Origin of the sequence: Candidatus Pedobacter colombiensis, assembly GCA_029202485.1 — a bacterium.
Lineage (GTDB): Bacteria > Bacteroidota > Bacteroidia > Sphingobacteriales > Sphingobacteriaceae > Pedobacter > Pedobacter colombiensis.
In genome coordinates this window covers 4,613,717-4,671,387 of sequence record CP119313.1, presented here as the reverse complement: position 1 = coordinate 4,671,387, position 57,671 = coordinate 4,613,717, and the positions used below count along the sequence as shown (strand labels likewise).

The following is a 57,671-nucleotide window of genomic DNA, read 5'->3' as shown; positions in this document are numbered from 1 at the left end:
AAGAGAGTGAAGGTTTATAATGAAGTTGGTGGGATTGTTGACGAAACTGAGTACTCCTATCAGCGTATCGGAACGCCAATATCTGTTACTGGCTTAAGGTGGGACGAAAATGGAGGATTTAAAGCTTATTCTAAATATACGATATATACATCAACCGGTGAATTAACAAAAAAGGTAGTTCAGAAAACGACGGATTTGGCTCCTTATAACCAGGTTAAACAAAGCTCGAGTTCTTATTTTTATGACAGCCCTTTTCATCATCTTTTCACAAGAAAAGAAGTCACCAATAGTGATGGAACGATCAGGAAAGCGTTCGTCAAATATGTTAAGGATTATAATACCGGAACTATTAATGATGCTGAAGTAAACGCAATTCATCAGTTGCAATTACAAAATCAGAATATACCTATAGAACAATATACACAAGTTCAGAAGCCTAATAATGACCTAAAGGTTATTTCAGGATCTTTGCTGAAGTTTAAAGCGTTTAATTTCGGATCCTATTCATTGTACATGCCTTCTCAAAAGTTAGGGTTTGTTAGTCAGAATGGGATAACAGGATTTACAACATCAAGTAGTTCGTCTGGAATCTTTACTTATGATTCTAATTATATTCCCCTCGAGAACTATCTGATCTATGACTCGAATGGTTTTCTCCAAACTAAAGATGATCATCATAAACAAGTACAAACCTCCCTATCGAGTTCAGTCCATCATTTACCTGTAGCCAATATAGCTAATGCAGCGGCAGATGAGATTGGCTATTATAACCCTAATCATTTGGTTGCCAACTCGTCTTTTAATGTCGCTACTGGTATTACGGGTCCATATGCAGGACGAGCTGGTGTTGGTTCTGGGAGCAGCACTCTTGATCCTGGTATTTCTCTTTCTAAAGCAATTAAGAAAAATAAAAATGCCAAAAATTATATATTTTCAATTTGGTTGGATTCATACGGAAGTGGTACATTTTCAATAACATTAACTGGAACAGATAATGTACCTCATGTTTATCCGCTTAATTTTACTGCAAATAACGGGACCTGGAAGTATTATGAGATTAAAGTACCGGTAGTTAATCTATCTCCTACTTTTAATATTGACATTCGGCATAATACGACTTCGGGGTTATTTATAACTGACGTTCTTTTTTATCCGGAAAACGCTGAAGTAAGCACTTCTGACTATAGAACGGCAACACTAAGTAAAATTGTTCAGACCAATACCAATGGCATTTCCGAATATTATGAGTCTGATAATTTAGGTAGGCTAAGTCTTGTTTATGATCAGGACAAGCAAATTAAAGCACGTACAAGTTATTTGTATCAGGACACTTATCAAACTTTTTCAGATCCTACATTTAGTTTTTCGCCGGTTAATAATATTATAGCTGGTACAGATGTTCGTTTTTATAATGCTACTAATTATAATCCGTGTCAGTTCACCGGGATAACTTTCACCTGGGATTTTGGGGATGGTACGGTCCCATTTGTTACCAATTCTACAATTAGTCAAGACCATAGATACGCTGTTGCGGGTACCTATAATGTAGCTCTTACTGCTAGTGCTTTGGGGCAAGGTAGTAAAACTACAAAAGCGGTCGTCGTAGTTTTACCACCTCCTATCCCAGAAGCACCACAGCTTGTTATTCCTGTAAATTATGTAAATAATAGCTCCGGAGCGATAACCCGTATCGAACTCTCTCAAAATGGAGAGGTAAAATATACTTTTACGGGTAATGAGCTTCTTGCTGGTGACATTAAGGTTCCGGCTGAATCATATAGGGTTAGAGTTTTTTGTTCCGGAAATTATGGAAGTGTAAAATTAGATGATGGGAGCCTTAATTACTGTTCGGAATATAGTGGCTTTAGTAGCTATAGCTTCTTTGCCAATTTAGTCGCGCCCAAATCGCTCACAATTACAATTGATAATGGGAATTGTAATTAAAAACTTAGGTCTAATTCATAACTAAATAGAATCCAGCAAGATGATTTATCATATAAAATATTGCGCCATTTTACTGCTGTTTATGGTGTTGAACCTTGAAGTATTGGCCCAGAACGGATATATACAAGAAGAAAGGATTAAAGTGGCTGGTGTCTCCACTGCGGAGCAGGTGATTACACTGCCCATTTCACAAAAGACAATAACAAGGTCTTACACTGATGGTTTGGGTAGGATTATTCAAACAGTTACTATTCAGGCAAGTCCATCGCAAAAGGATATTGTTCAACCCTTTGTTTATGACAACCTGGGAAGACAAACTATTAATTACCTACCTTATGCAAGCTCTGCAACAGATGGTAGCTATCATCCAAATGCAATTACCAGTGAGCAACCTGCTTTTTATCAAAGTGGAAATCCATTGATTGCACAGGATGCAGCACCTTACAACCAGCAAATATTTGAGAATAGTCCCTTGCAAAGGTTACTAAAAGCCGGTACAATAGGAACGGGGTTCCAGCCTGATCAACATCATAAAACATATAACTCTCGTTCTAACCAAAATACAGATTATGTAATTAATTGGGGTACTAATGCTGTAAATCAAGGTTATTATGATGCCGCCACATTGTCCATATCAGAAGCTACTGATGAGGATGGTAAGCAGGTTATTGTATTTAAAGACAAAAATGGGAAAACAATCCTGGAATGCAAGAAAGCAAATCAAACAGTTAAAGGTGTTTTTCAAGCGTATTTCGATACTTATTACCTTTATAATGAAGGAGGTGCATTAGTGTATGTTGTTCCTCCCAAGGCCATTTCACTAATGCAACAAAGCAGTAATTGGAGTCTTTCTCAAGCTGGTATTGTTAATCTGATATTTAGTTATCAGTATGATATCCGGGGACGTTTAGTTCAGAAGACTATTCCTTCTAAGGGGGCGGTTTTTATTATTTACGATCCGGCGAATAGACCGGTTTTGATGCAAGATGCAAACCTTAGGGCCAATAATCAATGGAATTATATCAAGTACGATGTTAAAGGACATCCAATTAGTCAGGGTATTTATACTGACATGGAGCATATTGGCCTTGTTAATATGCAGGATTATGTGAATTCACTCGATTACAGTACTGTTTATTATGAGGAGAGGGTATCAGCATCTGCGACTGGGTATTATAGTAATACTGTTTTCCCCACTACTTCAATAGCACCTCTGGCTTACGGCTACTATGATGATTATGATTTAGATCAAAATGGTGTGCCTGATTACAGCTATGCTGTTCAGGGGCTAGCTGGAGAATCTATAGCTACAAATTTGTTAAGGGGACTGCCTACGATGGTAAGAAAAAGAACCATTGGAAATGGTTTAAGTAATATTTGGTTAATAAATGTATTGTTTTATGATAAGTATGGTCGTTCGATTCAGAAACAAAGCAATAATCATTTGAATTATACAGCAGAAGTTGTAACCGATGTGAGTACCAGTGTTTTTGATTTCAGCGGCGCTACTACTTTGACCAAAGTTTCTAAGCTTGCTGGTGTAGCAACCACTACTGTACAAACTGGTTATGTTTACGATCATGCTTATCGCTTAGTAGGCGTTAACCAGAGCTATAATGGCGCTTCAGCTATTTCATTGGCTGCTTATGTTTACAATGAAATAGGGCAACTCATAAAGAAAGATCTTAAACCGGGAGCAGTTGGATTTCAATCTCTTGATTACCGCTATAATATACGCGGTCAATTGCAATTTATTAATAATAGTAGATTAAGTAATGATGGAGGCATTACCAATAGTGACAATAATGATGTTTTTGGGATGCAGTTGTTGTATGATCAAAGTGATACGAATTTGGGAAATACTCCGTACTTTAGTGGAGCATTATCAGCGGTTAAATGGATGAGTAAAGATGGAAATAACATTAGTAGTGTTGAACGGAGTTATTCATATAATTATGATGCATTGAATCGGCTTAGCTCATCTGCCTATGCCGAACGTACTGGGGCAACAGGTAATTTTAATAATAATGTAGGGGGATTTAATGAGGATGGGATTAGTTATGATGAGAATGGAAATATCTTAACTTTACAGCGTAATTCCTCTACACCTGGTAGTAATTCTCATACTCAAATAGATAATCTAAGTTGTACTTATAGTAATACACATCCTAATCAATTGGAAAGTGTTAGTGATGAAGCGACTAGCGGGGCAGGTTTTATGATTTATCCGGGAGGGAGTAATACAGGTACTTATGGTTATGATGTAAGCGGTAATCTGGTGAGTGATCCGTATAAGGGGCTTAGTCTACAGTATAATGTACTAAATAGAACTGACAGGATTACGGTAAATGCCGGAACTGGACAGTATATAGATTATACTTATGATGCCTTTGGTGGTTTATTACGTAAACAAGTTTATAGGGCTGGTTCTACAACTTTGGTAACAGATTATGTTGAGGGCTTTGTTTATAATAACAATTCTGTTGGGAATATTGAAAATCTGGCTTATTTTGGGATGCCCGAAGGAAGGGTCCGAAATGATCAAGGTGTATTGAAATTGGAATATGTCATAACTGATCAGCAGGGTAATGCACGTGTTAGCATTGAAGATAATGGTAATGGGGTAGCAGTTGTACGCCAGGAGAATAGTTATTATGGATTTGGGATGATTTTAGCTAATAGTCCTGTAGGAACGCTATCTGATGGTAATAAGCATTTGTATAATGGTGGTTCGGAATGGCAAAATGATTATGGAAATTTACCGGATTATCAACAAACTTTTTATCGAAATTACGATGCTGCATTGGGTCGGTTTGTAGGGGTTGATCCTTTAGCGGATAGCTATGCTTCTGTTACGGGATATCAGTACGGTAATAATAATCCCATCCAGTTTAATGATCCGCTTGGTGACGAGCCCAGGCCTTTGCCTATGTTGGATACTAATGCTGGAACTGGTGACTCGCTCCCCCTTGGTGGTGGGGGTGGTGGAAGGCTTGGAAATGGTCGTTTTTCTTATGAAAAATGGGTGGCTAGTTTAGACTCTAGAGGTGACCACGGCAATTGGAACTCTTTTTTAGGCCAAAACCTGCCTAGCGAAGCTAAAGAGAAAGCAATCATTGCTCAGTATGGTACAACTATTGATCCCGGATCTGCGGCTGGTCAGGCAATTTTAGGTGGAAATATATGGTCAGAAAATGGGGTTTTAGGCTATTATCGAGAAAATGGGATTGAATTTTATAATGAGCAACATACTCGTGAGTATGATGAGAATGGCTTCAATATGGGTAATTCATATTGGACTTATAAATTTGTAGCTATTCAGGTGGGTAACTGGTTCTCCAATAATAATGGTACAATCAGTAATTATGCTGCTGGTTGGGGATATGCCGCCGGAGCTACTGGAAATCAGATAGGTAAAATTATAAAAGCAAACTCTTTGTATGGCGCTCCACTGGAAACAACGTTTGTCAAAACATTAGTTGGCAATGTAGAGGTGTCAACAAGTGCTTTAAGAACGACAGGGACAGTCCTAAGGGCAGCTGGAAGTCTTGCCGGAGCTGCCGGATTAGGAATAACCTATTATCAATATAAAACAGGACAAATATCAGGAACAGAGGCTTCCGTGGATGCCACTTTTGGAGCTATTGGTTTTTTAGGTCCTTGGGGTGCAGCTATAAGTATCGGCTACTTCGGTGGGAAATATTTATATGAACATTACTCGGGAAATACTTTGTTTGATAAGCCAACACAATGATGAGAGCATATAATTATTTATTATTCAGACTATACCGTTTTTATACTGATAGAATTAAAGAAAAAGACATTCCTTTAATATATACATCTACTGTAAGTACTGTTCTTGTATATTTTAATCTAAATACAATATATTCATATCTGGTTTATAAGGATATTATTAAAGAGCTAATGCCTAATAAATTTTATGTATTAATCCCAATGGGTATTATATGGATATTGAATTATTTGTTCTTTGTTAAAGGGGGACGTTTTTTAGAATGTGATTTTACCAAGGATATTAGAGGAGGTATACTAATAATCATTTATTTCTTATTCACAATTATCACTTCAATTGTAGTAGCTAATTATAGCCGGGCTAAAATAATTGAACAAGTGCACAAATATCCTACTATGGAACAGGTAAAGCAAAGGCCATCATTGGAAGGAAAAATAAGGAAATGGTGGAAAGATACTTTTTAACGTGTCAAACACCCGGCCACACAATTGCGCTAGGCTTTGGTATCCCGCAAAATAGTATCAATGAGAAAAAACAGCTTTTCCTTAACTGCGGGGGTTAACTCTTCAATACCTTGTAAGCGTTGCACCGTCTTTTTATCAAAATGAGCATTAATGCCCTCACCGGCCAGGTAATGTAAGTGGTTGGTTTATCTTTAAGGGATTGATATTGATGCTTTTAATATCTGATCAATACTTGTGCTGATTGCAATTGGTTATTGATATTATAGGAAACAAAGAAGGCTTATCTGATCCGTTTTTTGTTATCACTGACAAATGATTCCCAGCCGGAGTAAGTTTTGCCTTTTCCTCCGGTGGGTATTTTCTGAAAGGAATGACATACTGCCACAGCAAGGCCGTCTGTTGCATCCAAAAACTCTGGTGTTTCTTTAAAATTCAATAATCTTTGGAGCATAGCCGCAACTTGCTCTTTGGCGGCACTTCCGTTTCCTGTAATAGATTGTTTGATCTTCCTCGGTGCATATTCATTGATGGGAATATTTCGAGATAGCGCAGCTGCCATTGCAATGCCCTGGGCGCGGCCAAGTTTTAACATGACCTGTATATTTTTTCCGTAAAATGGAGCTTCAAGTGCTACAGTATCGGGTTTAAATTCGTCGATTAGTTTTGTAGTTTTTTCGAAAATGCGCTGTAGCTTTAAGAAGTGATCATCTAAATGGTCCATTCTTACAATTCCCATTGTGATCAGTTCAATCTTACTTCCTTTCTCCAGAATTACGCCATACCCCATAATAGAGGTACCTGGATCAATCCCCATGATCACCCTTTCCTTTTTTTCAGCCAACATAGAACAATATTAAGCATATTTGCACAGAGTAAAAGCAAAAATATTGACATCCAATTATAAAAAAGTACTTTCCTACATTCTTAAAGGCGTAATTGTAATATTCGCATTTGGGTTTGTATATAAAAAACTTTCCTCCAATGAGAATTTAAAAGAGTTTAAGAATCTGTTAAAGCAGGTTCCTCAACAAGAAATTATCATGGTGATTGGGGCGGTTTGCTTATTGATGCTGGTTAATTGGGGGCTGGAGGGCCTGAAATGGCGGCGGCTAATTGCAAGGGTTGAAAGCATTACGATATGGAGAGCCATAGAATCTGTTTTTTGCGGCTTAACCTGGGCGGTATTTACGCCAAACCGGATTGGTGAATATGGAGGCCGAGTGTTTTTTCTTTCGCCCAAACGACGGATTATTGGTGTTGTAGCTATGGCTGTTGGCAATATTGGTCAGATGGTGCTGACAAATGTTTTCGGTGCAATAGCGGTATGCGTATTTATTTATCGTTTCGAACCGATTGATTACCGGCTTTTTTATGCTTTGGTCATCTTATCCTCTATGTTCTGTGCTTTCTTTATTATATTTTATTTTAACATCAAGTGGCTAAACGGGATTTTGCTTTCGATGCGGTTTACCAGGAAGTATAAGAAATTTTATAATATCCTTGCCAGGTATAGCAAAAAGGAACTCTTATATATTTTGTTGTTTTGCCTGGCTCGCTATATCGTTTTTAGCACCCAATATTTTATTCTTTTCTTTTGGCTCATTCCTGAAATTCATTACCTGGATATTTTAATGATGGTGAGCATATTATTTTTTGTACAGTCTACACTTCCTTCTCTTGATCTTTTTGATATAGGGGTACGAAGTGTTACGGCTTCTTATTTTTTTAGTTATATAACGGGGCATCAGGTAGCTGTTATTGCATGTACTGCGAGTATATGGCTCATAAATATTATAATTCCTGCTATATTAGGCTCTTATTTTGTGTTTAAACTTAATTTTTTTGGAAGTACTCAGCGTAATTAGTTATCTCTCATCATTTTTAACGGTTTTATATGTCATAGTTGTCATTGCTTTTATAAAGGGCTGGCATAAGTTGACCTATTTTAAACCTAAAAATGTCCCATTAAGCATCAGGGTTTCTGTCCTGGTGGCTGCCCGTAATGAGGCAAAAAGTATTGCTAAAACAATAGAGGATCTGATCGCTCAGGATTATGATAAAGGGCTGACTGAGATTATATTTATTGACGACCACTCTACAGATGAAACGGCAGCAGTTATCGGCTCCTATTCATCCCATGGCGTAAAGCTTATCTGTTTGAATGAGGATCAGCCGCTTAACTCCTATAAGAAAAAGGCGATACAAACGGCTATTGCTGAGGCTGGTGGCACTTTGATTGTTACTACGGATGCAGATTGCAGAATGGGAACAAGCTGGCTTAAAACAATTGTAAGCTTTTACGAGGAAAAGAGATATAAAATGATTTCTTCTCCTGTGGTTTATTTTGAAGAAAAGAGCTTTTTTGAACGTGCTCAAACACTAGAGTTTTTATACTTAATTGGTCTTGGAGCTTCAACGATAGGGAATAAAAAACCATCTACTTGTAATGGTGCTAATCTTGCTTATGAGCGGGATGCTTTTTATGAAGTAGGAGGCTTTAAAGGGATTGATGATCTGGCTTCGGGAGATGATGAATTGTTGTTACATAAAATGGCAGCGAGATTTGGGGGCAATATAGGATTTCTGAAAAATGAGGATGCGATAGTTTATACGCATCCAAAAGCCACTTTAAAAGAGTTTATTCAGCAGAGGAAACGTTGGGCTTCTAAAAGTACGCGGTATAAGAACAAGTCGATCATTGTATTGGGTGTCTGCGTCTGGTTGTTTAACTTAAGTATACTTATAAATGTTGGTCTGGGGTTCTTTATGGACTTTTATTTTAAGCTGGCCTTAATTCAGCTTCTGGCAAAAATGCTGGTCGAATGGCTATTCTTATTTGATGTAACTGCGTTTGCGAAAAGGAAAAGCTTATTGGTGCTTTTGCCGGTGTTAAATGTGTTACATATCTTGTACATTGTATATATAGGTATTGCGGGTAATAGCGGAAAGTATAACTGGAAAGGTCGAATGGTAAAATAATGGAGATGAATAATAGTCCTTCAAGCAAAATATGGAAGCGTTTTAAGAAAAATAAAATGGCTTTTGGTGGGTTATTGTTTATTTTAATATTGACCATTATGGGCATTTTGGGGTATTTGATTACGCCGGATCAAAGTCCAATGGCAAATACCATGCACCTACAGCTTAGTAATAAAAAGCCTGGCAGAACTTTTAACTTTTTAATCATCAGTAAGAAAAGCAATGTTAAAAAAGTAAATTTTCTGGAACTTATGCTAAATGGTCAGGAGCCTGACTTTAAAAGTATTCCTATAACTAGTTACCGTGAAGCAGGGAATAAGGTTTACGTTAGGGAGTATATCGGTGATGATGAACAGGCAGAAGAGTCTGAATATCCGAAGTTATCGTTCAATCAGCAATATCGACAAACATTTTGGTTAGGGACTGATATTTATGGAAGGGATATGTTAAGCCGTCTAATTTTAGGAATTCGGGTATCCTTATCGGTAGGGCTCATGGCTGTGTTGATTTCCCTTTTTATTGGCGTATTCCTGGGAGCACTAGCCGGTTATTTTGGTGGAAAAGTAGATGGTGCAATCAGCTGGTTTATGAATGTGATCTGGTCATTGCCTTCTTTGCTATTGGTTATTGCGATATCTTTTGCCCTGGGGAAGGGATTTTGGCAAATATTTATCGCTGTTGGCTTATCTACATGGGTAGATGTATCGCGACTTGTGCGTGGGCAGGTAATGGCTTTAAAAGAAGTCGAATTTGTTGAAGCATCTAAAGCCCTTGGGTTTTCGACTTCAAGAACCATTATAAAACATATTCTTCCTAATATTGCCGGTCCCATTCTTGTTGTGGCTTCTGCAAATTTTGCCGCTGCTATTTTGCTCGAAACCGGATTAAGTTTTCTTGGATTTGGGGCGCAACCTCCAATGCCCAGCTGGGGAAGTATGATTAAGGAGCATTATGGGTATATCATTATGGATGCTGCCTATCTTGCTCTTTTACCTGGATTAGCCATTATGTTTACCGTGTATGCGTTTAATTTATTGGCCATTGGCTTACGTGATGCCTTTGATGTTAAATCGCAAAATATATCTGTGTAGCTTCCTGAATTTATTAACTTTGACGCGTATGTTATTAAACTGTTACCAGCAAGAACTATTAGAAGCCGGATGTGATGAAGCAGGTAGAGGTTGTTTGGCAGGACCGGTATTTGCCGCTGCTGTAATCTTACCGCCTGATTTTACTGCCGGTGAATTGAATGATTCGAAGCAGCTTAATCACCAACAGCGTAATAAATTGAGACTTATCATAGAAAAGGAAGCTATAGCCTGGGCTGTTGCAGAAGTTGATAACATAGAAATTGATCGTATCAATATCCTGAATGCTTCTTTTTTAGCCATGCATAAGGCGATAGAAAAATTGAGTGTTAAACCGCAGTACCTGAGTATAGATGGGAATAGGTTTAAGAAATACCGGAATATTCCACATTCCTGCATTGTGAAGGGGGATGGTAAATACCTAAACATTGCTGCCGCTTCTATTTTGGCTAAAACCCATAGGGATGAATTTATGGAGCGTATTTCTGCTGAATATCCTCATTACCAATGGCAACAAAATAAGGGGTATCCTACGGTGACTCACCGGTCGGTCGCTCTTGAGCATGGATTATCGCCATATCATCGTAAAACTTTCAATGTAAGTGCCCCACAACTAAAGCTATTTTCGGAAATCGAAGGATAATTAGTATTTTCACGTAGATGTGAAAACACTGATACTGACAAATAGAGTCCCCTTTCCGCCCAATAGCGGTTATCCTATCGTGGTGTATAATACCATGAAGGGCTTGCTAAAACTTGGGGTAGAAATTACCTTGTTCAGTATCAATACCAACAAACATTGGGTTGATGTTGAGGATATTTATGATCCTGTTTTTGATCAGATAAAGTTTTACTCTTTCGACCTCGATACTGAGGTAGATGTATTCGGAGCAATCACTAACATTTTCTCTGATGAGTCGTATAATGTTTCCAGATTTTTTGATGAGGATGCGGCACGTTTGCTGGAGGATGTTTTAAAAGAAGACGAATTTGACATCATACAGTTTGAAGGCTTGTTTGTGGTGCCCTACCTGGATACGGTAAAAGCCAATAGTGATGCCAAGGTAATTTACCGGGCTCATAATATTGAGTTTGATGTTTGGGAGCGTATAGCCATGCGGGAACAGTTTACGCCCAGAAGAAAATATTTACAGTTTTTGGCCCGTCGTTTAAAACACTATGAAACAGAACAGATCAACCGCTTTAATCAGGTGTTCGCGATTAGTGAACCCGACAGGCAAAATATTGTAAAGTTTGGTTGTGAGACCGCTTTGGATGTTTTTCCTGTAGCATTGGATTTTGAAAAATATATTACTGATCCATCTAAGACCAGTTTTCCTACGTTGTTTCACCTTGGTGCCATGGATTGGAGACCAAATAAAGAAGGGCTGGAGTGGTTTCTGGATGAAATATGGCCTGATATTGAAAAGTTAAATAGTGAACTGCGCTTTTATATTGCCGGCAAAAACATGCAACAGGAGTTTTTTGAATATGACTCGGAAAACCTGGTGGTTGAAGGAGAAATATTTGATGCTGTTGAATTTATAAATTCTAAGGCTATCATGATCGTTCCATTGTTGTCGGGCAGTGGTATGCGTGTTAAAATTATAGAAGGAATGGCCATGAGAAAATGTGTTATTGCAACCAGCATGGCTGCCGAAGGCATAAGGTGCGAACATGGTAAAGATATATTGATCGCCAACACCGCTGATGAGTTTTACAGGTCTATTTTACAATGTATCACCAACCCCAAAAAGTGGCGTGAAATAGGCGAGAATGCACGTAAAACGGTAGAAAGAGATCATGATATCAATCTGATTTCTCTAAGAATGCTGAATGTCTACCAAAAATTAATTAGTGGCTAAATTTATATACCTTTGCCACGTTTTTATAGATATTAAACCGTATGAAGAATACCGCACTAACAGATAAACACATTTCATTAGGCGCCAAAATGGTGCCTTTCGCAGGATACAATATGCCCGTACAGTACGAAGGCATTAATGCAGAGCACGCTACAGTTAGAACAAGTGTTGGCGTTTTTGACGTTAGTCATATGGGAGAATTTATCCTGAAGGGTGAGCAAGCTTTGGATTTGATCCAACGGGTAACCAGCAATGATGCTTCTAAGCTATATGATGGTAAAGTTCAATATTCATGTCTGCCAAACGAAGATGGTGGTATTGTGGATGACCTTCTTGTTTATCGCATAGATGAGTTAACTTATATGTTGGTCGTAAATGCTTCAAACATAGAAAAGGATTGGAACTGGATACAGAAATTCAATACCAAAGGTGTAGAGATGCACAATATATCTGACAAGACTTCTTTGTTGGCTATTCAAGGCCCTAAAGCAGCTGAAGCATTGCAAAGTTTAACTGATGTTGACCTGGCTTCGATGGAATACTACAATTTTGTAAAAGGCAGATTTGCAGGTGTTGATAATGTGGTGATTTCTGCAACGGGATATACCGGTGCCGGAGGCTTTGAGGTTTATTTTGATAATGAACATGCTGATGTGATATGGGACGCTATTTTTGAAGCAGGTAAGCCTTTTAATATTAAACCAATTGGTTTGGGTGCAAGGGATACTTTACGTTTGGAAATGGGTTTCTGTTTATATGGAAATGATATTGATGATACAACTTCTCCTATAGCTGCAGGATTAGGTTGGATTACCAAATTCTCTAAAGTATTTACCAATTCTGAGGCACTTCTTGCTGAAAAGGAAGCCGGTGTAGCACGTAAGCTGATTGGATTTGAAATGATTGAGAGAGGTATTCCTCGTCATGATTATGAAATTGTTGATGCTGAAGGAAATGTAATTGGTAAAGTAACTTCCGGAACACAGTCTCCATCTTTGCAAAAAGCGATTGGAATGGGGTATATCGATAAAGCGATGTCTAAAGAAGGTACGGAAATCTTCATCAACATCCGTAATCAAAAGATCAAGGCTAAAGTAGTTAAGTTCCCTTTTTATAAATAACCGTATTTTAAACCCTCCTGTTTTATCCAAATCGACTACGGATGCATTATAAAAAAAGCATAGAAGTTTGTTTAACGCCTGCATTATTAAATCTTTACGACACTAAAGAAAGTGTTGTCGTGGTAATCGATATTTTAAGGGCGACCTCATCCATTGTATATGGTATTGATAATGGTGCAGATGCAATTATACCTGTTGCTCAGGTAGAAGATTGTTTGAACTATGCAGATAAAGGGTTTTTACTGGCTGCAGAGCGAAATGGAGAAGTTGTTGAAGGCTATGATTTCGGCAATTCTCCATTTTCCTATAGCAGTGACAAGGTAAAAGGAAGAACGGTGGTATTAACCACTACAAATGGAACTAAAGCATTGCATATGGCCAATGCTCAGGCTGCACAAGTTGTTATGGGTTCATTTCTGAACTTGAAGGCGCTATGTAACTGGCTTAAAATTCAGAAAAGAGATGTGCTGTTGCTGTGTGCCGGATGGAAAGATAAATTTAATCTGGAGGATACCCTATTTGCGGGAGCCGTAGTAAATGAGCTGCGCAAAGATTTTACCCATTTTGATGATTCTTGTGTCGCTGCTGAAGATTTGTATCTGTTAGCTAAGGATGATCTAAGGAGCTATCTGCATAAATCATCGCACAGCCATCGCCTGGCCGAATTGAACATCGAAGAAGATGTTAAGTTCTGTTTACAGCTTAATATTTGCCAGTCGATACCTGTTTTGATAGGAGAAGCATTGGTTCCCCTTACTTAGGCTTGTACTTAGAGGCCGAAAGTATTTTCTGGGCATCCTTTTCTGTCATTAATTGCTGTAAGGTAACCGTTGGATTTTCCTGCATGTATTTTCTAACAATTTGCCATCCTGTCCATATTCCTAATTTGGGTGCCGATTCATTTCTTTCGCCCAATCCAGGTGTAAATGGTCCTTCACTTAAAAATACTTGTATCTTTTCATAATCTGTTTCAAATAATAGATTGTTCTGAAGGTAGTAGCCCCAAATATCACGTTCAAAGGTTTTACACCAATCCAGGTGTTTCGCAGAATAGCCTATTTTAACAGAATCCGGAACATTATCCGCCAAAACCCGATCCATAAAATACAGGATTTTACCATTGTGTATCATTTTGGCCAGCAGTGACCTGTCTTCATCACGTTCTGCAAAAAGTTCTTCTCTTGCATAGGTTTCTGTTAACCTTGGAACGATATATTGTGGCGTAAAACGCTTAGATAAATAAAGCGGTACACTCTCTACTATAGCTCTATAAAACTTACTGTCTTTTCCTAAAAACATATCCAGACCTATCCCCATATAATCATCACCTATAGGGGTTTGGACTGCGAAACCTGAAAGAAATGCAATAAACCGGGGAACTCGGGCTTTAGGGTAGTAATACTTTATGTATTTAAATGTTTGTGTAAGATCTTTTTCGATAGGAGCTATATTGTTAAAAACACTATCTACCTCTTTGTTCAGGTCATAATACGCCTGATCCTTAAACAGTGTAGAAAGGATTTGATCGTTGCTGTATGTTACATTGCCTACCATTCGGTGCATATAGTCGTCATAAAATGCACCATATTTCTTTTGCAGCAGCTCATCTGTTTGCTTAATGCCCTTGTCTTTTCCAAGGTACAGGTCCTTGTCAAAACGATCAATTTTTATATCCAGATGTATTGCGCTTACGTCGGGTTTAGTACCTTGTTTGCAGGAAAGAAAAGTTAATATAAATAGAAAAAATAGATAGCTTTGGCTGAATTTTACGTTATTGTTCATTATAAACAAATATAAACGAAGTTTATTCAAGCTTCAACACCTTAATAGAAAATACATATGAAAAGAACATTTGTCGGCTTACTCCTTTTATTTTTAACAAGTAATCTTTTTGCGCAAATGCCTGTATTGCCTGATTATGGTTTCAGACTTGGACTCACAGCTCATCCTACCATAGGTTGGATTAAAGCTGAACCTGGTAAAAGCAGGGGAGTTTCTTTAGGTTTTTCTTATGGTCTACTGGGCGATTTTAATTTTGCGGAGAACTATGCATTTTCAACAGGATTAACGATAACGACTATAAATGGAAGGAGTACCGAAATTAATGTGCCGCCTTATTATGATGGGTCGGGGACACAAACTGCTTACGATTTGAAATATAAGCTTCAATACATTGAAATCCCCCTTACAGTGAAGCTTAGAACTGCTAAAATGGGTGATGTAAAGTGGTACGGACAATTTGGTTTATCTAATGATTTTAACATTAGTGCTAAGCAATCTGCTGAAGCTTCGGGGAAAACTGCGATTGAGGATAAGAACATTTCAAAGCAAATCAATTTTTACCGGGCCGGATTGATATTGGGTGGAGGTGCTGAATTTGACATTGCAGATCATACCAGTATTGCACTTGGGTTGAGCTTGAACAATGGCTTTACCAATATCGCTGATGATAACAATCGAAAAGTACGAAATCATTATCTTGGCCTTAACGTTGCCGTTTTCTTCTAATCTGTATAGCAATCTTCGTAACCGTTAAAATAAATTTATTCTACAATGAAAATAGCGTTAGCACAACTTAATTACCATATAGGTAATTTCGAATACAATACAAACAAGATCATTGAGCACATTGAATTGGCTAAAGCCAGGGGCGCAGACTTGGTTGTATTTGCAGAACTGGCTATATGTGGTTATCCGCCACGCGATTTTCTGGAGTTTGATGAGTTTATTGACCTTTGCGAGAAAGCAGCCGGGGAGATCGCTAAACATTGTATAGGCATTGCCTGTATTGTGGGCTTGCCTGTTAAAAACGAAGTATTAGCAGGTAAAGACTTGTATAATGCAGCTTATTTTCTAGAGGATGGGCAATTAAAAAGGGTCGTTAAAAAAGCTTTGCTTCCAAATTACGATGTTTTTGATGAGTACCGTTATTTTGAACCTGCCAGTCATTTTGAGTGCGTAGATTTTAAAGGGATTAAAATTGCGGTGACCATTTGCGAGGATCTGTGGAACATCAATAACAATCCGCTGTATATTTCTTCTCCTATGGATGAGTTGGTTAGGCAAAAGCCTAAACTAATGATTAACATTGCTGCTTCTCCATTTTCTTATCTGCACGATGAAGAGCGTGTGGTGGTGCTTTCGGATAATGCGAAGCAATACAACCTGCCACTATTGTATGTAAACCAGGTGGGTGCGCAAACGGAGATTATCTTTGATGGGGGATCGTTGGCTTTTGATGCTAAAGGTAACCTGATTGATGAAATGCCTTATTTTACAGAGGAGCTACGTATCTACGAATTTGAAGACAATATCATCAAAGGATATGAGCCTATGCATCATCAGACTCTGCCGGATATAGAGCAGATTTATGAGGCTTTGGTACTGGGTATTAAGGATTACTTTGCCAAGTCTGGTTTTAGAAAAGCCGTTCTGGGTCTATCAGGAGGGATTGACTCTGCGGTTGTCTGTGCATTGGCTTGCAGGGCTTTGGGTGCTGAAAATGTAATGGCGGTATTGATGCCATCTAAATACTCTTCGGATCATTCTATCCAGGACGCACTGGATCTGGTAAAGAATTTCGGTTGTAAGCATGAGATTATTCCAATAAAAGAAGCAGCTGATGCTTTCGATAGTATAATGGCTCCTGCATTTGAGGGACTTCCTTTTAACCTTACTGAGGAAAACATTCAGGCTCGGTGTCGGGGGGTTATTGTAATGGCGATGTCTAATAAGTTTGGCTACATTTTGCTAAATACTTCTAATAAAAGTGAGTGTGCAGTCGGTTATGGAACGCTATATGGAGATATGTGTGGTGCAATAGGTGTAATTGGTGATGTTTACAAAACACAGGTATATCAGCTTGCTCACTATATCAATAAAGATGGAATTGTTATTCCTGAAAATTCTATTGTTAAACCACCTTCTGCAGAACTCAGACCCGACCAGAAGGATTCTGATTCATTACCTGATTATGATGTCCTTGATAAGATCTTGTTTCAATACATCGAATTAAAACAAAGCTCATCGGCAATTATTGCACAGGGATTTGATGAGGCATTGGTTAGAAGGATTATTAAAATGGTAAATTCCGCAGAATTTAAGCGTTATCAAACGCCACCAATCCTGCGGGTATCACCTAAAGCTTTTGGTATGGGCAGAAGGATGCCTATTGTAGGTAAATATCTTTCTTAAGCTTTCTTAGTCCATTTCCTATAAGGAATAACTAAAGCTAAGAATAGGGCTATTACACATAAAAACTTAGGGATGATGTCGCCCGTTTTAACGTACAAGGTCAGTTCATCATTTAAGTTAATGTCGGCCTTCAATGCGGCTCTTGTCCACCATTTGGTCTTTTTTATAATATCTCCTTTTTGGTTGATGAAGCAGGATATACCCGTATTGGCTGACCGTACTACATAGCGACGAGTTTCTATAGCTCGTAATTGTGCATACATTAAGTGCTGATCCTTACCTGATGTATTTCCCCACCAACCATCATTGGTGATGATAGCGATGAACTGAGCGCCGTTTTTAACCGCTTCTCCAATCCAGCTTCCCCAAATCGATTCATAGCAAATTACCGGGGCAACACCGATGCCGCTGTAGGCGTAAAATACACCGGGTTTATCCTGCCAGCCATAGCCGCCTACAGTACCACCAAAACCTTCAAAAATAGGTCCTAGTATGGATAATGCAGCTGGGAAAGGCATCTTTTCTACGCCTGGAACCAACTTTGATTTATGATAGAATTGTACGTTAGCAGTGTTTTCTATTTGCACAGCTCCATTAAAAACATCAATATAAGTGCCATTATCATACTTTCTTGCAGATAATGTTTGTTTATCCTGATACAACTTTATGCTTTCTATACCGGTAATAATGGTTCCATTTTTATACTTTTCTAAAAAGTTTTGCGCAGCTATGAAGTCGGGATTGGTTCGGATTCTATCCTCATTCACTCCACTGGGAATTGCTGTTTCTGGCCAGATAAAATATTCGGTGTTGGGTTGTGCCACAGAGTCAGAAAGATGGGTCAATATACTCATCTGATCGGTCGAAGAAAGGCTGCCAAATTTTTGATAAGGGTCGATATTCGGCTGTACGGTTACTACATTTACAGGAATTGATTTTTCTTTGTATTGGTAGTATTTTGTTAGCGAAAGACCGATTGGTAGTATAACCACCAAAGTCCAAATCATTGCGGGTCTTAGTTTTAAATAGCCTTTTGCATCCGATTTAAAACGTTTGTAAGCTTCAAACGCTAAAATATTACTTAGCAATATCCACACAGAACCACCATAAACGCCGGTGTACTCATACCATTGTGCCAGTTGGTGCATCCCGGATAAACCATTTCCCAGCGTCATCCATGGAAATGCAAGGTCCCAGCTTTGGTGCAGATATTCCATCGCTATATAAAACGAAATCAGACCTGCATAAGCAATTTTTTTGTTGGTTACCATTTGCAAACGATAGTACAACCAGAATGCAAAAGTCATTAATAAAGCGCCTAAACCAAAAGGAATAAGGGATACAAATGCCGATACTACCGGATTGTTTACTGCACTGATGGCATTATAAACCCAATAAATAGAGGCTGTATTCCAAATTAAAAAAGTTAGTCCGGCAGTAAGGAAAACCTTTTTGCCTGTTTTTTCTCCTTTTTTAAGGATGATTTTATCCAGTGCAATTAACAGGGGTACTAAGCCAACTAGAAGGAGCGGGGTAGTAAAGGGGATGGGTGGCCACGCCAGCCACATTAAAAATGCGCTTAACAGGGCCAGTGGGGCAGTATTTTTAAAATTCATTAATCGTTGCTTATAAGCTATCTAATATATCTGCCTTCTTTGCTTCATATTCTTCCTGAGTAATCAGGTGTTTGTCGTACAAACTTTTTAGCTTTCTTAATTTTAAAGTGGTTTCGTCTTCAGGCTCTTCCGTATGGTTAATTGTTACCGTTGGTTGTGTGGGGTGTGCAGTAGGCTCTTCGGAAACAGCTTCAGGTGCAACGGCATTCACAGTTACCGGCGAAGGATAAGAACGTTTTTCCTCTAATTCTGTTTGTCTTTGTTGCTCTTTGAAATTTTCCAGTTGCTCATAAGCTGCCTGATATAATTTACGCGCCTGTACTTTAGGGATATATTCAGTAATGATGTTTTCTCCATGTTGAGGTACGCAAATGAATTTTGAGCCAAATAACTCTTCTTTAAATGAAACTTCCTTAATGCTTTTCCAGGAAATATCTTTGAAATTCATGGTGATGCCGAAATTACCGGGCTCACAATAAAAAATACGTTTGTTACTTACAGCAATACAATCAGGGAGCAAGTTTACGGCAGGTTTTTTCTGTACTGCCATATAAATGAGTTCCTCGTTGTTGGTGAGCATGTCGTTCAGTTTACCCAATACTTTTTCAACAGCTTTTGGATCTTGTTCGTCACTTAAAAATCTATCTATTAAAATCATGATGTTTCTTTTTTATATAAGGGTATCAAAAATTGAACCCAATTAATCCTTGTCGTATTTTGATTTCTTTTTTACTTCTTCCGCGCCGGCAATACAAATTACAAATTCTCCCTTTAATATATTGTTTTCAAAATGTGATTTAATTTCTGTTAATGTACCTCTTATAGTTTCTTCGTATAGTTTGGTTAGCTCCCGGCTTACTGAAGCTTGTCTTTCTGGACCTAAATACTGTGCAAATTCTTCCAGTGTTTTTAGCAAGCGATGTGGGCTTTCGTAAAATATCATGGTCCGCTCTTCTTCCGCCAGCTTTTTAAAACGTGTTTGTCTGCCCTTTTTTACCGGCAAAAAACCTTCAAAAACGAATGCGTCGCAGGGTAGGCCTGAATTTACAAGTGCTGGTACAAATGCCGTAGCACCAGGTAAACACTCTACCGGTAAGTCATGTTTCAGCGTCTCCCGCACCAGGAAAAAACCAGGGTCAGAGATGGCAGGGGTTCCGGCATCGGAGATCAGGGCTACATTTTTTCCTTCTTTTAAAAAGCGGATAATTTCTGTAGTCGCCTGGTGTTCATTGTGCTGATGATGTGAATATGCCTTTTTATCAATGCCAAAATGTTTTAGCATTGGGGCACTTGTACGGGTGTCTTCTGCCAGGATTACATCAGCTTCTTTTAAGATCCGTATGGCTCTAAAGGTCATATCCTCCAGATTACCAATGGGTGTAGGAACAAGAAAAAGTTTACCGGTCGTCATGCTATATATTCAAGTTTATGAGTTATGCGTTGAGAGTTTAATGCTTACTCATCACTTATCGTTATCAGTCCTTAGTTGCATAAAACTCGCAACTCGTTACTAATAACACATAACTCTTATTATCTTTGTTTAAAAAAATAAATAATGCTGCAAGTTAACTATATCCGCGAAAATAGAGCGAAAGTTTTGGAAGGCTTAGCCTTAAGAAACTTTAAGCAACCAGAATTGGTTGATGAAATTATTAAAACCGATGAAGAAAGAAGACAATTCCAAACTTCATTAGATAATCTCTCTGCTATCGCAAATTCGAGCGCAAAACAGATTGGTGAGTTGATGCGTAATGGGAAAAAGGATGAGGCTGAAGCATTAAAAGCAGAAACCAGTGCTAATAAAGAGCAAATAAAAAATTTATCTGAGGATTTGACTACAGCCGAGGCTACACTGCATAACCTGATTGTACAGCTGCCTAATCTGCCATATCATATGGTTAAAGCAGGAAGTACACCTGAAGAAAATGAGATTGTTTACGTTCATGGTGAGCCGGCTGCAGTTACAGAAAATGCATTACCACATTGGGAGTTAACGGCTAAATATGATATTATAGATTTTGAGCTGGGTACAAAGATTGCCGGTGCTGGTTTCCCGGTTTATAAAGGCAAAGGTGCACGTTTACAGCGCGCACTGATTAATTTCTTTTTAGATCATGCTACAGCAGAAGGTTATAAGGAAATGCAGGTGCCTCACCTTGTAAATGAAGCTTCTGGTTTCGGTACAGGACAATTGCCGGATAAGGAAGGGCAAATGTATCATGTAGGTATTGACAATTTGTATCTTATTCCTACGGCAGAAGTTCCTGTTACGAATCTTTATAGAGATGTGATTTTAAAAGAAGAAGAGTTACCGGTTAAAAACACAGGCTATACACCATGTTTCCGTCGTGAGGCAGGTTCTTATGGCGCGCATGTTCGTGGTTTAAACAGGCTTCATCAATTTGATAAAGTGGAGATTGTACAGATCGTTCATCCAGACCAGTCTTATCAGGTGCTGGAGGAAATGAGTGCCTATGTTCAGACCCTATTGCAAAAGCTAGGTTTGCATTACAGAGTACTTCGTTTATGTGCGGGAGATATGGGTTTTACGGCTGCCATGACTTATGATATGGAGGTTTGGAGTGCAGCTCAACAGCGTTGGTTAGAAGTATCTTCAGTATCTAACTTTGAGACTTACCAGAGTAACAGACTGAAGTTAAGATTTAAAGGTACTGCAGGAAAAACACAACTGGCACATACTTTAAATGGAAGCGCATTGGCCTTACCACGTATCGTCGCAGCTATTTTAGAGAACAATCAAACAGATAAGGGAATTAAGATTCCTGAAGCTTTGGTAAAATATACCGGCTTCGAATATATTGATTAAAGCCTTTGTTTTACAGGTAGTTGAAATATACGCCCATTATACTGAATTGATTAGTATAATGGGCGTTTTTTTTTTGCCTGGTTTATAGTTAATAATTCAAAAAATTAGAACTTATTGAGGTTTTATTTGTAGTTAATATGTTTATAGTGAGCTAGCTGAGAATACTCTACTTCATTTTTTAATATATGAGACTACATAGATCGATTTTAATGTTTCTCCTTGGTCTACCATTTATGTTATGCTCGGTCGTATTTGGGCAAACAGGAGACAATAATAAAGTGCTCAGCAATGCATCTCTCCAGGAGGTTATACATTATGCATTGATTAATAAACCAGGGGTAAAACAAGCATTGATAGATGAAGAAATCGGTGAGCGGGACATTAAGTCTGCACTGTCGGGCTGGCTTCCTCAAATTAACGGTAGTGCCAATTATAATTACAACCTTAAGCAACAGCAAAGTACACTTACTTTTAATGGTGAAACTTCTTTACTGATCGTTGGCACCAAGTATACTTCGGCCATGACTTTACAGGCAGATCAGAAGTTTTTAGATGCGGGATTGATCCAGGCTTCCAAGGCCTCGAAATATTACAGGTTGCAATATAAAGAGAGTACCGAAAGTGCTAAAATCAGTACGGTTGTTGAAGTGAGCAAGGCCTACTTTGATATACTGACAAGTAAAGAGCAACTAAATATCATCAATGAAAATATTGCACGTCTGGAAAAACAATTTAAGGATTCTCATGCCCAATATGACGTTGGACTGGTTGACAAAACGGATTATCAAAGAGCACAAATTAGTTTAAGCAACTCCAAAGCAGATCGAAAAAGGGCGGAAGAACTGATGAAATATAAGTATGCTTACCTCAAGCAATTAATTGGATATAGTTCTGATAAAGATATTAGCTTAAACTTTGATACAATGCGGATGGAAAATGAGGTCTTGCTGGATACTAACCAAGCCCGTAATTATGAGAATAGAGTGGAGTATCGACTGCTGCAAACGCAAAAGAAGTTGCAACAGTTGAATACCTCTTATAATAAATGGGCTTATTTGCCCACTATTGCGGGATTTATAAATTATAACTGGAACTATCAGAATAACAACTTTAAGGATTTGTACAACACAAATTATCCAAGTTCTTTGTTTGGACTGACATTGAATCTTCCCATCTTTCAAGGAACAAAAAGGACTCAGGAGATCAGGAAATCTGAATTGCAGGAAAAGAGAATTGATCTGGACTTATACAATACCCGAAACCAGATCAATGCGCAATATGAGCAGGCTATAGCAACCTATAAGGCTAATCTGAACGATTGGAAAACAACATTTGCCAATGTAGAACTTTCTAAACAGGTGTATAATATCATTAAGCAACAATATGATGAGGGGATTAAGACTTATCTTGATTTGATGACTGCAGAAACGGACCTGCGTACCACACAACTTAACTATTTAAATTCATTATACAGTCTTCTTTCTTCAAAATTAGATGTACAACAGGCATTAGGAACAATTATCGTAAACCAATAAGCAAATGAATACGGTTAATCACATAAAATTAGGCATTGTTATACTAGGGTCCATTTCTTTAGCATCATGTGGTGGTGGCAATAAAACTGCACAGCAGGGAGGCCCACCACCGGCAACTCCTGTAACGCCTTACACTGTTGCTGCCGAACCGGTAACGACAGTCGATACCTATCCGGGGGTGGTTATAGCATTAGATCAGGTTGAGCTTCGCGCGCAGGTAGGTGGCTATATTACCACAATTTATATTAAGGATGGTCAGAAAGTAACTAAAGGGCAGAAACTTTACGAAATTGACCGTACCAAGTATCTGGCAGCCTATAATTCGGCAAAAGCAAATGTAGAGGTGGCTCAGGCCAATCGTGATAAGACTAAAAAGGATGCGGATCGTTATACGAGGCTTGCTGCCGCGGATGCCATCGCTAAGCAACGTGTTGATTATGCCCTTACCGATCTTGCGAATGCTGAATCCCAGGTTGCTGCGGCAAAAGCTAATCTTTCTGCTGCAAACGACGATTTGCGACGTTCGGTTATCGTATCACCGCTGAATGGTACTATTGGTATATCACAGGTAAAACAGGGAGCTTTGGTTACTGCCGGTTCTACACTTTTAAATACCGTGTCGACCAATAATCCTATTGCCGTAGATATTGCAGTAAATCAAAGCGAGATCCCAAGATTCATCAATATGAAAAATAATCCTGCGGCTATAAAAGACTCTCTTTTTAGTGTGCAATTACAGGATGGGAGTATTTATAAACGTCTGGGAAGAGTTTTGACAATTGATCGGGCCGTTGATCCAACAACAGGGACTATAAAAGTGAGAGTCAGTTATCCTAATGAATTAGGTAAGCTGGTTGCCGGTATGACAGTAAATCTTTTGGTTCTGGATAAGTCTGTTGAAAATCAACTGGTCATTCCTTATAAAGCCGTGTCTGAGCAGTTGGGGTCATTTCATGTGTTTGTGGTTGGCGACAGCAGTAAGGCAGAACAGCGGATTGTAACGCTGGGTAGGCAATTTGGTAGCAATGTGGTGGTGAAAGACGGGTTAAAGGCGGGAGAAGTGATTGTTGCAGATGGCGCGCAAAATTTACGTCCGGGTGCAGTTGTAAAATTTTAATAGAATTTCAAGCTTATGATCTCAGAAGTATTTATCAGACGCCCGGTTACGGCCATCGTAATATCCATATTAATTGTTGTAATTGGCGTTATTGTCATCACAACTTTGCCCATCAGTCAGTATCCAACTATTGCTCCGCCTACGGTTACTGTTTCAGGTAATTATACAGGTGCTGATGCACAAACAGTAGAGCAAACAGTAACCACGCCTATAGAAAGTCAGATTAATGGTACGCCTGGGATGAAATATTTATCATCCAATAGTACCTCGGATGGCAGATCTTCCATTACCGTTACTTTTGATGTGGGGACAAATATAGATGTTGCTGCATTAGATGTACAGAATAGGGTGGGGATTGCGGAACCCTCTTTACCGGAAGCGGTTACCCGTTTAGGGGTAACGACCAAGAAAGCTAACAGCGATATTTTGATGGTTGTGGGCTTATACTCGCCAAATGGGACTTACGATGATAAGTTTATATCCAATTACGTGAATCTTTATGTAAAAGACGCTATCCTTAGAGTTAAAGGAGTTGGTGATGTTCAGGCTTTTGGTCAGCCCTTTAGTATGCGTGTATGGCTGGATGCGAATAAGCTTGCCGCATTGGGTCTTACCCCAGCTGATGTCTCTGCGGCTATTCAGGAACAAAATACCAGAATTCCAGGTGGAAGTGTTGGTGGCCCACCGCAACACAATTATCAGACATTTGAATTTTCTGTTCTTCTTGATGGTGACTTGAATACGGTAGATCAGTTTAAAAATATTGTGGTTAAGACGAATAGTGATGGTTCTGCAGTTTATCTTAAAGATGTGGCAAGGGTAGAATTGGGTGCTTTTAGTTATGCTTTAAAATCAAAGGTGAATGGTAAAGTTGCTTCTTTAATGGCCATTTACCAGAGCCCGGGAGGGAATGCTGTGCAAACAGCTGATGGCATTGATAAGGTGATGCAACAACTAAAAAAGGCTTTTCCTAAAGATCTTGACTACAAAGTTCCATATGAGACTGTTACTGTGGTAAAGGTTTCTATCAATGAGGTGGTGCATACATTGATTGAAGCCCTTATTTTAGTTACTCTGGTGGTATTTTTCTTTCTTCAAAGCTGGAGAGCCACACTTATTCCTGTTTTGGCTATCCCGGTGTCTATCATTGGTACATTTATCTTTTTTACTTTCTTTGGTTTCTCTATTAATGTTTTAACTATGTTCGGTTTTGTACTGGCCATAGGTATTGTGGTAGATGATGCCATTGTTGTTGTGGAGGCTGTGCAGCATTATATGGATCACGACGGCTTGCTGGCACCCGAAGCTACACGAAGGGCAATGAATGATATTACGGCGCCCGTAATCGCCATTGCATTGATCCTGGCGGCTGTATTTATTCCTGTAGGCTTTATTCCCGGTATGGTTGGTAAGTTGTACCAGCAATTTGCCATCACCATTGCAGTTTCTGTATTGCTTTCGGCATTTATTGCATTATCTCTTACACCTGCACTTTGTTCTATCCTTTTAAAACCAATGAAGCTGGATAAGAATTCAAAGGGAATGAACAAGTTCTTTTTTAAATTTAATAGATGGTTTGCTAAAGTTACACATAACTATTCGATGGGGGTAAAAAAAGCTTTAAAAGCAGCCCCGCTAGTGATGATTATCCTGCTCTGTATTTATTTAGGTACAGGTGGTTTATTCATGAAAAAACCTACAGGTTTCATTCCAAATGAGGATGCCGGTATCTTTTTAATAGGAGCAACCTTACCTGAAGGTGCAGCAGCAGTACGTACAGATGCTTTCATTAAAAGAATTACAGATACTATCCGGACAAAATATCCGGAGGTAGATAACATCACTTCTCTTAGTGGCATTAACATTCTTAACAGTTCGTTTAAATCTAATGCAGGCACTTTCTTTGTCCAGCTTAAAAACTGGGAGTATCGGAAAAAGGATGTTAATACCATTATGGCAGGCATCTCTAAATCTTTTATGGGAGATAAAGAAGGGAATGTAATCGTTGTGGCTCCTCCACCCATACCCGGATTGGGTATTAGCGGTGGTTTTACCCTCGAGATACAGGAGAAGCAAACGGGAGATATTAAAGAATTTGAAGCGAATGTAAATAAATACCTTGCTGCTGTTAACCAACGGCCTGAAATTGGAATGGCTTATACATTATTTAATACAAGAACGCCAAATTACAAGGTTAATGTAGATCGGGATCAGGCAAAAAAGATGGGGGTATCTATTGGAGCGGTTTATCAGAGTATTTCAGCATATCTGGGCAGTAGCTATATCAATGACTTTACCAAGTATGGCAGAAACTTCCGGGTGGTTAGTCAGGCCGATACGAATTATCGCGCAAAAATTGAAAATCTTGGCTTCCTCTACGTGAAAAATTCGGCAGGTGTTTCTGTTCCATTGAGTTCTATGGTATCTTATAAAGTGATAGAAAATCCATCTATCATCAGTCATTATAATCTTTTTCGTTCAATTGAAGTCGGGGGATCTGCAAAACCAGGACGGAGCTCAGGGGATGCCTTAAAGGCATTAAAGGAAGTTGCAGCACAAAACCTACCTGCGAATTATGGTTATGATTTCTCCGGATTAAGTTTGCAGGAAACGGAGGCTGGAAATAGTACGATTATGATTTTTACACTCGTTATTGTCTTTGTATTTCTACTGTTGGCAGCCTTGTACGAGAGTTGGTCTGTTCCCTTCTCCATTTTACTCGCTGTGCCACTTGGACTATTTGGAGCTATTCTGGCACTGACTTTTCTGCCTAAACTCGACAATAATATTTATGCTCAGGTGGGTTTGATCACTTTGATTGGTTTGTCTGCAAAGAACGCAATTTTAATTGTAGAATTTGCCAAAGAAAGGGTGGATTGGGGCATGGAACTTATTGCAGCTACGATAGAAGCTGTAAGATTAAGGCTTAGACCAATTATCATGACTTCTGTGGCTTTTATACTTGGTGTTATTCCATTGATTTTGTCTTCTAGTGCAGGTGCTGTTTCTCGTCAAACAATTGGGTGGACAGTAGCAGCAGGGATGATGTCGGCAACCTTACTTGCGATATTTATTGTTCCTGTATTGTTTGTACTCATCACCAGATTAGCTTACGGCAAAAAGAAACTGGCCGAGTTGCAGGCCTCCTATAGACCTGAAGATCATAAAAACACACTACATGCAGATGCTGAAGATTAAGGATGTAGTGTAAGTTTGATATAACAAAAAAGCTTCCCCTAAAGGAAGCTTTTTTGTTGTTAACAGGTAGATGTTAGGGTTAGTTAATAATTGTATTATATAGGTTAGTTAATAATGCTATAGAATAATGATTAACAATAAGATGATGATAATGATTGCACCTACGGAAAGATAAATGCCGCCGCCCATTGCACGGGCTTGTGATTTTAATTCTCTTAACTCTTTGCGAAGTTCTTTTTTCTCTGCTCTGGATAAATTTGATTTATCCATATCCCTGATCTCTTCTACACGGGTAGTAATCCTTTCAAGCTGAACCTTTTGCTCGGCAGTCATTTCTGTTGCTGCTTTGTTGGTCTTGTCTGAAGCTGATACAGTATTTGCACCAATCGCTAGCGTAAAGATTAAGGCTGCAGTGTAAACTAATTTTTTCATGGTGTTATGGATTTGTATTTTTTTACAAAACAAAAAACCTACCAAAATTAATTGATAGGTTTTTCGTTGTTTTTTTTATAAAACTGTATACTCTATAGGTCAGATACCTTTAATTTCAAACACTACATTCATCTGGTAGTTTAATTTTATCTTTTTGAAATCAATATCCTGAGCACCGGCCCCGGCCATATCCGCACTTTCCGACTTCATCATTACGTTTGCATACATTGGTCTGGCAAAAGATTCGTTATTTATTTCCTGGATGTCTATCGCACTACCTAGTTTATCTCCAAGCGCTTGAACCAGATAGGTTGCTTTTTCTTTAGCTGCTAATAATGCTTTAATTTTAAGCTCTTTTTTTAAGCTTTCAATTTTCGAATAATCATAGCTGTCGATATTGGTATAAGCTACACCTTTAGGATCTACATTGCCAATAATAGCATTCCATTTGTTCAAATCGCTAACTTTTAAACGATATTGTTTGCTGGCCAGGTAGTCAGGATTTTTCTTTTTTTCTGCAGCCACTGTGTAGCTGGAAAGGTTATTGATGGTCAAATTCTCTTTCTCTAAACCTGCTTTCTGTACTGCAGTAAACAACTCATTCTCAAGTGTAGTGATGTCTACTTTTTTCTTGCTATTACCATCTTTAAGGTATTCCTTTAAAGAGATGCTGATATAAATAATATCAGGTGTAACTTCAGTTTCAGCAGACCCGCTAACATTGATTTTCTTGCGTAAATCCACTTGTTGCGCCATAGCACTTAAACTAAATAAGGCAACAATGGCAAGGCTTAATAACTTTTTCATAATGTGATATTTTTCATTTGTGTATTTGATATATAGATGAACTTTTAGCTCAATTCCATATCAATACTTCAAAATATGATCAATTAATCTTCAACCATCTCATTATTAGGGCTTATTTCTTCAACGACTTCTTCTTTGAAGTACGATTTCTGAAAAACAAGGATCAGGATTACACCAACAGATATTGCGGCATCAGCGATGTTGAATACCGGTCTGAAGAAGATAAAATCCTCGCCGCCCCATATGGGTACCCATTTAGGGAAAACACCCTGTAATAGTGGGAAATAAAACATGTCTACTACACGGCCATGGAATAGGGTTGCATAACCATATATTTTACCATATAAGACTGAGTCGATAATGTTTCCCAGTGCACCGGCAAAGATCAAAGCGACATTTAAAATCAGGCCTCTGTGGTATTTTCTCTGGATCAGATAGCATAAGCCATAGCCAATTCCGGCAACTGCAGCAATTCTGAATAAAGATAAAGCCAGCTTACCAAATTCACCACCAAACTCTAATCCAAAGGCCATTCCATTATTCTCCGTAAAATGGATGATAAACCAATTGCCGATGATTTTGAATTCCTGACCAAGGTACATATTGGTCTTTATCCATGTTTTTAAAAGCTGGTCTGCAAGCAAAACTAGGAAAATAACTAATAAAGGTTTTGTATAGCCTTTCATTATGATTGCTTCAGTTTAGCTTCCATACTTAAAGTGGCATGAGGAACTGCACGTAAACGTTCTTTTTGGATTAATTTGCCAGTTTCCCTGCAAATGCCATAAGTTTTGTTCTCAATGCGCACCAATGCGGCTTCTAAATTCTCTATGAATTTTTTCTGACGGGCTGCCAGTTGGTTCAATTGCTCTTTTTCTAATGTTGCCGAACCATCCTCCAATGTTTTATAGGTTCCAGAAGTATCTTCAGTTCCATTAGAGTTAGGGCTGCTTAATGAGTTGGTCAGGTCAAGAAATTCTTCTCTTGCCATTCTCAATTTTTCCTGGATTAACTCTTTAAACTCTTGTAATTCACTGTCAGAATACCTTGTTTTTTCTTTTTCCATAATAAAATTATTGTTGTGCAATCAAAATCTGTAGTTCAACATCATCGATTACTATTTTGTATCCGTTATCTAAAGTCTCGGTTAAGTTAATATTATCTGCCAAAATTTCCGAGCAAATGTATGTTTTATTTTGTGCCACTGCTTCGGTTATCAGGTTATGGTTTTGTAAAGTCACCGTTATTCTGTCTGTCACTTCATAATTAAGCTCTTTCCTTAAGTTCTGGATCCTGTTGATCAATTCACGTGATAAGCCTTCCTGTTTAAGCTCTTCGGTAATTGAAACATCAAGAGCCACAGTTAAGTTGCCCATATTGGTTACCTGCCATCCGGGGATATCCTCAGCAATAATTTCTACATCGCTCAGCTCAATCACATAATCCGTGCCGCTAACCGAAAATTTTCCGGTATTTTCAAAATTTGCCAGTTCTTCCTGGCTCATATTGTTCACTATTTCAGCAACCAGTTTCATATCTTTCCCCACTTTAGGGCCTAAGGTCTTGAAATTTGGTTTGATCTTTTTCTTGATAAAACCCGCAGTATCAGTGATGTACTCGATTGCTTTAATGTTGGTTTCTGATAAGATCAGCTCTTTTACCAGCTCTACTCTTTCTGCAAATTTATTATCCAGTACCGGAATTAAAATTTTAGCTAAAGGCTGGCGAACATTGATGCTTGTTTTTTTACGCAATGATAAAACCATTGATGAAATGTCCTGTGCAAGGTGCATTCTCTCATTCAACTCTGTATCGATTAACTTAGGGTCAGCCTCGTACCATGGGGTAAGGTGGATGGACTCAAAATTGTTAAATTCATCACCGGCTGTTAAATTCTGGAACAACCAGTCGGAGAAGAAAGGAGCTACCGGCGACATCATTTGTGCTACACTCATGATGCAGGTGTATAATGTTTCGTAAGCTGCTTTTTTATCTGTGGTCATTTCACCTTTCCAGAAACGGCGGCGTGATAAACGGATATACCAGTTGCTTAGGTGTTCATCCACAAAAGTCTGAATAGCCCTGGTTGCTTTGGTAGGCTCATAAGCATTATAGCTTTCGTCTACTTCTGCAATCAGTGTTTGCAATAATGATAAAATCCAACGGTCAAGTTCGCTGCGGTTTTCTACCGGGGTCATCTCAAACCTGTTGATCTGAAATTTATCAATATTGGCATAAAGGGCAAAGAAAGCGTAGGTATTGTAAAGTGTACCAAAGAATTTACGACGAACTTCGTCCAAACCATCCATATTAAATTTCAGGTTGTCCCAAGGTGATGCATTACTAATCATGTACCAACGTGTAGCATCGGCACTGTAGGTTTCTATAGTGCTAAAAGGATCGATGCCATTACCCAGGCGTTTGGACATTTTATTGCCATTCTTATCCAGCACCAATCCGTTGGAAACAACATTTTTAAAGGCTACACCTGGATTTTTCAGACGCTCATTTATTGCTTTAATCTCGTCGCTGCTCTCGCTTAACATTACCGCGATGGCATGTAAAGTAAAGAACCAACCACGGGTTTGATCTACACCTTCGGCAATAAAGTCGGCAGGATAAGCTTTTTCAAACTGTAGTTTGTTTTCGAAAGGGAAGTGCCATTGTGCATAAGGCATTGCACCACTGTCAAACCAAACGTCAATAAGGTCTGTTTCACGGGTCATTTTTTCGCCATTGGCAGAAACTAAGAATACATCATCCACATAAGGGCGGTGCATATCTTTCAATTCAAAGCCAACAGGCATAAAACCTGCTTCTACTGCTTTGGCAATCTCTTCATTCAACTGAGCGATTGAACCAATACATTTCTCTTCCTGTCCATCAGCAGTACGCCAGATTGGAAGTGGTGTACCCCAATAGCGGGAGCGAGAAAGATTCCAATCTACCAGGTTTTCTAACCAGTTGCCAAAACGACCTGTGCCCGTAGCCTCAGGCTTCCAGTTGATGGTTTTGTTTAACGCCACCATTTTTTCTTTTACTGAGGTGGTTCTAACAAACCAGCTGTCTAACGGGTAATAAAGAATTGGCTTATCGGTTCTCCAGCAGTGTGGGTAACTGTGTTCGTATTTCTTAACGTCAAATGCTTTATTATCTTCTTTTAATTTGATGGCAATCAGTACATCTGTTGGCTTAAAATCGGCTGCAGCACGCTCTTCATCGCTATAGTACTCTTCTTTAACATAACGACCGGCAAAATCTGTTACTTCATCAACAAATTTACCCTGCTTGTTTACTAGTGGATGCTCGTTGCCTTTATCGTCTTTTACCAGTACCGAAGGCACGCCATTCTCTTTAGCTACCCTAAAATCGTCTGCACCAAATATAGATGCAGTATGTACGATACCGGTACCATCTTCTGTGGTTACAAAATCACCAGCAATTACGCGGAAAGCATTTTTTTCAAGGTCAGCATTGGTTACATAAGGCATCAATTGATGATAATGCAAGCCAACAAGGTCTTTACCGGTAAACTCAGCAGTAATTGTCCATGGAAGTAACTTGTCGCCACCTTTGTAGTCTTCAAAAGAAATATTTTCAGCTTCTTTTTTAAAGTGTTTACTCAGTAAATCTTTGGCTAGTACAACACTTACAGGCAAAAATGTATAAGGATTAAAAGTTTTAATCTTTACATATTTGATCTTGTCACCAACTGCCAAAGCACAGTTAGATGGTAAAGTCCAGGGAGTAGTTGTCCAGGCTAATATTGCTGTATCTTCGGCCTCATTTTCCACAAGTACTGGCATCAAAGGATGCTGCTGATCCTTTTTAAGGAAAAACTGAGCTGTGATAGAAGTATCTTTCAGCATTTTATAGGTGCCGGGTTGGTTCAGCTCATGTGAGCTTAAGCCTGTACCTGCAGCCGGAGAATAGGGTTGAACAGTATAACCTTTGTACAAAAGGCCTTTATCATAAAAGGATTTTAGTATCCACCAAAGACTTTCAATATAATCGTTTTCGTAAGTTACATAAGGATTTTCAAGATCCACCCAATAGCCCATTTTCTCAGTCAGGTCATTCCATACATCAGTGTATTTCATCACCTCCTGTTTACAAGCTTTGTTGTAATCATCAACAGATATTTTTTTACCAATATCTTCTTTTGTAATACCTAATTTTTTTTCAACAGCAAGTTCAATTGGTAATCCATGCGTATCCCAGCCACCTTTGCGTTTTACCTGGTAACCTTTAAGGGTTTTATACCTGCAAAAAATATCTTTAATAGCTCTTCCCATCACGTGGTGAATGCCTGGCATTCCATTCGCAGAAGGTGGTCCCTCATAAAAAGTAAAAGGGTTGGATTTTGGACGGCTCGAAATGCTTTTTTCAAAGATGTTTTCCGCTTTCCAAAAATCAAGTATCTCTTTACCTATTTTAGCTAATTCTAGTTGTTTAAATTCCCTATACATCAATCAAGTATCTCAAAAAATTAAGGATGCAAAGTTAAGGTTTTAGAATGAAAGATTGAAGTGTTTTTAAATGCCCCTAGGCTTATGTTTAATTATCAGGCGCATAGGCAACTTTCGGTAGCTCGTTAAACTTTTTATTGCTGTGATTGTTATGTTCCTATAATTAGCATTTGTTTGAAATTTCTAACCTAAAACTATAAAGATGAATTTAATTGAAATGATAAAGAATGAAATGGGCAGTGATGTCATTTCCTCTTTAAGCCAGAAAGCAGGTGTAACCGAAGATCAGGTGAAAACCGGTATTTCTGCAGGGGTGCCTGCCGTTTTCGCTGGTATCCTAAAAAATGGAGCTAGTGGAGATTTTGGATTTCTGGGTAAGCTGTTTTCTGGTGTAAATAATACTGCTGGAGGTAGTAAACCCGCAGATATATTAAATGGTGATCATGCTGACTTATTGGAGAAAGGAAAGTCTATGTTGAGTGGTTTATTCGGCAAAGATTCGGATGCAGTAACCGGGGCTGTTTCTTCATCAAGTGGTTTAAGTACCGCTAAATCTGTTGGGTTACTCGCCATGATTGTTCCATTAATTACGGGTTATATCTCGAAATTAATGGCTACTAAAGGATGGAGTGTTTCTGATTTAATAGGTAAAATTTTCGAAAGGAAGGATGATATTACCGCTGCCCTGCCACAAGGTTTAAGTGATTCTTTAGGGGTGAACAATATCAAAATGCCAGATTTAAATATGCCTAAGGTGGATTTGCCTAAAGTAGACGTACCTAAAGTGCCACATGTAAATTATGGTGTGGTTAAGGAGCCTAAAACCGGGGGTGTTTTTAAATGGTTGATCCCTTTACTCATTATTCTGGCAGCAGGCTGGTGGTTAATGGGAAGAACAGGGTGTAACAGTCCGAAAGTAGAAAATACCATGGGTGATTTAACTTCTAAAGTTGACTCCATGGGTAGTACCATGGATTCGGCAACCAATGCAATGAAAGCCGAGGTAGATTCTGCGCGAAGTGCTATTACGGGTAAATTAAATGAAGCCGGAGATTATGTACGGGATTTAGGAGCTATGATGACTAAAAAGCTTCCTGATGGTACAGAAATAAAAGTGGCTGAAAATTCAGTAGAGAGCAGGTTGTTATCGTTTATTGAAGATAAAAATAAACCTGTTGATAAAACCACCTGGTTTACTTTTGATCGGCTATATTTCGAAACCGGTAAAAGTGTATTGAAACCGGAGTCGCAAGAACAGCTAAAAAATATAGATGCGATTTTAAAAGCTTATCCAAATGTAAAGCTAAAAATCGGAGGCTATACAGATAATACCGGTGACGCAGCCGTAAACAAAAAAATATCTGATGAAAGGGCTAATGTTGCCATGCATGAATTGGTGAAAATGGGCATAGATGCTAAGCGTTTAAGCGCTGAAGGTTATGGTCCGGAACACCCGGTTGCAAGTAATGATACACCTGAGGGTAGGGCACAAAATCGCCGGATTGATATACGTGTAACGGAAAAATAAATGATACAATTGTACAGGGAGAGCCATTTTATAGGGCTTTTCCTGTACTTTACAACAGGCCGCCCATAAATGGGTCGGTAATGGAAGCCTCTCCAGTTTCCACATGACCTGCAAATTGCCTGCTATATCCTGTGTGATTGGCCACTTTTACTGTAAAATCATACCAGGAATTACTGTTTTTCAAGTTTATTTGAACCTTTAATCTTTGTAAAGGGGCTAGTGTAATATGCTTTGGATGGTTATTCTTATAAGCGTTATTAGTAATTTCTAACTTGACTACCTTGTTTCCTTTGTTCTCAAGAAGCAGTTCAATGTTACCACTTGGTTTTTTGCTTAAAGTGCCTGTCTTTTCATATAAACAATCAATATTTATAGCAGGATCATTTTTGTTGCCTTTAAATCGGCGGAAAAAACCATTTGGACCATTAACATTTAGGTCATAATTGTTGTCTTTAAAAGAATCCAATTTTAAACTATCGGATATCTTGTCGCCAGCTATGGTAGCATAATTCCAGGTTTTACCTGCAATACCTTTATAAATATTTGATGTATGAAGCAAAAATGGAGCTCCAACAGGTATAGTCTTTTGTCCAAAGTTCCCTTTCCCTGCTTCAAAATGTAGTTCAAGATTTTCTCTTTTTGCATCCAGGTTACAAGCTGCAAATAACTCATAAGGAAGTGAACAGGCCAGCCTTGTACCTTTCTCCTGTTGAGGCATTGCAGCCGGAGATAAAGGCGAAAAAGGAGGATTTGTATTGATTTTTTCTATATCCTCCTGCGATAAGGGATTAGGTTTAACCTGTGCAGGTTTATTTCTGGCATTGGTGATGTTGATTAAAACATCAGCTTTGTTTAATAGCGGGGGGATGTCCAGTTGATTCCCATTGGCAGGCCGAAAAGCAGAAGTTAAATCTCCACATATCGCCCGTCTCCAGCTACTAATGTTATTGCTCCTGATAGTTTTACCCTTTTTCTTACTTAAAAAATGCTCTAAAAACATCAGGCTCGAAGTATGATCAAATACCTGGGAATTTACATATCCACCCTTGCTCCAGGGAGAAGCAATGAGCATCGGTACCCTATAACCAAGTCCAATTGGACTATCTTTTTTCAATTCATAATCTACAGCTACGTCAATCTGTGGAGAAACTTTTCCGGTATCGGTATCGCTTGGTTTAGGTACAACATAGGGGGGGATATGATCAAAATAACCGTCATTTTCATCATAGGTAAGGATGAAGATGGTCTTTTTCCATACTTCAGGGTTTTTGGTTAAGATGTCTATTGCTTCAGAAACATACCAGGTGCCATATAAAGGTGAGCTGGTATGATCAGAGAATTTTTCGGGGGCTACCAGCCAGGAGACAGTAGGTAATTTTCCGGTATCCACATCGGATCGGAATTGATGAAATATATCGTGCTTAGGAATGGAAATAGTTTGCTCCTGACCATTATCATCTTTAAAAGTAAAAGGAGCTAGGTTCAGGTAATTCTCTGCATTAATGTTCGTAGCAAAAGCTTTATCTATAAGGTTTTTTTCTTTCGATGATAGCTTATCATATTTGGCTTTTACTTGTTCTGCACTTAAAGGTGGAGTTGTTGTATTGTCGCCATTCTTTCTAAAATAGGCAGATAGCTTAACATTGTAGCGTTTAACATATTCGAGGGCATTGTCACCATAGTTTCCTAGCCAACTGTCTATACCCTCGCCCTTTATGTCGGAAGTCCATAGCTCATTTTGATAGATTTTCCAACTGATGTCATTGTCTTCTAAAAGCTCAGGAAAAGTATGCCAATCTACATAAACATCTTTTCTGGATTCGGCCTGGTAGTTGTTTACGGCTGCAGTAGCATTTCCATTTTGCTCAGGCCTGATGGTTCCGGACCAAAAGAACAAGCGGTTAGGTGTTGTACCAGTTAAGGACGAACAGAAGTGATGATCGCAAATGGTAAAAGCATCTGCCATAGCATAATAAAAAGGGATATCAGTCCGGTCATAATGACCTAAGGACATGGCACTTTTTACGGGTATCCACTTATCATAGCGTCCTTTATTACGTGCCGCGACCTGGTCATTCCAGGAATGAGGTAATCCACCTTGCCAGGTGATTTTAGTTTTATTAATATCAACATGGAAGGGTGCGTAGGTATTCCCCGCATCATCCTTTTGTAACCATACTTTATTTTTGTCAGGAAGGGTAAAGGCTCTGGGATCGTTAAAGCCGCGTACGCCTCTAAGTTTACCAAACATGTGATCGAAAGAGCGATTTTCCTGCATTAAAAAAACAATATGTTCGGCATCCAGATAGGTACTGCCTGGATCGGCGCTAATGGCCATAGCCTTTTGAATAGACATCGGAATTACATTGGGCAAGCCCATTGCACCGGATAATATTGCTGCTTTTTTAATAAAATCCCTTCTTGAACTCATTTGGTTTTATTTGGTGTTAACAAAATCAAACTTAACAATATTCTTTATATAATAAAATGCTGTTTATGATCAGGATAAGACGTTTTTTGTCAGGATGAAAGGCATAAAGCTTTCCAGATCACATCATAAACTCCGGTTGCAGGCATGTTTTCTGAGTTTAATTCGGGGCTGGTAATTAAAACGGGGTGGAAGTCCGGAGCGGTATTCACGCTGCCGTGAGAGCCTTTGATCAGTGTTGCATCTAGTGGAATTACATCCATGATGTATCTGAACCCGGCTTTCTTTCTCAATAATTTATAAGCTGCCCTTGGTTTAGATGACATAAACATTTCGACCGGATCATAACCCGGCTTTTTATGGATGTCAACACACCTTGCATAATCAGGAGCTTTGGCATCATCCAGCCAAAAGTAATAAGTAAACCAGCTTTCCGGCTCAGCAACCAAAACAAAGTCTCCGGCCCGGTCATGGTTTATTCCATGGTTTCCTTTACCTTCTTCATCTAAAATTAACGCAATGCCCGGGGTATGATCAAGTATACTTTTGACCTGTTCTGTTACAGATGAATCATTGATATAAACGTGAGCGATTTGGTGATCGGCAACAACAAATGCTTTTGAAGCCCCAGCGTCTAATAGCTCCAGCCCGCGTTCTGTACGGATTTGCAATAGGCCTGCCTCTCTAAAAACACGGTTTAAATGAACAGGTGTGTTTACTGGGGTAATGCCATATTCGGAAAGGATAATCACATTTGCATTTTTGCTTTCGTAAAATCCAATTAATTCCTTGAGTAGGGAGTCTATTTCGGTTAACTCTTTACCAATTTGATTAAAATCGGGGCCAAATTTTTGCAGACAATAGTCCAGATGGGGTAAATAAATCAGGGTTAAAGTAGGGTCGTACATTTGATCCGTTAACATCGATGCATCAGCGATCCATTGGGAAGACTTTATATTTGCGCCAGGTCCCCAAAACTGAAATAAGGGAAACTGACCAAGCTTTTCTTGTAAAATATCGCGTAACTCAGCCGGCTCAGAATAGCAGTCAGGTATTTTTCTACCATCAGCAAGGTAATTTGGTCGTGGTGTTACTGAATAGTCAGCATTCGAATACATATTGTACCACCAAAACATGTTTGAGCAAGTAAAGTTGGGGTTTTCTTTTTTTGCCTGGTCCCAGATTTTCTCAGCCTGTACCAGCTTGTTTGATTGCTTCCAGAATTTAATCTCTGCATCGGTTTCATCATACCAACCATTACCAACGATGCCATGCGTGGAAGGTTGTTTGCCTGTTAGATAGGTAGATTGTACTGCTGTAGTCACTGCAGGTAGCATGGGTGCTATTGTACTCAGCTTTTTATTTTTAATATACTGTTCTAAAAATGGCGTATGTTTTCCAATCAGGTTAGCCGATAATCCAACAACATCTATGACTACAGTTTTCTTCATCTTAAACAAATTGTATCTATGCCAAGGTATCAATTACCCAGTTTAACTCATTGCTGATCGATTGGGCAATCGGTAATTTTAATTGCTCAGGTAAAACCTCCCAGGTGTAGGTTTCTATTTCCAGGTGGTTGGTGAAAGGTTTGCTTTTTTGTAGCTCAAGCAGGGTAGTAATATCGTCTTGAGTAGACTGTAGTAATCCGATTTCTTGAATTGAAATGGGTACATGAAAATGCGAGCGCCATTCTTCAATATTTTTGCTGTCAACATCTTCAAGTGCCTGGGGCAGGTCGGGGTACCGGATTAATGAACCATCCTTTTTTAAGGCAACAACCTGGTGTAAATAGGTGGGTTCATTGAAGGTGGAGAAACTGGTTTTTATAGCTGCTCTTTCTGCTGGTGAACCACTTAAATTAGCTTTCAGTGCGGCGCTGATCTGGATCTTGCCAACACCGATCTCCTTTTGTTCCAGTTCAGTCAATACAGCTTTATGGTTTTCGTAACCAATGGCGAAATGGCAAACATCATAGCACAGGCAGAGGTGTTTTTTTATAAGGGATGTAGCTTCCTCCTTTGAAATATTAAGTTGTCCTGCAAGAATTGGCGTTCCAAATGACAAAAGGTCGTTTTGAAACCAATCGATAAATTCTCTTCCTGTCTCCAATATCCCGTCCGGTTCAGGCTCAATATCAAGATGGAGGAGTTGTCCGCTCTCCTGATGAATGGCAATGAGTTCCCTGATCACAGTAATGATGTTTAGTGTTGCCGCTTTCTTTGCCGCGCTTAAATCGGCATCGTTTTTAAACCAATGTCTGTAACTAAGTGGGGAAGTAGAAATGCCTCCGTCCATACCTTCTGGTAATAGTGCTTTCAGAATATGAAACAATCTAATGGTATAATCTCTACGCTCATCTGTAGTCCAATCCGGTGTATGCACCTGCTCTTTAACAATGGTATGATGAAAGTCTCCATAAGGGAAGCCATTCATGGTAAAAATAGGCCTCATTTTCTGTTAACCACTGTTTAAATTGAAGTAAGATTTCCTTATCCCTTAATTCCAGACTGGCTTCATGAGAGAGTCTTAATCCCAGGCCCAATGGCTGATTTGGGGCAACTGTTCGTTTTATAGCAGGAAAGTTCTGTTGCAATGCATTAAAATCTTCCTTCCAGTTTTTGCCTGCATGAATATTGGTACAATAGGTTAGATGGCCTGTATTTACTTTCATACTATTGATTTATAGAATCTAAAATGACATGTTTTTTGGCAAAATCTGAGACATAGCCGCTTGCTTTAATTAGTAGCTGATGATCCATTTCATGCACTTCTTTTCCAGTACCCAGGTCAGTTAGTAACGTGATGGTTAGTTTACCGCCCAAATGCTCCTGAAATTCACCTAACCCTTTTAAAATTGGTGATTGATCATCGTTAACCTGGATAATAGGATCAGTGATTTCGAAAGAAAGTCGCAACAATACAGACAATATGCGTTGCAATTTATCCTCCGTTAGTAAGCCTGCAAAAAAGGAATAAGTGCTGTCGAGCGCAATTCCCATGGCTACAGCTTCCCCATGTAAAACACTAAATTGACTAAGTTGTTCCTGTTTATGGGCGCTCCAATGACCAAAATCTAATGGCCTTGCTGATCCGGTTTCAAAGGGATCGGCTCCGGCAATATGGTCTAAATGTAGTTTTGCACAATGTTTAATCAGGTAGTTCATGCTGCCGGTATGCCTTGAAGCCAGTTCATCAGCATGATTTTCTATCCAGTAAAAAAACTCCGGATCTTTAATAAGGGCAACTTTTATAGCTTCTGAAATTCCTGAACGGTAATCCCTGTCGGTTAAAGTGAGTAAAAATTGTTCATCATTAAATACGGCAGCGGGAGGGGCAAAGGTGCCCAGAAAGTTCTTCTTTCCTTTGTAATTGATGCCGTTTTTAACGCCAATTCCGGAGTCGTTTTGCGACAATACTGTAGTAGGAATACGGATGTGTTTAATGCCTCTGTGCGACACTGCGGCAGCATAGCCAACCAGGTCAAGTACAGCACCTCCACCAATGGCGGCAATATAGGAGTGTCGGTCTATACCATGAACATCTACTGCGCCAACCAGCAGATCAAATAAGTTGGTATCGTTTTTTGAGGCTTCGCCACCGGGAACGATCATGATATCATTAATCAGGTTTACTTCGCGGTGCAGATCAAAATAAGCTTTGATGTCATTTATAAGGGTTGGATGCACAATGGTTACTCCTTCATCAATAACAAAATATATTTTTTGACTTCCTTCTGCCGGTCTTCCTTTAAAAAAGTTGACAAGGCTGGTATTTGTGCCTTCAAAAAGGGAATTGGTAAAGTATATTTTATAGTCGAATTTGACGCTGAAAGACTGTTCTAAATAACTCATAAGATTGTTAACTAGGTAACGGCAAAGGCTTTGCCTAATAGTAATGATATAGGTAATAAAATCACAATAAATATAGCAACGTTCCATATGCCAAATGCTGCAGCCCAGGATGCGTTCATTAGAATTAGGGCAATAACTCCTGATTTTACGGTTTTCCCAATGTTTTTGCCAAGCGGATATTGGATGGCAATAAAAAGGGGTGTAAAAATCATTAAGCTAAATGGAACTATAAAAATAAGCGCAGGTAGCAGGTTGCCATTGGTTTGTGCTACTACTAAAATAGCCGCAATTACTATAACATAGAGCAATGAAGCAAAGTAAAGCGTTTTTTTATTTCCCCCATGAACCTCACCTCTGCTAATCATGGTAATTGCAGCGATATAAATGATGGGTACAATAGCTAAAAACCACCAGTGTTGTATTTCTGTTGGGATGATACTTATGCCTAACAGTAAATTTAAACCACGGCATAGCCCCATATTTAATGGACCAAAAATAGCACTGTGTTTTAGGAATTTATTATAAATCAGACAGGATACCATAATGGCCACGGCAAGATACTGAGAATTTGGATTATAAAGACCTGCTGCAAAAACGCCGATAAAGAAAAAGATGCCGCCAAAAATGGTTGCTGCTTTTTTGGAAACTAGTCCACTTGGAATGGGGCGCTCGGGCCGTTCAATTTTATCCAGATCAGTATCAAAAACATCGTTAAGGATAATTCCACCACTATAAAGGCCTATGGTAGCTATACACAACAGGATAACAGGAAGGAGTGAAATTTGTGGCCCATTTCCCCAACCAAAACTTCCGGGAGCCAATTGTACAAAATAACCCGCAATGGCTATTCCTGCCATTACATCGGCAACAGCTGTAACCACATTGGCCGGGCGCATTAGCCTCAGGTAGCCCAATAGTTTCTTCATGATGAGATTATGAAATGATGATTGAGTTCTTGTCTATTCTTGGTTGTTGTCCACCACGTAAGATGGAATTGCTGGCAAATTTCTGGCTCTGATCAATATTTTTAACCGTAATAAAATCATCCTCATTAATCTGGCCACTTTGTGCAAATGCAGTAATGGCATTGCGATAGGTAACCAGTTCAATATCAGTTAAGCTAATTCCGGATCTTTTCATTAAAGCGGCAGTTTTAGGGATAGCCAAAGGATCGCTAATCCCCCAATCAGCGGCAGAATTGATCATGATTCTTTCCGAACCATATTGTTTAACCACCTCTACCATACGTTCATTTCCCATTTTTGTAAAAGGGTAAATGGTAAAGGCTGCCCAAAAACCTCTGTCGAGTACTTCTTTTACTGTTTCCTCATTGTTATGATCTACGATAACCATGTGCGGGGGTAAACCTTGTTCAATGGCAATGTCCATGCTCCGTTGTGTGCCTTTTTTCTTATCGCGATGTGGCGTGTGGATTTGTACCGGTAGTGCAGCCTCCAGCGCCAAATCTAGTTGTAGTCGAAAATATTTCTCTTCGGCTGCGGTCTGATCATCAAAACCGATTTCGCCAATCCCCACTACACCTTCCTTAAAAATAAACTGTGGCAAAATTTCAATTACCTGTTCAGCCAGTTTTTCATTGTTGGCCTCACGAGAATTTAGTCCTATGGTACAATAGTGTTTAATACCAAATTGCGATGACCTGAACCTTTCCCAGCCAATCAGGCTGCTATAATAATCGGTAAAGCTATCTACCCCGGTTCGTGGTTGTCCAAGCCAAAAGGCTGGTTCTATCAGTGCCACAATACCGGCATCGGCCATGGCCTGATAATCGTCCGTAGTACGGGAAGTCATGTGTACATGCGGATCGAAAAACTTCATCCCATTGATGTCGTTCAGGTCAAGGGTAGTTTGTATCTTTTTCCCTTGGTTTCTTTCCTCAAAATTCTCATTACAGCACATATTTCAAATTTTATAGTTGTTGGTTCATTTGTTATGTCAATTGATAAATCTCCGGTGCTACGGTTCTATGCGCAGCCAGACGTTCCTGTACATAATCCAATAAGGTTTCAGACAATGCCGGGTTTACCCTTTCGTAAAGTCCGTAGATCTTGCTCACTTCTTTCTCCATAAAAAAGGCTTTTAACACCAGTTGGTTCCATGATGGTATGGATAGGAATTTAGCCGGATAAGGATTATGGTACATAATGGCTTCTAGTACGGTTCCAATGTTACTCCTTACTCCTTCTTCGCATTTTGCGATCCACTCTTCAGGATAACCATAAAAAGGCAAAGCAGTATATAAAGCAACTTGCTCATTCATTTCTGCAACAGCAAATAATCCATTAATCTTTTTTAAGTAAGTTTCTTTATCACCAGCAGGGAGCTGCATTAAAAGCCAAACGCGACAGAGCCGGTCTATTGTCCAATGATCAATCTCGAGGTCCGGCACCAATAATGTAATCTCTGCTGCTTCATTATTTTTTAGCTCCACAATATTCCTACCCGTAATTCGCGGAAGCTGAGAGAAGCTAAGGTTTAATTGCACGGATCTTTCTTCAGTCTTTACTAAATTGACCTTTTTTTCAAGCCAGGACCAGGCATCGCTGTTTAGGTTTCGCTTAATGATTTGATGGAAAAGTTCCGCTAGACTTCTTATCTCTGTTGCAGGCATATTCTTTTAGTTAATGGCTACAAAATAGTTAATCGCCAGTGCTCCACTAATAATTAGTAAGCCGAAAAACTCTCTCGTTTTTTCTATGTAAGGCTTTGTGGCCTGCATACTTTCTACCAGACTCGGACTTTTATACCGCAGTATCCAGTCGCGCACGCCGTCCTTCGTAAAAAATAAAAGTACAGCATAAATCATATAGAAAGATATGGCTGCCAGATATACAGTAGGATAAAAATGATTAAATATGGCAAATCCACAACAAATGGATGCAACCATATAGATCGGTACCCAAAGCCAGGAATCGTTATCGTTTAAGTTTACATAAGCGAATAAAATGAAGGCAATGCAAAAAATGGAGTTTAAAATACTCAGTAGCATGACAATGAAGTTTATATTTGTGTGGTTCTGTTTACTATATACAAATAAACAGATTATTAAACCGATTTGGCAAGATCGTGACGTATTTTAGATTAGATTTTTTATTGATTATATTAAGCGTAGCAGGTGGAGAAAGAAATCAATACCCCAACACATGATTATACTTTGGCGAATTTTAACATTTCGGCATTAACCATATCAGAAATTTTAAAACACAATAAAGTTGGTGCGGATACAGGAGTGAAGGGGTTTTATGAGCTTTCTCCTACAGAGATTACTGTAAATTTTGCTGTTTTTAGGGATACAATGGTCTCTATGGACAGTCAGGTGGTAACCGTTACACAAACCAAGGATCGTGTAATGTTGTCTTGTACCTGCATGTCAGGAATTAAAGGGCTATGTGAACACCAGGCAAAAGTATTGTATAACATCATGAACAGGCAGCCTTTACGCTTATTTTTTGATGAAACCCTACGGTATAAAAAACTAAAAGAATTTGCGATTGATTATGGATTGGAAAATGAAAAACATTTGGATGACCACTTCCAGATGGACTATATAAAAGGGGGGCTGGAGATAAGCCCTAAGATGAAAGGACTTTTCCCGATTAATAAAAAAACAAAGCAAGAACTTGGTGAGGCGCTATTGCCTGCTAAAGAATGGCCTATATCTGCATCAGGGGGCTTGATTAAAAAGGATACTAAAACGATAGTCGTTTTTAGTCAGCATCGTTTTTACAGTCACCTAACCGTTTCCCTGTACGAAGGCTTAGTGAGCAAGGATGGTAAAGTAAAAAATCCTTTGAAAGCTGTTGATCCATCAGACTTGATCTGGCGATCAGAAAATAGCAGTGAGCTAAAATTCCTGAATGGAATATTAAAATTTCAGAACAATTATAATGCAGAAGCTTCGGAATCTGATCTGGAAGGATTAAAGGCATTGACTAAAAATCCGCTTGGGTTGGATATTTACATGCACGACAGTAAAGTCTCAGCCAATATATCCGCTAGCTCCATCACTCGGGTAAAGCTTAAAATACTGGGGATCGATCTGATATTGTCTGTTAATGAAAAAGGCGATTTTTATGAGGTATCGGGCAGATTGATGCTGGATGGACAATCACTGGCAATTGAAGATCTGGTGATTAAGCATCATTATTTTATTCGATTAGATAATAACCTCTATCTGATTGATAATCCTGATTTTTTACGGGTAATCGACTTCTTTAAAAAGCATTACGATAGGATGCTGATCCATAAGTCGAAATTTGATGAATTTTATGAGACCATTCTTTCAAAACTGGAAGAAAAGGTTAAAATCAACTATTCATATTTAAAACCGGCTACAAAAACACAGATCGAAGAAAAGGGATATGACCTGGAAAATGAGCAACTGATCTATTTATCCGAGTCGGAAGATTTTGTACTCATCACTCCTGTAATGCGTTACAGCAACACGGAAATACCGGTACTTTCCAGAAAGCAGATCATTGCGAAGGATAAATACGGCAGTACGTTTACGCTGCGTAGAGATGAAGAGGAGGAGTTGCAATTTGTATCCAACATTGCGAAACAACATCCTTTTTTTGAAGAGCAATTGGATGGAGAAATGAAGATGGATTGCTTTTATATGCATCGCAAACATTTTCTGGATATTGGATGGTTTTTAGACGCTTTTGAAGCATGGCGCAGTAAGGGGATTACCATTATGGGTTTCAACAAGTTGAACAATAATAACCTGAGTCCATATAAAGCTGATATATCCATTAAAGTGATTAGTGGTATTGATTGGTTTGAAACGGTTGTAAAAGTTGAATATAATGGCGAGGCGATCTCTTTAAAGCATTTGCATAAATCTATCCGCAACAAAAGTAACTTTATCAAGTTAGACGATGGCACGATGGGGATTTTGCCGGATGAGTGGGTAGAGAAATTTACCGGTTACTTTAGTGCGGGAGAGGTGGTTGACGATAGTATACATACGCATAAGATCAATTATAATATGATCGCAGAGCTGTACGAAGAACAGCTTTTTGATGAAGCCGTAAAAGACCAGCTGGTCATGTACCGTGGAAAATTATCCGGACCGGATGGCATTACTCCGGTAAAAATACCGGATACTTTAAATGCAGAGTTGCGGGGATACCAGCAAGATGGGGTAAACTGGCTTAACTTCCTTGATGATTTTAATTTTGGGGCCTGCCTTGCTGATGATATGGGACTTGGTAAAACCATACAAATCATTGCTTTTATTCTTACCCAAAGGGATAAATCGGCACATAATACCAATCTGGTTGTAGTGCCGGCTTCTTTAATTTTTAACTGGCAGGCGGAGGTTGCCAAATTTGCACCTTCTATTAGGGTACACACCATTTATGGTGCCGACAGGTTGAGAAATATTTATGAATTTGATCAATATGAGCTTATTCTTACTTCGTATGGGACTTTATTGGCTGATGTTAGCTTTCTAAAAACATACCGCTTTAATTATGTATTTTTGGACGAGTCGCAAACAATTAAAAATCCTGATTCGCAGCGCTACAAAGCCGTACGACTTTTGCAGTCCCGTAATAAGGTGGTGTTAACGGGTACTCCGATAGAGAATAATACTTTCGATTTATATGGACAGTTGTCATTTGCCTGTCCCGGTTTACTGGGGAGTAAGCAACAGTTTAAAGAATTATATTCGGTACCTATTGATCAGTTTAAGGAGTCGAAGCGCGCAAAGGAATTACAACAAAGGATTAGTCCTTTTATTTTGCGCAGAACCAAAGAACAGGTAGCTAAGGAACTACCGGATAAAACGGAAATGGTGATTTATTGCGAAATGGGTATTGAGCAGCGAGAAGTCTATGAAGCTGCGGTGCAGGATATCAAAGATTATATAGAAGGAGTTGCAGAAGATGAGTTGAAAAAAAGCAGTATGCATATTTTGCAGGGCATTACCAGACTGCGACAAATCTGTAATTCGGCAGCACTGTTAAAGGATGATAAGTTTTATGGCAATGCTTCTTCCAAAATGGAGACGTTACTGGAGCAGATAGAAAGTAAATCACCCAATCATAAGATCCTGGTTTTTTCGCAGTTTGTAGGTATGCTTGATCTGATCAGGAAAGAGCTTCATGACCGGGGTATTGCACATGAGTACTTGACTGGACAAACCAGGAATAGAGCAGCGGTAGTGGCTTCATTCCAGGACAATCCCGAGGTACGTGTATTCCTGATCAGCTTAAAAGCAGGTGGGGTGGGTTTGAATCTAACCAAGGCCGACTATGTTTATATTGTGGATCCATGGTGGAATCCTGCTGTAGAAAACCAGGCGATCGACCGTACTTACCGTATTGGACAAGAAAAGAATGTGGTGGCTGTAAGGTTAATTTGTCCGGATACGATTGAAGACAAAATCATGAAGTTGCAGCATACCAAGAAAGACCTGGTAGATGACCTGATCAAAACGGAAACCTCAATTTATAAGACCCTTTCTAAAAAGGATTTGTTGGGGTTGTTTTAATCAAGTCATCAAGAGTTTTGATCGAAATGCTTTATTAATTTGAATAAGGGAAGTTTCTGGAAACTTTTCTCATCATCCTGTCTACTAAGTCATCACTGGAAGTAAATATACTGTCATTCATGCTTTTGAAAAAACGCCACAATAATTCTCCGCTTTTGCCATCACTAACCATCATGGTTAAGGCACCTGAACCTGTTTTGCTTCCTAAGCCGCCAAATAGTACTGTCGTTACAATTGCACCTGCCTCTGATTTAGTTTGTTCTGTTTCAAATTTTCCATAAATCACAGCATCTACTCCCAAGACTTTGGCAATTTCTTCTTTAGTAAATACATCCAGACTGTCAATCATTTTTGATTTCTTTAGCAAGGTATTGGTTCTGTCTATATCCTGAAATTCAACCGTATAATTTTTTGCTTTCCGCAATAAAAAAGTATACATACTGGATTGGATGGATGTAGCCATGTCTTTTTCTTTTGCTTTATGCGCCTCATAGTTAAAATCCTTAGGCTGTTTTTTAAAGCCCATTTTGGTGTCAAACGGTAAAATTGCTACTACTTTGTGTGTTTTGATCGTTTCTTTAAGTTTAGGGCTTTCGAATACCTGTTTGGCATTTTCATATTGGGCCTGGGTCGCTAGACTAAAGCCAATGGCTATTACTAGCAGGAGCATTTTTTTCATTAGATTCAAGTTTGTTTAATTTAGGTTACAATTATAAAAAAATAAATGTTCTTTTTATAAAAATCCCCTCATGAGACAATTGATCATGAGGGGATTAAGAAATTTTAATTAATGGTGTTGTTATTTGGCGTATTTGTAAACAACCGTTTTATTGTTGCTGGCAATACTTGCCACAAGGTAAACGGTACCATCGGGCGCAATCTGCATATCAAACTCGTTTACTTTTTCGCTAATTACCTTTCTTTCTGTATTCCAGTTGTTGGTTTCAGCATTAAATGTTTTAAAAATAACAGATGAGGCATTGGCATAAGCAAAATAAAGCTTATTGTCATTATCAACTGCAAGCGCAAATTTGCCGCTCTCTCCTCCACTGGATACTGCATTACCAAGCTCCTGCCAGGTCGATGTAGCTTTATTAAACCTCATAACATGATTTAATCTTCCTGAAGATGGCGCAATCTGGTAAGCCAGATAAGCCTGTCCGGTTTTGTCTACGGCTATACTTACTGGTTGGAAACCAACTATTGCATCAGGAGCCGTAAATGACGTAGGGCCAACAGCAGTCCAGATGTTATTGTCGTATTTGTAAAGGGAAGGTTTATTTACACCGGTGCTTCTGTCCATGATACCTACATACATTTTGTTGTCAAGACCTCTGATAATTTGGTCGTAAAATACTGTGATTCCTCCTGGAGGAGTAACATCATTCCATGATGAATTTGAAAAGTTCATCACATACAATCCCCTTGCCGGAACTCCCGTAGCATCTGTTCCATTTTTTGCCATACTTACCATAGGGACATCATTTGCAGTTAGTGCAAATGAAAGATAATCTACTTTGATTGGTGTAAATCGGCTTGAGCCAACTACAGACCAGGCGGAGCCGTTGTATTTTAATACTGTCGCTTTTTGATCGCCATTTAAATAATCTTTATAGGCTACATAAGGTGTTCCCTCCCTGTCGAAAGCAATACCTGGGACATCAGCTCTAAATTCTGAAATTCCTTTAGATGAACCCAGATTTTGCCATGATGTTCCGGTATAACCCATCACAGCTACTTTTTTGTCGTCGGTTGCGATAGATACCCCTGTTTCATCTTTGCCGGTACGTTGATAAATAAAATATGGGAGATAGTTAATAGGATTGATCGCCAGCTTTATTCCTGAAGCTGTTGGCACCGTTAGGTTATCACCAAATAATATCCATTGTGCGCCCACAAAAGAAATATTAATCGTATAATTTAATGGAGTACTTAAGCTGGCCTCATTAAGAGAGCAGATTAGCGGATTGGTAAAGTCGTTAGGTGTTTTTCTGCTTTCTTGTATTACTGTTCCTACTTTAAGCGTTACACCGCTTGTGGTCTCAAAACGTGCAACAAGGTTCGTCAGATTCACCGTTTCAGAAACAGCAAGCTGAATATTCATGCCTTTAACGATTCCTTTATAGTCTTCTTTTAAGCCGGGATTATCTGCTATATAGAAGCCAAATGATTGTATCGCGATTTTCTTTTCTATACGTACCGTATAGCTGCGCGTACTCTTATCTTCAGCCTTAACCCTGTAAGATAACGGGGACGTAAAGTCTTGAGCTGTAGTACCTGATTCCTGTACTACACTACCAACTTGTACAATTGTTCTCGGATTATCAACTGTAAAGGTTGCCTTTAAATTGGTGACATCTATCTCTACAGGTAAGGTTACTACAATTTCACTTTCAGAAATAACCCCTGAATATTCCTTTTGTGCACCCTGTGCGTCTTTAACGATGAATTTGAAGGAATCGATTCCTTTGGAATAAATTACCGGATCTTTTTTACATCCGATACCGGTTCCCGCTATAATAAGCAGGAGCAAGGTTGTGATATTTTTAATCATCTTCATAACAATTAGTTTAGTGTCTTAAAATTTTCCGGCATCAATACTGCTTTTATACCTGGCGTATCTATCAGATACTTTTTGGCATAATCAGCAACCATAGCAGGAGTGATTTTATTGATCATGTTTTCGAAATCATTGAAATAGCTGTAGTCCTTAAAACCAAAATAAAATTGGTTTCTTAAGGCCGAACTCCAGAATAGGTTCTTATCCGCCTGCTTCTTGTATCCGTCAATTTGTTGTACTTTGATGTTCTGTAAGTCGCTCATAAAATAAGCTGGATCATTAGCAACTTTTTTAACTTCAATCTGTGCCTGTTTGATTAGAAAGTCAGCTGATTCAGGGGCACAGCTGAACGAAATCCTTGCGCGGATTAAAGGAGAGGGGATGCTGGTTGAAGAAACGGATACACCTACACCGTATACACCTGAATTTTCTTCACGAAGATTTAAGCGGAGCTTTACCTTCAAAACCTCTTGTAGCATGGTCTGTACCAGGATTTCCGGATAATCATAGTTCACCTTGTTGCTCTGGTAGAAAAGATTTACAGTACTTTTTGGAGCGGCACCAGCATACATCAATATGTCTTTCGATATTTGGCCTCCAACCGGACCTTTATATTCAAACTTATTGTTGTAATCACCGCCCGGTAAACCACCAATGTATTGTTCTATAAGCGGTTTAATGCTGTCCAGGTTAAAACCTCCGATAACAACAAACTGAAAGTCTTTTGCAGAACCAAAACGGCTTTTAAAAATAGGTAGAATGTCTTTTAAATGTGCCTCCTTGTTCAAGCGTTCTGCTGATACTTCTGAGGCATAATCATCATCGCCTTTTAGCAGCTCACTAATAGCTTTTGTATAAGCATAACTTGGCGACAGTTTATTGTTTTCCATTTGCTCTAAGGCCTGACGTTTAGCCTGTTCAAAAGTTAATGAGTCAGCATTTGGAAACATCCATTTCAGATACATCAGCTGAAACATTGTTTTGGCATCTTTCCAGTCAGCACTACTAACCACACCTTCTCTTGAGCTGGAAAGAACCAGTGTAGCAGAAGCAGAATTTCCTGTAAGGAACTGAGTTAAAGCACGGCGACTAAAGTCACCTGAACCACTTAAACCTGTTACCGGTTTAACAAATTGTGCAGTTATATATTTTGAAGAATCAAGTGAATAAATGCCACCTTTTCTAAAACCAGATAAAGAAACATAATTTTTTCTATCTGTAGTGGGCTTCAGGTAAACGATGGCGCCATTGGTTAAGGTCCATTTGGTAACGCCAATAGCCGAAATCACTTCTTCTTTAATGACCGTTCCCGCTACAGGTTCCTGTGCCAGCAATTTAGCTGGAACGGTAATCTGGTCCATCCATGGAGCAATCTGTGTAGTCGCAGCTTTAGCAAACATAGCTTTTAAAGCCATTTGATCAGGTAAATTAGCCTTGTCTTTTTCAGGGGCGGTAAGCAATACAACGGTATTTCCCGGTTTGGTTACTGATTTTAAAAAATTCAACAAAGTAAGCGAGTCAATCTGTGGAGCATATTTTAAGGAAAGCCTGTTACGCTCTGTTTTTGCAAGCATGGTGCTGCCATTATAAAATTCATCATGAATTTCATTTACATAAGCTTCGGCCTGAGTCTTATCTTCGGCAATCACAGAGCGCTTAATTGCTGCAATATATTCGTCTCTGTATTTCTTTACCTCATCGCTGGTAAAACCATAACGCGAAATCCTCTGTGCTTCCAATAAATACTGAGAAATTCCCTCCTTAATTTTATCATGATAAAAGGAGGCACCTCCAGAAACAATGCCATTCTTTAACACAATGTTGCTTACAGAGCAACTGCCCTCTTTAAAATCATTTTGCAATTGTGAGATTCTACTGAATCTGTTTTTGGCTAGCCCATTAAAAAATCCTCTGATCAGTTGCTTTTTATAATCCTGCTCGGTTTTAATTGGGCCAAATGATTTGATCTTGTTGAAAACGCTTAGTTCAATGGAGTTAGCTTCTTTGTCTGTAACGATAGAAAACAAAGTATCCCTATGTTCAGGCAGCTCATAATAAAGCCTTGGGGCTTTACTTTTAGCCTTATACTGATTAAACTCATTTTTAATATAAGCCTCTACCTTTTTTGGATCTATATCAGTTACAATCGCAATCGACATCAAATCAGGGCGATACCATTTCTCGTAAAAATCAACAATAGTCTGGCGCTTAAAGCTCTTAAGGATATCCACTTTACCGATTGGTAGTCGCTCTGCATACCGGGATTTATTGAATAATACCGGTAAGTATTGCTCTCTTAAACGGTTTGCTGCACCTTGTTTGCTACGCCATTCTTCAATCACCACCCCACGTTCCTTGTCTATTTCACTACTATCGAAAGTTACCCCAAAAGCCCAATCTCCCATAATGTCAATGGATTTTTCCAGATTCTTTTCGTCTTCGGTATTGATACTGATTTTATAAACGGTTTCATCAAAGCTGGTATGCGCGTTTAAGTCGGCACCAAACTTTACACCTTTGGATTCCAGAAACTCAATCACATCATTTTTAGAATAATGTTTAGTCCCATTAAAGGCCATATGTTCAATAAAGTGGGCCAAGCCTTGCTGGTTGGGGTCTTCTTGTAAAGAGCCTGCATTTAAAAACAACCTTAATACAGAGTTGCCCGGAGTTTTATTGCTTTTATAGATGTAATAAGTGAAACCGTTTTTCAATTTTCCTTTTACCAGGTTAGGGTCCTGTGGTAATAGCTGGGCATAAGTTTTGGTATTTAAAAATACAAACAAAGCCAATAACGCTATTAAATATATTTTCTTCTTCATCTAAATCTTCCTTATTTTTTGGTAATCACTAATTGTTGTTGTAGCTGGTCAGGTCCTGGAAGACCCATTGTGAAGTTTTTACTATTGCTAACCAAGCGGATAGTGATAGTGTTGTTTTTGGCAGGATCCAGTACAGACTCCTTCCAGGCAATCCTAACCGGACGTTCAAAAATGCCCGGAGGAAAATTAAGTGTGCTGCCTGTAGTAATCAGTTTAAAATCACGACCATCCTGCAAACCATCGCCAACTTTAACTTCGTACTGTACATCAATAGGTTCAAATTGTAATTGTGCACTTAGATAAACCTTATAATCAACAGTATCTTTACGGTTAGATAATACCTCAATACTTGCTTTATTGTCCACCATAATGTGGAAGAAGGGATTATTGTATGGCTTAAATTCCTCTTTTGTACAAGAAGCCAAAAGGAATAATACCAATAAGATAACAGATGCTAATAAATATGTTATTATGTTTTTCATTATTGTAATAATTAGTTGTAGCCTGGATTTTGTATCATGCCTTTGTTTGCTTCTACTTCTTTAACAGGAATGGGCAATGCAAATTTGTTATTTGGATAGGTTAGGCTACAGGTTGTAGCATTACAATCCCCTCCCCGTTGTAAATTTTCTTTACGCCTTACAATGTCAAAGAACCGATGGTTTTCAAAGCAAAGTTCACGGTTTCTTTCATCTGCAATTATCTTGTACAGAAGAGCGGGGTCGGAGGAAGAGATGTTAATTGTTGTGTTAGGATGAGCTCTTTGCGAAATGATACGAATATCTTCAGCTGCCTGTGGATATTGACCCAAGTTCCACCTGGCTTCCGCACGGTTCAGGTATATCTCAGATAACCGAATTACCTGAATCGTTTGCGGGTTCATTGTATTAACTGCTCCGTCAGCATATTTTCTGGTTATTGTTTTATCTTTGTTTTCACCCGTTAGAACAGTATTGAACATGGAGACCCTAATGTCACCATTAAGAAGATTTAGGATTTTTGCAGATGCGGTATATTGAGCTGATAAAGCATCAGAAAGTACAACAAAGACTCCTGAACTTGAATAGGTTAATACGATATTTGAAAGTTGAAAAATGCCTTCAATCTTCCGACCATTAGCAGTTTTTCCGGGTGCTAGAAACGTACTCAGATAGTTATCAGCAGTAGCCAGCACATAATTATTGTCATTAATTACTTTATCAGAGTTCGCAATACATTGCGCCCAGTCGCCTTTATACAAATATACTCTCGAAAGTAGGGCCAGTGCAGCTTGATAGCTAATAGAAAACTGGCTCGTATGGTTGTTCGTTTTCTCAAGGAGAGGTAGGGCTTGGTTCAGGTCGGCAATAATTTGGTCGTAGGTCTCTTTCATTGTTTTTCTTGAAACTTGTTCCCCCGGGCCTGGTGTTTTTAATAGAACTGGCACACCGAGGTGCGACGCATCTGTAGTGTAATTATAAGGCTGAGCATAAACCCTGCTTAAATCAAAGTGACATAATGCCCGCATTACAAGCGCCTGACCCTTTATTGAGTCTAACCTAACTGTTTGATCCGGGAATTTAGCGGCCAGGTTTGGTAGGGAAGCTAATACATTGTTAACATTGTTTGTTGCTGCAAGAATGGAAAGCCAGATATTTCCGACCGCCAAAGCATCATCGCTTTGTAAGCTTTGGAAATTAAACTGCGGTAATAGCGCTGATGCCTTGGTGCTCTTGATCAAATTGTCGGATGCTACGTCTCCATACAAACCAAATTCGTTCTTATAATAAGATAAGATTTGATTGTATGCTCCGTTAAGCCCTGCTTTAGCCCCATTTACATCTTCGAACAAGAGATTCTTACTTATTCTTCCAATAGGTTCTTTCTCTAAAAATTTCTTACAGGAAACTAAACTGATGCCTAGAGTTGCCAGTAATATTATGGTGTAGGTAATCTTTTTCATTTCAGTATTTTACTTTATAGACCAACATTTAAACCGATGGAAATTACCACTGGCTGTGGATAGGGGTTAAAGGAATTTTTAAAATTATTTCTGTTAGAATAAGTTTTGTATGGTGTCCAGAAACCTACATTATCTGCTTGTAGATATACACTGGCATTTTGCAGCTTGATCCGGCTTACCAACTCTTTTGGGAAATCATAGTTAACGCTAACATTTTGTAAACGAATGTTAGTCTTATCATGAAGGAACCTCGTTGAGTTACGTGCATTATTTGCATTCTCGTTCAAAACAGTTTTAGGGATGAGACTTAGGTCCCCCGGTTCTCTCCATCTATCCAGTAGATTAGTGGATTGGTTGTCGGTCGCCAGATTTCGCCCATCAGATTCAACATCACGTTGTAAATCGCTGAAGTCATAACCGCCAATATTATAGATGATCAACGCGGATAAAGAAAATGATTTATATTGTATAGTATTGGTCATACCACCAAATAAATCAGGGGTAGTTGAACCTAATAATACACGATTATCCAGGTTAAATTCCTTTGTGATGTTTTGGTTTGCATCATACCACATTGGATTTCCATCACGAGGGTCAACACCTGCCCAGCGGACAAGATACCAACTGTTTAAATCCGCTCCAACACGCTTCATCATATTGCCGGAGACCTTATCATTGCCATTGTATAGGGCGAGAATCTTATTCTGGTTATGAGCCATATTAAGGCTGGTTCTCCATTGAAAATCTTTACTGTCGATGTTCTTTGTATTTAGGGTAAGTTCTACACCGGTATTTCTTACCTTTCCGATGTTTTGCAAGACTCTGGTAAAACCGGTTGCACGCGTTACGTCTACATTGTCAAGTATATCCTTTGTAGTTTTACGATACAGCTCAAGTTCCAGAGAAACACGTTTGAATAAGCCCAGGCTAATCCCGCCATTCACAATATAAGTGGTTTCCCAGGTCAGCGCCGGATTTTCTCCACTCGTCATAATGGCCCCCGGTTGTTCATTATAACTATTGTTAGTGCCAAAGCTGTATACTCCTTTTGATTTTAAGGTACCAATACGGGAATTTCCATTTGTACCATAGCTCAGTTTAAGTTTTGCAAAATCAATTGATCTAAAGTCCCAGAAATTTTCATTACTGATGGTCCAGGAGGCGCCAATTGACTTAAAGGTTGCCCATTTTACATCCGAACCGAAATCGGAATCCCCGTCTCCTCTGAAGTTACCGATCAATGCATATTTATCGGCTATGGTATAACGGAATTGGCCTAAATAGGAAAGAGATGCCTTTTCCTCGGCCGAACTTGTTCCTGTGGTTACTGAGGCATAGCTGACTTCTCTGATTTTATCGTTTGCAAAACCTGAACCTGAAGAAGAAAGAGAGCGTCGGTTTTGGTTGCGGGCCTCTGTGCTTACCAGGACAGAGAAGTCATGCACACCAATTTTTTTAGAGAAATTTAAGCGTTGCTGCGAGTCCCACTCAAAAAAATTACTTTGAGCTCTTGTCGCATAACCTAGTCCCCTGTTGCTGAAAGCCAGCATTGAACTATATATGTTTTCATTAACACCCGAATAATTGATCCCGTTTGTAGTGGTAAATGTAAGCTCAGGAAGGATCTTAACTGTACCTCCAATACTACCAAACATCGCCATGGTCTTCTGGTTTTCGTCGTTAAGTTCTGCATCGGCTAATTTATTGTAATAGGCTATGACTAGAGATCCATCAGGATTGTAAGGACTATCAATTGGTCTGTTCTTATAATAGTTGCTTCCCGGATTGAATAAATTGTTTAGGTTGTAAGAAGCTCCCATTCTAACGAATAAATCGATAGACTTATTGATTTTCTGATCCAGGTTTACTCTGGTTGAAAATCTTTGAGTCAGGTTATTGATCATGATTGATTTTTCTCTGAAATAAGCCCCGGAAATATAATAACGGCTTTTTTCATTTCCGCCTGATAGTGAAAGGTCATGCTGGCTGGTCATACCATTACGAAAAAAGACATCGTACCAGTCGGTACTGGTTGGACTTAGAGTTGGGGTCTTGGATTGATCCAGATTAGGGTTGTTCCGGTAAGATTCCAGATATAGTTCCCGGTATTGATCTCCATTAAGTACATGAAAGCGGCTATCCTGGATGAGGTTTATACCCGTCCTATAGCTGTAATTTACTCGGTCTGCACCCGCTTTTCCTCGTTTAGTAGTAATGAGTATAACACCATTTGATCCATTGGCACCATAAATTGTGGTTGCAGTAGCATCCTTTAAAACAGTTACGGATTCAATGTCATTAGGATTGAGATAAGTTAAGGGGCTTACGCTGGTATTTACGCCAAGAATCATATTGGTTTCATTCCCCGTATTTACAGGAATTCCATCTATTACCCATAGAGGCTCATTAGATGCGCCAATAGAAGCCTCACCTCTAACCCTTACTTGATACCTGGGTCTGGCACTGCTTGCTGTCCCACCCTGGACATCATATTGTAAACCGGGTACTATACCTTCCAATATTTTATCTATTCGGTCTAGTGGTTTCCGATCCAGATCTTTCCTGGTAACCTGGGAGGCACTCCCAACTTGATTCTCTTTTGTTTCCGAA

General features: G+C 39.0%; 43 protein-coding genes (2 of these 43 running past the window's edge). 18 read left to right on the top strand and 25 right to left on the bottom strand.

What is annotated here, in order from left to right:
- The 3 genes in view from P0Y49_19425 to P0Y49_19415 are tightly spaced (at most 40 nt apart) and all read left to right on the top strand, a layout consistent with a single transcriptional unit that may run on beyond the window.
- Positions 1 to 1,944 carry the 3' end of a PKD domain-containing protein gene (locus P0Y49_19425; GenBank protein ID WEK18948.1) on the top strand. Its footprint begins 1,977 nt before the window's first position, so 1,944 of the gene's 3,921 nt are visible here — the last part of the coding sequence; its start codon lies off the left edge, out of view; its stop codon occupies positions 1,942 to 1,944.
- Positions 1,945 to 1,984: 40 nt separating this feature from the next.
- Complete coding sequence (locus P0Y49_19420; protein ID WEK18947.1) at positions 1,985 to 5,698, top strand: DUF6443 domain-containing protein; 3,714 nt, start codon at positions 1,985 to 1,987, stop codon at positions 5,696 to 5,698.
- Positions 5,695 to 6,159, top strand: coding sequence for a hypothetical protein (locus P0Y49_19415; protein WEK18946.1), 465 nt, complete (start codon positions 5,695 to 5,697; stop codon positions 6,157 to 6,159). Before P0Y49_19420 ends, P0Y49_19415 begins: the two co-directional genes overlap by 4 nt.
- Positions 6,160 to 6,439: 280 nt before the next feature.
- Here the strand turns inward: P0Y49_19415 and ruvC are convergent, their stop codons facing one another.
- Positions 6,440 to 7,003 (bottom strand): crossover junction endodeoxyribonuclease RuvC, encoded by a 564-nt coding sequence (gene ruvC, locus P0Y49_19410; GenBank protein WEK18945.1) that lies wholly within the window; start codon positions 7,001 to 7,003, stop codon positions 6,440 to 6,442.
- Positions 7,004 to 7,022: 19 nt separating this feature from the next.
- Here ruvC and P0Y49_19405 point away from each other — a divergent pair, with 19 nt between their 5' ends.
- From P0Y49_19405 to P0Y49_19375, 7 genes are read left to right on the top strand one after another with little or no spacing between them, the layout of a single operon-like run.
- Complete coding sequence (locus P0Y49_19405) at positions 7,023 to 8,024, top strand: lysylphosphatidylglycerol synthase domain-containing protein (GenBank protein ID WEK18944.1); 1,002 nt, start codon at positions 7,023 to 7,025, stop codon at positions 8,022 to 8,024.
- Complete coding sequence (locus tag P0Y49_19400; protein ID WEK18943.1) at positions 8,002 to 9,138, top strand: glycosyltransferase; 1,137 nt, start codon at positions 8,002 to 8,004, stop codon at positions 9,136 to 9,138. Before P0Y49_19405 ends, P0Y49_19400 begins: the two co-directional genes overlap by 23 nt.
- Positions 9,138 to 10,229: an ABC transporter permease gene (locus P0Y49_19395; protein WEK18942.1), complete on the top strand. Its 1,092-nt coding sequence runs from the start codon at positions 9,138 to 9,140 to the stop codon at positions 10,227 to 10,229. Before P0Y49_19400 ends, P0Y49_19395 begins: the two co-directional genes overlap by 1 nt.
- Positions 10,230 to 10,257: 28 nt before the next feature.
- Positions 10,258 to 10,869, top strand: coding sequence for a ribonuclease HII (locus P0Y49_19390; protein WEK18941.1), 612 nt, complete (start codon positions 10,258 to 10,260; stop codon positions 10,867 to 10,869).
- 19 nt (positions 10,870 to 10,888) lie between these two features.
- On the top strand, positions 10,889 to 12,091 hold the full coding sequence (locus tag P0Y49_19385; protein WEK18940.1) for a glycosyltransferase family 4 protein: 1,203 nt from the start codon (positions 10,889 to 10,891) through the stop codon (positions 12,089 to 12,091).
- Positions 12,092 to 12,132: 41 nt separating this feature from the next.
- Entirely contained in the window at positions 12,133 to 13,212 is a 1,080-nt protein-coding gene (gcvT, locus tag P0Y49_19380) for a glycine cleavage system aminomethyltransferase GcvT (GenBank protein WEK18939.1), read from the top strand.
- A 41-nt stretch (positions 13,213 to 13,253) separates the two neighbouring features.
- Positions 13,254 to 13,973 (top strand): 2-phosphosulfolactate phosphatase, encoded by a 720-nt coding sequence (locus P0Y49_19375; GenBank protein WEK18938.1) that lies wholly within the window; start codon positions 13,254 to 13,256, stop codon positions 13,971 to 13,973.
- Here the strand turns inward: P0Y49_19375 and gldB are convergent.
- Positions 13,966 to 14,994 (bottom strand): gliding motility lipoprotein GldB, encoded by a 1,029-nt coding sequence (gldB, locus tag P0Y49_19370; protein ID WEK18937.1) that lies wholly within the window; start codon positions 14,992 to 14,994, stop codon positions 13,966 to 13,968. The genes P0Y49_19375 and gldB overlap by 8 nt on opposite strands.
- Before the next feature lie 57 nt (positions 14,995 to 15,051).
- Here gldB and P0Y49_19365 point away from each other — a divergent pair, with 57 nt between their 5' ends.
- Together P0Y49_19365 and P0Y49_19360 are read left to right on the top strand one after the other, a co-directional pair.
- Entirely contained in the window at positions 15,052 to 15,720 is a 669-nt protein-coding gene (locus P0Y49_19365; GenBank protein ID WEK18936.1) for a porin family protein, read from the top strand.
- 45 nt (positions 15,721 to 15,765) lie between these two features.
- Positions 15,766 to 17,406 carry an NAD+ synthase gene (locus tag P0Y49_19360; GenBank protein ID WEK18935.1) on the top strand — a complete coding sequence of 547 codons (1,641 nt, stop codon included), beginning with the start codon at positions 15,766 to 15,768 and terminating at the stop codon, positions 17,404 to 17,406.
- Here P0Y49_19360 and lnt read toward each other — a convergent pair.
- Genes lnt through rsmI form a run of 3 tightly spaced genes read right to left on the bottom strand, consistent with a single transcriptional unit; the run spans position 17,403 to position 20,433 of the window.
- Positions 17,403 to 19,022: an apolipoprotein N-acyltransferase gene (gene lnt / locus P0Y49_19355; GenBank protein ID WEK18934.1), complete on the bottom strand. Its 1,620-nt coding sequence runs from the start codon at positions 19,020 to 19,022 to the stop codon at positions 17,403 to 17,405. The genes P0Y49_19360 and lnt overlap by 4 nt on opposite strands.
- Positions 19,023 to 19,032: 10 nt before the next feature.
- Entirely contained in the window at positions 19,033 to 19,680 is a 648-nt protein-coding gene (locus P0Y49_19350) for a PH domain-containing protein (protein ID WEK18933.1), read from the bottom strand.
- Positions 19,681 to 19,722: 42 nt separating this feature from the next.
- The gene (gene rsmI, locus P0Y49_19345) at positions 19,723 to 20,433 is read right to left on the bottom strand and encodes a 16S rRNA (cytidine(1402)-2'-O)-methyltransferase (protein WEK18932.1); all 711 of its coding nucleotides are present in this window, start codon (positions 20,431 to 20,433) and stop codon (positions 19,723 to 19,725) included.
- 144 nt (positions 20,434 to 20,577) lie between these two features.
- Here rsmI and serS point away from each other — a divergent pair, with 144 nt between their 5' ends.
- The 4 genes from serS to P0Y49_19325 all read left to right on the top strand — a co-directional run bounded on the left by serS (position 20,578) and on the right by P0Y49_19325 (position 27,699).
- Complete coding sequence (gene serS, locus P0Y49_19340; GenBank protein ID WEK18931.1) at positions 20,578 to 21,849, top strand: serine--tRNA ligase; 1,272 nt, start codon at positions 20,578 to 20,580, stop codon at positions 21,847 to 21,849.
- Between the two features lie 185 nt (positions 21,850 to 22,034).
- Positions 22,035 to 23,384 (top strand): TolC family protein, encoded by a 1,350-nt coding sequence (locus tag P0Y49_19335; protein WEK18930.1) that lies wholly within the window; start codon positions 22,035 to 22,037, stop codon positions 23,382 to 23,384.
- Between the two features lie 4 nt (positions 23,385 to 23,388).
- Complete coding sequence (locus P0Y49_19330; GenBank protein ID WEK18929.1) at positions 23,389 to 24,501, top strand: efflux RND transporter periplasmic adaptor subunit; 1,113 nt, start codon at positions 23,389 to 23,391, stop codon at positions 24,499 to 24,501.
- Between the two features lie 15 nt (positions 24,502 to 24,516).
- Positions 24,517 to 27,699 (top strand): multidrug efflux RND transporter permease subunit, encoded by a 3,183-nt coding sequence (locus P0Y49_19325; protein WEK18928.1) that lies wholly within the window; start codon positions 24,517 to 24,519, stop codon positions 27,697 to 27,699.
- A gap of 117 nt (positions 27,700 to 27,816) precedes the next feature.
- On the opposite strand, the gene P0Y49_19320 is transcribed toward P0Y49_19325, so the two are convergent.
- From P0Y49_19320 to ileS, 5 genes are all read right to left on the bottom strand, one after another.
- Complete coding sequence (locus P0Y49_19320; GenBank protein WEK18927.1) at positions 27,817 to 28,131, bottom strand: hypothetical protein; 315 nt, start codon at positions 28,129 to 28,131, stop codon at positions 27,817 to 27,819.
- A 99-nt stretch (positions 28,132 to 28,230) separates the two neighbouring features.
- Positions 28,231 to 28,938 carry an SIMPL domain-containing protein gene (locus P0Y49_19315; protein WEK18926.1) on the bottom strand — a complete coding sequence of 236 codons (708 nt, stop codon included), beginning with the start codon at positions 28,936 to 28,938 and terminating at the stop codon, positions 28,231 to 28,233.
- An 83-nt stretch (positions 28,939 to 29,021) separates the two neighbouring features.
- Positions 29,022 to 29,624, bottom strand: a complete 603-nt coding sequence (locus P0Y49_19310; protein ID WEK18925.1) for a lipoprotein signal peptidase — start codon at positions 29,622 to 29,624, stop codon at positions 29,022 to 29,024.
- On the bottom strand, positions 29,624 to 30,004 hold the full coding sequence (locus P0Y49_19305) for a TraR/DksA C4-type zinc finger protein (protein ID WEK18924.1): 381 nt from the start codon (positions 30,002 to 30,004) through the stop codon (positions 29,624 to 29,626). The genes P0Y49_19310 and P0Y49_19305 overlap by 1 nt, the downstream gene beginning before the upstream one ends.
- Before the next feature lie 7 nt (positions 30,005 to 30,011).
- Positions 30,012 to 33,407, bottom strand: coding sequence for an isoleucine--tRNA ligase (gene ileS / locus P0Y49_19300; GenBank protein WEK18923.1), 3,396 nt, complete (start codon positions 33,405 to 33,407; stop codon positions 30,012 to 30,014).
- A gap of 202 nt (positions 33,408 to 33,609) precedes the next feature.
- Between ileS and P0Y49_19295 the strand changes: the two genes are divergently transcribed.
- Positions 33,610 to 34,935, top strand: a complete 1,326-nt coding sequence (locus P0Y49_19295; protein ID WEK18922.1) for an OmpA family protein — start codon at positions 33,610 to 33,612, stop codon at positions 34,933 to 34,935.
- A 49-nt stretch (positions 34,936 to 34,984) separates the two neighbouring features.
- On the opposite strand, the gene P0Y49_19290 is transcribed toward P0Y49_19295, so the two are convergent.
- From P0Y49_19290 to P0Y49_19250, 9 genes are all read right to left on the bottom strand, one after another.
- A complete protein-coding gene (locus P0Y49_19290; GenBank protein ID WEK18921.1) occupies positions 34,985 to 37,366 on the bottom strand; it encodes a phospholipase C, phosphocholine-specific in 2,382 nt (793 codons plus the stop codon).
- 89 nt (positions 37,367 to 37,455) lie between these two features.
- Entirely contained in the window at positions 37,456 to 38,814 is a 1,359-nt protein-coding gene (locus P0Y49_19285; protein WEK18920.1) for an alkaline phosphatase family protein, read from the bottom strand.
- Between the two features lie 16 nt (positions 38,815 to 38,830).
- Positions 38,831 to 39,817, bottom strand: coding sequence for a metabolite traffic protein EboE (eboE, locus tag P0Y49_19280; protein ID WEK18919.1), 987 nt, complete (start codon positions 39,815 to 39,817; stop codon positions 38,831 to 38,833).
- Positions 39,756 to 40,037 carry a hypothetical protein gene (locus P0Y49_19275; GenBank protein WEK18918.1) on the bottom strand — a complete coding sequence of 94 codons (282 nt, stop codon included), beginning with the start codon at positions 40,035 to 40,037 and terminating at the stop codon, positions 39,756 to 39,758. The genes eboE and P0Y49_19275 overlap by 62 nt, the downstream gene beginning before the upstream one ends.
- A 1-nt stretch (position 40,038) precedes the next feature.
- A complete protein-coding gene (locus P0Y49_19270) occupies positions 40,039 to 41,217 on the bottom strand; it encodes a 3-dehydroquinate synthase (GenBank protein WEK18917.1) in 1,179 nt (392 codons plus the stop codon).
- An 11-nt stretch (positions 41,218 to 41,228) separates the two neighbouring features.
- Positions 41,229 to 42,143 carry a UbiA-like protein EboC gene (gene eboC, locus P0Y49_19265; GenBank protein ID WEK18916.1) on the bottom strand — a complete coding sequence of 305 codons (915 nt, stop codon included), beginning with the start codon at positions 42,141 to 42,143 and terminating at the stop codon, positions 41,229 to 41,231.
- A 7-nt stretch (positions 42,144 to 42,150) separates the two neighbouring features.
- Positions 42,151 to 43,137: a TatD family hydrolase gene (locus P0Y49_19260; GenBank protein ID WEK18915.1), complete on the bottom strand. Its 987-nt coding sequence runs from the start codon at positions 43,135 to 43,137 to the stop codon at positions 42,151 to 42,153.
- Between the two features lie 31 nt (positions 43,138 to 43,168).
- Positions 43,169 to 43,849, bottom strand: coding sequence for an EboA domain-containing protein (locus P0Y49_19255; GenBank protein WEK18914.1), 681 nt, complete (start codon positions 43,847 to 43,849; stop codon positions 43,169 to 43,171).
- Between the two features lie 6 nt (positions 43,850 to 43,855).
- Positions 43,856 to 44,227: a transmembrane 220 family protein gene (locus P0Y49_19250; protein ID WEK18913.1), complete on the bottom strand. Its 372-nt coding sequence runs from the start codon at positions 44,225 to 44,227 to the stop codon at positions 43,856 to 43,858.
- A gap of 126 nt (positions 44,228 to 44,353) precedes the next feature.
- Here P0Y49_19250 and P0Y49_19245 point away from each other — a divergent pair, with 126 nt between their 5' ends.
- Complete coding sequence (locus P0Y49_19245; protein WEK18912.1) at positions 44,354 to 47,737, top strand: DEAD/DEAH box helicase; 3,384 nt, start codon at positions 44,354 to 44,356, stop codon at positions 47,735 to 47,737.
- Positions 47,738 to 47,771: 34 nt separating this feature from the next.
- Here P0Y49_19245 and P0Y49_19240 read toward each other — a convergent pair whose 3' ends face one another.
- The 6 genes from P0Y49_19240 to P0Y49_19215 form a co-directional block, all read right to left on the bottom strand.
- Positions 47,772 to 48,416 carry a hypothetical protein gene (locus tag P0Y49_19240; GenBank protein ID WEK18911.1) on the bottom strand — a complete coding sequence of 215 codons (645 nt, stop codon included), beginning with the start codon at positions 48,414 to 48,416 and terminating at the stop codon, positions 47,772 to 47,774.
- A 120-nt stretch (positions 48,417 to 48,536) separates the two neighbouring features.
- Positions 48,537 to 50,297, bottom strand: coding sequence for a hypothetical protein (locus P0Y49_19235; GenBank protein WEK18910.1), 1,761 nt, complete (start codon positions 50,295 to 50,297; stop codon positions 48,537 to 48,539).
- Positions 50,298 to 50,302: 5 nt separating this feature from the next.
- A complete protein-coding gene (locus P0Y49_19230; GenBank protein ID WEK18909.1) occupies positions 50,303 to 53,119 on the bottom strand; it encodes an insulinase family protein in 2,817 nt (938 codons plus the stop codon).
- An 11-nt stretch (positions 53,120 to 53,130) separates the two neighbouring features.
- The gene (locus P0Y49_19225; GenBank protein ID WEK18908.1) at positions 53,131 to 53,601 is read right to left on the bottom strand and encodes a hypothetical protein; all 471 of its coding nucleotides are present in this window, start codon (positions 53,599 to 53,601) and stop codon (positions 53,131 to 53,133) included.
- Positions 53,602 to 53,612: 11 nt separating this feature from the next.
- Positions 53,613 to 55,061: a RagB/SusD family nutrient uptake outer membrane protein gene (locus P0Y49_19220; GenBank protein WEK18907.1), complete on the bottom strand. Its 1,449-nt coding sequence runs from the start codon at positions 55,059 to 55,061 to the stop codon at positions 53,613 to 53,615.
- Between the two features lie 14 nt (positions 55,062 to 55,075).
- Positions 55,076 to 57,671, bottom strand: the 3' portion of a protein-coding gene (locus tag P0Y49_19215) for a SusC/RagA family TonB-linked outer membrane protein (protein WEK18906.1). Its footprint extends 596 nt past the window's final position; only the last 2,596 of its 3,192 coding nucleotides appear in the window; the start codon falls outside the window, past its right edge; the stop codon is at positions 55,076 to 55,078.

What these genes read in the sequence shown, in the direction of transcription:
- P0Y49_19325 (WEK18928.1), top strand. Translation starts at nt 24,517, where the DNA reads ATGATCTCAGAAGTATTTATCAGACGCCCGGTTACGGCCATCGTAATA.
- P0Y49_19295 (WEK18922.1), top strand. Translation starts at nt 33,610, where the DNA reads ATGAATTTAATTGAAATGATAAAGAATGAAATGGGCAGTGATGTCATT.
- P0Y49_19315 (WEK18926.1), bottom strand. Translation starts at nt 28,938, where the DNA reads ATGAAAAAGTTATTAAGCCTTGCCATTGTTGCCTTATTTAGTTTAAGT.
- P0Y49_19230 (WEK18909.1), bottom strand. Translation starts at nt 53,119, where the DNA reads ATGAAGAAGAAAATATATTTAATAGCGTTATTGGCTTTGTTTGTATTT.
- lnt (WEK18934.1), bottom strand. Translation starts at nt 19,022, where the DNA reads ATGAATTTTAAAAATACTGCCCCACTGGCCCTGTTAAGCGCATTTTTA.
- P0Y49_19375 (WEK18938.1), top strand. Translation starts at nt 13,254, where the DNA reads ATGCATTATAAAAAAAGCATAGAAGTTTGTTTAACGCCTGCATTATTA.
- ruvC (WEK18945.1), bottom strand. Translation starts at nt 7,003, where the DNA reads ATGTTGGCTGAAAAAAAGGAAAGGGTGATCATGGGGATTGATCCAGGT.
- P0Y49_19285 (WEK18920.1), bottom strand. Translation starts at nt 38,814, where the DNA reads ATGAAGAAAACTGTAGTCATAGATGTTGTTGGATTATCGGCTAACCTG.
- P0Y49_19335 (WEK18930.1), top strand. Translation starts at nt 22,035, where the DNA reads ATGAGACTACATAGATCGATTTTAATGTTTCTCCTTGGTCTACCATTT.
- P0Y49_19390 (WEK18941.1), top strand. Translation starts at nt 10,258, where the DNA reads ATGTTATTAAACTGTTACCAGCAAGAACTATTAGAAGCCGGATGTGAT.
- ileS (WEK18923.1), bottom strand. Translation starts at nt 33,407, where the DNA reads ATGTATAGGGAATTTAAACAACTAGAATTAGCTAAAATAGGTAAAGAG.
- P0Y49_19260 (WEK18915.1), bottom strand. Translation starts at nt 43,137, where the DNA reads ATGTGCTGTAATGAGAATTTTGAGGAAAGAAACCAAGGGAAAAAGATA.
- P0Y49_19235 (WEK18910.1), bottom strand. Translation starts at nt 50,297, where the DNA reads ATGAAGATGATTAAAAATATCACAACCTTGCTCCTGCTTATTATAGCG.
- P0Y49_19395 (WEK18942.1), top strand. Translation starts at nt 9,138, where the DNA reads ATGGAGATGAATAATAGTCCTTCAAGCAAAATATGGAAGCGTTTTAAG.
- P0Y49_19365 (WEK18936.1), top strand. Translation starts at nt 15,052, where the DNA reads ATGAAAAGAACATTTGTCGGCTTACTCCTTTTATTTTTAACAAGTAAT.
- P0Y49_19225 (WEK18908.1), bottom strand. Translation starts at nt 53,601, where the DNA reads ATGAAAAACATAATAACATATTTATTAGCATCTGTTATCTTATTGGTA.
- rsmI (WEK18932.1), bottom strand. Translation starts at nt 20,433, where the DNA reads ATGACGACCGGTAAACTTTTTCTTGTTCCTACACCCATTGGTAATCTG.
- P0Y49_19310 (WEK18925.1), bottom strand. Translation starts at nt 29,624, where the DNA reads ATGAAAGGCTATACAAAACCTTTATTAGTTATTTTCCTAGTTTTGCTT.
- P0Y49_19420 (WEK18947.1), top strand. Translation starts at nt 1,985, where the DNA reads ATGATTTATCATATAAAATATTGCGCCATTTTACTGCTGTTTATGGTG.
- P0Y49_19240 (WEK18911.1), bottom strand. Translation starts at nt 48,416, where the DNA reads ATGAAAAAAATGCTCCTGCTAGTAATAGCCATTGGCTTTAGTCTAGCG.
- P0Y49_19330 (WEK18929.1), top strand. Translation starts at nt 23,389, where the DNA reads ATGAATACGGTTAATCACATAAAATTAGGCATTGTTATACTAGGGTCC.
- gcvT (WEK18939.1), top strand. Translation starts at nt 12,133, where the DNA reads ATGAAGAATACCGCACTAACAGATAAACACATTTCATTAGGCGCCAAA.
- P0Y49_19360 (WEK18935.1), top strand. Translation starts at nt 15,766, where the DNA reads ATGAAAATAGCGTTAGCACAACTTAATTACCATATAGGTAATTTCGAA.
- P0Y49_19275 (WEK18918.1), bottom strand. Translation starts at nt 40,037, where the DNA reads ATGAAAGTAAATACAGGCCATCTAACCTATTGTACCAATATTCATGCA.
- P0Y49_19250 (WEK18913.1), bottom strand. Translation starts at nt 44,227, where the DNA reads ATGCTACTGAGTATTTTAAACTCCATTTTTTGCATTGCCTTCATTTTA.
- P0Y49_19220 (WEK18907.1), bottom strand. Translation starts at nt 55,061, where the DNA reads ATGAAAAAGATTACCTACACCATAATATTACTGGCAACTCTAGGCATC.
- serS (WEK18931.1), top strand. Translation starts at nt 20,578, where the DNA reads ATGCTGCAAGTTAACTATATCCGCGAAAATAGAGCGAAAGTTTTGGAA.
- P0Y49_19320 (WEK18927.1), bottom strand. Translation starts at nt 28,131, where the DNA reads ATGAAAAAATTAGTTTACACTGCAGCCTTAATCTTTACGCTAGCGATT.
- P0Y49_19305 (WEK18924.1), bottom strand. Translation starts at nt 30,004, where the DNA reads ATGGAAAAAGAAAAAACAAGGTATTCTGACAGTGAATTACAAGAGTTT.
- P0Y49_19350 (WEK18933.1), bottom strand. Translation starts at nt 19,680, where the DNA reads ATGATTTTAATAGATAGATTTTTAAGTGACGAACAAGATCCAAAAGCT.
- eboE (WEK18919.1), bottom strand. Translation starts at nt 39,817, where the DNA reads ATGAGGCCTATTTTTACCATGAATGGCTTCCCTTATGGAGACTTTCAT.
- P0Y49_19290 (WEK18921.1), bottom strand. Translation starts at nt 37,366, where the DNA reads ATGAGTTCAAGAAGGGATTTTATTAAAAAAGCAGCAATATTATCCGGT.
- P0Y49_19255 (WEK18914.1), bottom strand. Translation starts at nt 43,849, where the DNA reads ATGCCTGCAACAGAGATAAGAAGTCTAGCGGAACTTTTCCATCAAATC.
- P0Y49_19270 (WEK18917.1), bottom strand. Translation starts at nt 41,217, where the DNA reads ATGAGTTATTTAGAACAGTCTTTCAGCGTCAAATTCGACTATAAAATA.
- gldB (WEK18937.1), bottom strand. Translation starts at nt 14,994, where the DNA reads ATGAACAATAACGTAAAATTCAGCCAAAGCTATCTATTTTTTCTATTT.
- eboC (WEK18916.1), bottom strand. Translation starts at nt 42,143, where the DNA reads ATGAAGAAACTATTGGGCTACCTGAGGCTAATGCGCCCGGCCAATGTG.
- P0Y49_19415 (WEK18946.1), top strand. Translation starts at nt 5,695, where the DNA reads ATGATGAGAGCATATAATTATTTATTATTCAGACTATACCGTTTTTAT.